Below are 57,671 nucleotides of genomic sequence, written 5' to 3'. Positions count from 1 at the left end.
CATCCCGGTTCTTTTCCCTGTTGGCTTCGTTGTGCTTACCGTTGTAGGAGACGAGGTCGTTAAGCGTGAAACCGTCATGGCACGTGACGAAATTGACGCTCTGCTCCGGTTCGCGTTCCTCGTGCCGGTAAATATCCGGGCTCCCTGAGATCCGGTACGCTACGGTCCTCGCTGCTCCATTGTCGCCTTTGAGAAAAGCTCGGATGTCATCCCTGAACTTGCCGTTCCATTCCTTCCAACTGTCGCCGATGAAACTGCCAACCTGGTAGAGGCCTGCAGCATCCCACGCTTCCGCGATCAGCTTGGCGTTGGCAAGCACCGGATCGGACTCGATATCCCAGAGGACCGGGGGAGACGCCATGGGGCGGCCGTCCCTGTCGCGCGATAGGATCGACGCCAGGTCAAACCGGAAGCCATCCACGTGCATCTGCTGAACCCAATAGCGAAGGCTATCGACGATCATCCTCCGGCAGACGGACTCATTTGCGTTCAGAGAATTGCCGCACCCGGTGTAGTCGGCGTAGGAAGCCTTATTTTTGTCGAGGATGTAGTAGGTTTCGTTCGCAAACCCTCTGAAGCAGAACGTCGGACCGTCACGTCCCCCCTCTGCGGTATGGTTGTATACCACGTCCAGCAAGACTTCGATGCCTGCCCGGTGCAGGGCCTTGACCATGTCCCGGAACTCATCGAGCACGCCCACCGGATCTTTGCGGGAACCGTAGCCCCCATGGGGCGAAAAGAAGGAAACAGGTGAGTATCCCCAGTAATTTTCCAGACCGGGAGTGGCGTCCTGCGCGTCAAAGCTGAAGATGGGCAGGAGTTCGACCGCGTTCACTCCCAGATCCTTCAGGTATGGGATCTTTTCGATCAGTCCCCGATATGTGCCACGCAGCTCGGGCGCCACCCCGGAGCTGGGGTGTCTCGTGAACCCGCCCACGTGCACCTCGTAAAGAACCGTTTTTGTGAAGGGCCTGCGTAATAGGACATCTCCTTCCCAATCATAGGCGCTGAGGTCGGCGACCACGCTCTTCATTGCCCATGCAGTGTTATCTCCCGGTTTCCGAGCCGCATCGCGGCTATACCCCGCCGGGCTGGCAACATATCTCCCGTAGGGGTCGAGCAAGACCTTATTCGGGTCGAAACGGAGCCCAAGTTCCGGAGCATAGGGACCCTGCACCTTGTAGGCATAGTGCTGACCCCTGGTGATTCCGGGCACAAACACATGCCAGTAATGGTAAATCCGATTTCTGTGGCGGTCCAGTTCGATCACGCAGGACGGTTTCGCATCATCCACGTGATCGAAAAGAAGCAGGTGAACCGCGGCACTCCCTTTCGAAAACACGCTGAAGTTCACGCCTTCAGGGTATATAGTGGCGCCGAGAGGAAAACTCAAACCTCGGATCGAAGGCGAAGCGTCATTCAGGGAATGCGTTCTCATATCTCCACGGATTATTCATGTGTCCTGTTCGTGCACGCAGAAAGCCATACTTATCACAATCCCGAGGTACGGCTCGTCAGCTCCTTCTCAAGTCGAAACTTATGCGATCGGCTGACCGGATATTTCTTTAACGCCAGGCATCCTCCTTTTGCCTCCTTCCTGCGAAAAACTCCTCCGGAGCAAAAAAGATGTCTGCTGCGAGATCGGCTGACCGGAAGAGCCCGGAAAAGACTCCGGGATTGACTCACCATCTCTAATCGCTTAGATTACAATACTCTTTGACGGCCATTGGTCCTAACATAAACAGACAGAGAGGAGGTATCAATAGGGCTTTGGTCCTATATGCCGGGGCGACAGTCAGGAGACCAGAGACGGCCTTCTTCTCTTTCTCTGTCTCGGCGCGTTCCTCCTCCTGCCGTTAACGTTTCACTGATCACCGATCTTCACCTTCCACCTTCTTCCATCCCGGGTCCGGGTCAAAGAGCCCGATGGCGCCGGCAATTTTTGCTGTCTCTTTTCCCAAATCTTTTTGATAGACAATACCATCGTGGTTGACGATAAAGGTCATGACGCCGGAAACATCGTATTGTGCCGGGTATGCGATCAAGCCGAAGCCCCCGATCATCTTTCCATTAAGTACGTAGTCGTATGCTCCACCCGGAGCATTTTTCCCCTGGCCCTTCAGGATTTTGAAATAATACCCATGGTACGGGATGGGTTTATTGTTTGTTTTCTTATAACCTTCCCGGGTTGCCCTGGCTACAAAATCACCAAGGGGGCTTTCCTCCTGGCCTGGTTTCGCCTCCCAGTAAAGGCCGTCCTTCGTGCCGGACGTGCTTACAATTTTCTGTGCGTATTCCAGGAGGCCATCGTTCTCACGGCCTTTAACCGCGTATTCTCTTTGTGCGTCAACATATGCCAGACAGGTCTGGATGGTGTCAAGTTCGTTCCTTCCCACGCGACGGTTGATGAGTTCTTCCTTGCCTTTCTTCGTGTCAAAGAACCACCTCTTGCCTTTTTTCACGATTGGAATGGGAAAGGGCCACTCTTCGACGCCTACCTGAAGGACAGTTTTCGCGTCGCCATCTCTCACCAGGGCATTCTTCACCTCGTATGCGTTAAGGAACCGCTCCATCGCTGCCTTGTCCTGCACCGCGTCGCCGGAACCGAGGACTTCTTTCCCCGCGGGGCCAAAAATAGCGTTCAGCCCTTTGAGATTGTCCGCCTTGACTGCACCGATCAAAGCCTTCACCGCTTCTTCGGGGGAAGCAAAAGTCTTTTGTCCGGCTTGTGCTGCGTGACCCTGCAAGGGTAGAGCCAACAGTGCAATCGATAGGGCAACAACAATGCGGCACGCAAAGGCCGGTATCCACTTTTCTCTATGCATAGGTGAGTTCATAGTCTTCCCTCCTTATCTTCTTCGGCCGCCGCCACCGCCGCCGCCGCCACGTGCCCCACCGCCGGCACCGCCTCGCTGCATGGTTTGTGGGGAAGACCTGCTTTGACGGCTTGCCTGCCCGCGACTGCTGTCCATTCTTGTGGTGCTGCCCCTATCCATGCCACCGAAGGCGCTCTGCCTTCCTCCACTCTGCATCGTCGAAGGACCCGGGCTTCCGCCACGGCCCGAAGCCTGTCCCCCACGGTCCATGGTTCCCGGTCGGGCGCCGGCACCGGCCGGCTGTGGGGATGTGCCTCCTGCGCCGCGGCCGGTCTTCCCTCGATAGGCTTCCCGGCTCTGTATGCCTTGCGCCGACCCGGCCCGGTTGTATTTTCCTGCCGTGGCCTGGTCGCGATAGGCAACGCCTTTCCGGTGGCCGGCATCATGCTTCCATTGTCCCTGGCCGGCCTGGCCTTTCCCCTGGTATTGGCTCGCATACTTGCTGCGGTTAATGTTGTTGTTGAGACTGCTATTTTGATTGACATTGACATTAACATCGCCTCCGTGCCAGTTGGCGTTACCCCACGCGTAACCCCATGCCGCGCCTACGGCAGCGCCGGCCATAAAGGAAAAGGCGGCCGTGGTGGCCACATATCCCGGGGGATAGACAGGAGCCGGCGGATAGGCCGGGTATGGCCATGCGCCATACACCACGGTCGGGTTATAGGTGGGTACATAGATAACCTGTGGGCTTGCAGGTTCTATAATGATGGTCTCTTGCTCCACTTTGACGACGTGCTCTTTGGTCGTTTTCAGATTGCCCGCCGACTGCGCCTTTGCCCGAAGTGTCTGGACGGTTCCCATAACATCCTTCTCCTGCGCGAGGAATGCATCGCCCAATTTCTGCGTCCAGTCGATTTTGTCGCTCATCATAGACAGGACTTCGGGAAAGTTCACCAGGGACTTGACACTCGGATCCCAGGGCTGAGCTTCAAGGCCTTTTGCCAAAGAGTCGCCTTTCACACTTTTATTCTGCTTTGCCCACCGATCAGCCTGGACGATCTCAAGTGGATATGTGGACGCCATCAGTACCTGGGTAAGAAGGGAATCCGGGTAAAGGGCAATGGGGGCCAGGATCTGTTCAAGCTCTTCGGCCTTGAATACTTTTGACGGCTGAGTCTCCTGGGAGTACGAACAGGGGGGCACAACCAGGGTCGTGATACAGGCAAATACCAACAGAATCAAGTAACTTTTATTCTTTTTCATGGTTGCTCCTTTCCCCGCTTGACTGACTTATAAAAATCAGATGACTTGCCGAAATCGTTGGCGGTAATCTCCTTCTCCCGGCGTAATGGACAAAAATTTGCAAAAACAGCTCTGTCCGCCATCACTGGTTCCTCGTCTTTCCCCATTTTTTCCATGCAAAAAGTCGCGTTCCAGTTCTTCTTCATGCACAAAATCGTCCACGTTACTCCTTTTGATGGGTTGCGTGTATGCCGGAGATGTAAGACAACTTGCAATGCTTCCTTCTATCCTTAGGGATCACGTCTGCAACTCTTATCCCGTAATATGAGCAGCCATTGCAGGATTATCACTAGGACTTTGGTCCTAGCGCGTATCGGAGGGGTTAATTCGGAAGGGGAAAAACCTAAAGAATCAGACCTTTACTTTTTTTCAATATTCAAGGCCTGATTCTTATGTATTCCCCTTTTCGTTCCGGAGCACTGAAGCTTTGCAGAAGGGTAGATTAGGGCGTCCATAATCGAGATGTCGAATCAAAGAGGTTGAAGGAGGCAATTCACGTTTTGAATTGAGGGAACGAAGAATACTAAGGGTCGGACCTTGAATTTTGAATTATGTGCTTTATTTAGGGGTTCGAGGTCCATCCCTCTGGTTAAACTCATCGCGAAAATAATCTATCAAAGATAGGGAATTCACATTCGATAACATTTGTTTCTTAGAAATAATTCTCCCGCCTTATGCGGCGGCGACTCGTCAATCTCGCAAATGCAATAATTAGAAATTAAATAAAATTTTGTCTTAAGGGAAACTTTTTTTTCCGATAAGAACTTTAAGACCGGATCATCCATTTAAATCACCAAAAAAAACTAATCAGGGGGGAACATGAGAACAATTAGTTTGCGGACGTGCGTACTGGTACTGATGGCGATGTTTTGTGTGGTTTCAATGGGGGCGGCTGCATCGCAGGAAGAGGCGAAGGCTTTGGCGGAGAAAGCGGCCATATTCGCGAAGACTCAGGGCAAAGATAAGGCGCTTGCGGAATTTAACAATCCCAGCGGCCAGTTTACCAAAGGCGAATTATACATATTCGCCAACAACTGGAACGGTGACTGCCTGGCACAGGGAGGAAATCCGAAGCTCGTCGGACAGAATCACCTGGGACTTAAGGATTCGACCGGCAAAGCGTTCATGAAAGAATTTATCGAAGTTGCAAAAACAAAAGGGAGCGGTTGGGTCGTCTATTCCTGGACCAATCCTACGACCAAAAAGATAGGAGCCAAGGCTACCTGGGTACAAAAAGTCGAAGGCGCTGATTACTTTGTCGGCTGCGGCGTGTACAAATAGCTGCTCTCTATTACGGGACACTCGGCTTAACCGAATATCGCGCTCAGAGGCTGAAAACAAAATAGTAAAGTTTAACCATAGGGAGGGACAAATTGGATAATTCCATTTTAAACGGCAAAACAATCCTGGCCGTAGATGATGAACCGGATATCTTGAGTACTCTGGAAGACCTGATCATGGATACCTGCCGGGATGTAAAGATGGACAAAGCGACTAATTTCGAGGATGCACGCATATTGCTTGAATCCAATAAATATGACGTAGTCGTGCTTGACATCATGGGCGTGAGAGGATTCGATCTTCTTGAGATTGCGGTAAAACGGGATTTTAAGGTTGCCATGCTTACCGCGCATGCCTTATCGCCTGAATCATTGAAACGTTCAATAGAATTGAAAGCCAGGGCGTATCTCCCGAAAGAAAAACTTGAGGAGATAGTACCCTTTCTCGAAGACCTGTTAAGACTCGATTATCAGTCGGGTTGGAAGAGGCTTTTCGAGAAACTCCACTGGTTTTTTGCGGATAAATTCGAGACCGACTGGGAGAAGAAGGCGGGCGTTACCTGGCTCGAATCGCCGCATCGGGCTGCCATGGCATAAAATGGCACCACAAGATTACCAGCCGGCTTCGGCCCCCGCGATCCGGGGACCCCGAAGCCGGTATTTTTTCCCGGGAAGCACTTAAGCGCCGGGCGGGAAGTCAGAAAACCCTAGTCTGCCATACCGCTCGTATCTTCCTGAGCCGCTGCAGTAGAGGCGGCGCCTGTCTCTTCCGGAAAGGGGTGATGGAATTCGCGCATTGTCGTATGCTTCGCGATCAGGTCTTTTGTGTCTATTACCCCTAACTGATGGAAAAGAAAGGCGAACTGGTCGTAGAGGTCCTCTGCCACTTTTGCCCTCACCTCTTCCGGCATGGTCCATGTCAGCCATTTGAAAGGCCCTACTGCCTGTTTGCGCGTGCTGTAGGCGAATTGGGCGAAGGTCTTTCCCGCTTTCCAGTCTCCTCTGAACTTGTCGGCCAGAAACTGCTCTATCTCGCACTGGACGCCCTTTACCTTGTAGAGTCCGTTATCGAAGCAGATATTCTGAAAGCCGGTGGCGAGGTGTACCTCCACGGCTTTGTTCTTGGGAAAGAGACTGAAGGCATTATTCGGTAATGTCGATGCCCCGTGCTGAACCGAGCCGGCCCACCCATATTTCCTGCCGAATTCGGTTGCCATCTTCAGTATTTCGAAGGCTATGGAAACGTCTGCCACCGATCCGTCCGGCAACGGCGTGCCTCCGTGGGCGGTGCCATCATTTACGGCTATCTTGCGGATACCCAAGGAGGGGTCGATTCCAAGGCGTTTCATGTTCGCGATAATGCCTTCCCCGTAGGCTTCGAGGTCTTCCTTCCTCGTATTCATCTTCCCGACTTCACCGGTCTCCCCACCCAGCAACACGGTCCAGGGGATTCCCAACTCTTTTTCAAGCGCTCTCACGTCGGCGATCTTTTCGGCGGTTAATCTCGCATTTTCCGCCTGCTGCTCTTCAAAAGAGAGGTGTTCTTCGGTCCTTCGCTCGAAGGGCGACATGTCGAGATCGATAGACCCGAAACCTGCGGCCAGTAAATCGTGAATAAGGCTTCTATGGGCATTTATTTCCTTGGTTGCCGGTGCTCCGCCTTCTCTTACCGGACCGGCCTTTAACTGCACGTGGTCGCCCTGGAGGAACAGGGGGCCTTCAAAACCTTCGAGCATTGCCGCGGCTTGAAGGACTGCCGCATATTCCGCGGGGCTTTGGTTCGTGTAGCCCATTTCCGAACGGGCGATCTCGGCGATGACTGCTCCGACTTTATTATCCCTGGCAGCCCCGAGTAGGGCCCTCGCCGTATCTAATGACCCTGCGCGAATATTAACAGCGGGAAAGGACATTTCTCTGTCTAGCCGGCCTTCGGCAATCGCCACGTACGCTTCCTGTGGTGAAGCCAGCTTCACGTTCAGCTGCTGCGCTGCCTCGACTATTATCCATCTCGATAATGACTGCACGTCCGGCGGAGCGCTTCTGCCGCCGAAATCGGCCGCATTGGCTGCCAGCGTGGGCAAGGCGTCCCTGAAGGCATCCACATTATCGATCTGAAGGCTGCCTTTACTAACGGTTGCGCCCTTCAAGCCGTCCCTTATCAGATCGGTTCTGCTTGCATATACCTTTATTGCTGATGTGTGATGGACCATTTTCATGCCACTTCTCGCCGCCATTTTTCCCTCCTTGGACCGTATTGGAAAGCTGATCGGAATCGTTTCAGGGTATATGGATATGAATAACGCAGAAAGAAGAAAGTATCAATAATGAAAATACCTATTTTAAAGTTACGGTGAATTTCGATTACGTCGAAAAAAGCACGGGGGTTAGCCCTGTACACGGGACAATTGCTCTACCGCCTATTTCCCTTAGGATAAGCCCGGGTTGTCTTTATACAAATCCATTTTCTGCCGATAATGTCATGGGGAAATTATGAAGGTGAGGTCGTCCTGGAAGACACTCCCGGAGGGGGAGGGCACACGGCCACGGCGCGGGGATCGTTGCAGTGTCGCGCGGTGTGGAGATAAGATCATTTCGCTGGGGAAGAAACAGGGTATATACAGGCATTCATTTCGTGGAAGACGTCAATTAAGGAATGGTGGGGCGCATATTTATGGAAAAACATGACCTGAAGGCGTGGAATGAAGAGCTTGAGATGTATGTCCAGCAGCAGACGATCGAGCTGACCCGGCAGAACCAGGAGTACGAGTTGCTCTATAAGAAAATGAAGAGCGGCTTCAAAGATTTCACCATTACCATATCCAATCTTATTGAGCTCAGGGATAAATCGATGGCCAGCCACTCGAATGACGTCGCCATGTTCTCCCATGGTTTGGCACGGAAAATGGGGCTCGACGACGGGGACACGGAAACGGTGGCGGTGTCTGCCCAACTTCACGATATCGGCAAGATCGGCATCTCGGACTCGGTGCTCTTCAAGGATGTGGAAGAGATGGCCCCTTATGAGTGGGAAGAATATAAAACCCATCCCGTACGGGGACAGACGGCGCTCACCTCCAATGAGATTTTAAGAGAATCCGGCTTCCTGATCCGACACCATCATGAGGCGTTTGATGGGAGAGGGTTTCCCGACGGCCTGAAAGGGGATGCCATACCACTCGGCTCCCGGATCATTGCCATCGCCGACAGATATGACAGACTACTCCTCACTCGCACACCCGGGAAGGCACTTGAGGAGATGCGGTCTTTTTCCGGAACCCATTTCGACCCGGAGATCCTGTCTTTCTTTCGGGAAAGCGCAAGAGAGATCACCCGGGCGGACACATTCAAAGATCGGGCAATGGAATCGGAATTTCATCCCGAGGACCTCATGCCGGAGATGATAACATCCAGGGATGTAAAAAGTGGGACCGGCCTTCTGCTCATCAGTAAAGGGATAGTCCTGAACCCCCGGAAGATTGATTCCCTGCGGAGGCACTACCGGCTCGATCCTCCCAGGACGGGGGTTTACGTCTGGGTGGAGAGCAAAAGTATATAGAAAGAATCAGGAGGAGGGGCAGACCCCTCTCCCTCGCCTCCACCCAAGCAGTCAGTCGATCTCATCCCCCGATCAAAGGTAACCTTGAATTCAGGGCCATCCCCTTTACCCTGTTTATGCGTGCGCCACCTTTACTTCCGGGGTTACGAGGCTTATTATTATGCTAAGGCATCCCTTATGCGCCGATGCCGGGAAGACGGCTTTGCGGACGGTCGATGGTCCGGAGAGAGCTTGTCGGTCACCCGGTAATCGGCGGGATCATGCGCAGACCTCGGATTCCAACCGCCAAAGGTGAAAGGGAAATACGAATGGAAGCTACTTCGAACCCGGTCCAAAAACGTGGAGCCATGACGGTCGAAGGGCTTTGTGCTGTGCCGGGATAGCCGCGGGAGGGGATATGCCGTCTGATGAGAAACAGAGTAAAACGGACGAATTGAAGGCTAAGCTGCGCTCCGTCTTCAGCTCCGGGGACCCTCAAAACAAAAAAGGGATGCCCCGCAAGACCCATTTCAGCATCTGGTATTTTCTCATTGCCATGTTCCTTATTACCTATTTGCAGCAATATCTCTTTGCCCCGAAGGTGGAGACGATCCCCTACGGTCAATTCAAGCAGGGTCTGGCCGAGGGCACGGTAAGCGGACTGACCATCGGCCCCGAACAGATCACGGGCACCATAAAAGGGAAGGACCAGAAGGCGTCCAAGACATTCAGCACGGTCAGGGTCGACGACCCCGGCCTCGTGAAGGAGCTTGACGAGCGTAAGATCGGGTACCAGGGGCGGTATGACAGCAAATTGCTGAGCGGCATCCTCTCCTGGATTCTCCCCATTGCCATCATGCTCCTCATCTGGCGATATGCGATGAAAAAGATGGGACCAGGGATGGGAGTGATGTCTTTCGGCAAGAGCAAGGCCAAGCTCTTCGCCGAGAGCGAGACCAAGGTCACCTTCACTGATGTGGCGGGAATCGACGAGGCCAAAGAAGAGCTTCAGGAAGTGGTGGAGTTTTTACAAAGTCCGGAAAAGTTCCAGAAACTGGGAGGGAGGATCCCTAAAGGGGTACTCCTGGTCGGCCCGCCGGGTACGGGAAAGACCCTTCTCGCAAAGGCGGTTGCAGGGGAGGCAAAGGTGCCTTTCTTCAGCATAAGCGGCTCGGAGTTTGTGGAGATGTTCGTGGGCGTGGGGGCAAGCCGGGTCCGCGATCTTTTCTCTCAGGCGACCGGCCAGGCGCCCTGCATTATTTTCATCGACGAGCTCGACGCCCTGGGTAAGGCCCGGGGAGTGAATGTCTTCGGCGGAAACGACGAGCGGGAGCAGACGCTCAACCAGCTCCTGGTGGAGATGGACGGTTTTGAATCGAACAAAGGGGTCATTATCATGGCCGCCACCAACAGGCCCGAGATCCTCGATCCGGCGCTCCTGAGACCCGGGAGATTCGACCGGCAGGTCCTGGTTGACCGCCCCGACATAAACGGCCGGGAAGCGATCCTGCGCATCCATTCGCGGGGCGTCACCATGGGCCCGGAAGTGGATCTCAGGAGGATCGCCGCCCTCACCCCCGGTTTTGTGGGGGCCGACCTGGCCAACCTCGTCAACGAAGCAGCCCTGCTGGCCGCCCGGAAAAATAAGGACGCAGTAGGACTCAAAGAGTTCGATGAGGCCGTGGACCGGCTCATGGGAGGGCTGGAGAAGAAAAACCGGGTCATGAACCCCAAGGAGAAGGAGATTGTGGCCTTTCACGAATCCGGCCATGCGATCGTCGCGGAATCGGTGGAACATGCCGACCCTGTGCATAAGATATCGATTATTCCCCGGGGTATTGCAGCCCTCGGCTATACCCAGCAACAGCCCACGGAGGACCGTTACCTGCTGACCCGCGCGGAGCTTCTCGACCGTCTGGCCGTGCTCCTGGGCGGGAGGGTGGCGGAAGAGGTGATCTTCGGCGAGATATCCACCGGTGCCCAGAACGACCTTCAGCGCGCCACGGAGATCGCGAGGTCCATGGTGGTGGAATACGGCATGAGCGACCGCCTTGGCCTCGTCACCTACGAGCCTGCCCGCCAGGCCATGTTCCCTCCGGCAGGCTATAACGCGGGAAAGACCTATAGCGAAACAAGGGCGACCGAGATCGATCAGGAGATCTCCCGGGTAGTCGATGAAGCCCACTTAAGGGTGCAGAAGATACTGAAGGAGCGCGAAAAGATCCTCCATGAACTGGCCGCTCTCCTTTCGCAAAACGAAGTCGTCCAGGGGGATGAGCTGCGAAAGATGCTGTCCCAGTTCACTCAATTGCAGCCGGGAGAGAAGGCATTCCCGTTAGGATAAAGGGGGGTCGCAAATGATACCCGTATATCTTTTTGTAGTAGTGGTAATCGTATTTTTTTTCGCCAGTGCAATAAAGATCCTGAAAGAGTACGAGCGCGGCGTCATCTTCAGATTAGGACGGGTGCTCGGGGTCCCGAAGGGGCCGGGGCTCATTATTCTTATCCCCATAGTCGACAGGATGGTCAAGGTGAGCCTCCGGACCGTGGTGCTCGATATCCCTCCCCAGGATGTCATTACCCGGGACAATGTGACGATCAAGGTGAATGCCGTCGTCTTTTTCAGGGTTATAGACTCTCTGAAAGCGATCATCGACGTGGAAAACTACCTTTACGCGGCGACCCAGCTCGCCCAGACCACCTTGAGGAGCGTGCTCGGTCAGGCCGAGCTGGACGAGCTCCTCTCCCGACGGGAGAAGATAAACGAGAGGCTCCAGGAGATACTGGACACCCACACCGAAGCATGGGGGATAAAGGTCTCGAACGTGGAGGTAAAGAACGTCGACCTGCCCCAGGAGATGCAGCGGGCGATCTCGCGGCAGGCCGAGGCCGAACGGGAGAGAAGGGCGAAGGTCATCGCCGCCGAAGGTGAATTCCAGGCATCCACGAAGCTTTCCGAGGCCTCCGATATACTTTCGAAGAACCCCATGGCCCTTCAGCTCCGCTATCTGCAGACACTCATCGAAATATCGACGGAGAAGAATTCCACCATCGTGTTCCCTCTTCCCATCGACCTTATAAAGTTCTTCATGGACAAGCTGAAACCGTGAGGTCCTCTTCCCGGGCCGCCTATCGGCTGATCGAAATCCTTATCCTTGCCCTGAACCGCAGTGCGTCCCGCGCAATGGTCGGGCCGCGCTAATCCCTATACGATGGTCTCTCCATCTGACGAGCAGACTGCGTTCTGGCGGCTCCCGATTGCGACCCTCCTTGGCGAGACCGGTTCCAGCCCTTCCGGCCTGACCTCAGGGGAAGCGGCTTTACGCCTCGCCCGGTTCGGGCCGAACAAAGTTCACGCCGAAAAGAAGGCCGGGCTCTTTCTCCAGTATCTGACCCGGTTCCGTAACCCCCTCGTGATCATTCTCCTCATCGCGAGCGCTGTTTTGGCCCTCACGGGCGATTTCGTCGGCTTCGCGATCATCAGTGTCATAGTCCTCATCAGCGTAACCCTGGATTTCGTTCAGGAGCACCGGGCCGGGGAAGCTGCCGAAAGGCTGAAGAAATCGGTAGCAGTGAAGGTCCACGCTCTCAGGGACGGAGAGGCTCTCGAGATCTCCCTTGAAGACCTTGTGCCCGGCGACGTGGTAATACTGGCTGCGGGCGACCTGGTGCCGTGCGACGGTCGGATTCTTGAAGCAGACGACTTTTTCCTGAATCAGGCCCTTCTTACAGGGGAAGCCTATCCCGTGGAAAAGGGGCCGGCCGACCTACCCGGGGAAGAAAACCTCCTCTCTGCGGGCAATGCCGTACTCATGGGCACCTCCGTGATCAGCGGCTCGGCCAGGGTCCTCACGTGCCGAACAGGCTCTAATACGGCATTCGGTGAGATTGCCGATACACTCGCGGCAAAGCCCCCCGCCGGGGCCTTTGAAGAAGGCACCCACCGCTTCGGGATGCTGATCATGCGCCTCACAATCCTCCTTGTCCTGTTTGTCCTGCTCATCAACACTGTTTTTCATCGGCCCTGGCTGGAGTCTTTCCTTTTTGCCGTGGCCCTCGCCGTCGGCCTCACCCCTGAATTGCTACCCATGGTGGTGTCCGTAACCCTTTCAAAAGGCGCTTTGCGCATGGCGAAAAAAAAGGTGATCGTCAAGCGGCTCTCCGCAATTCAGAACCTCGGAAGCATGGACGTCCTCTGCACGGACAAGACCGGCACTCTCACCGAGGCCCGCATTCACCTCGAACGGCATGTGAACGGTCTCGGAATGGGAAGCGATCGCGTCCTGAAACTGGCCTACCTGAACAGTTTTTTTGAGACAGGGATAAAAAGCCCCCTGGATGACGCAATCCTCGAACACCGGGAGGTTGATACGGGAGGCTGGCAGAAGATCGACGAGGTGCCCTTCGACTTCGAGAGACGGCGCATCTCGGTCCTGCTTGAAAAGGACGGCGCCAGGGTGCTCCTGGTCAAAGGGGCGCCGGAGGACATCCTTCGCCTCTCTACCCGGTATGAGGGAGAGACGGAGAATGACCTTTTGCCCTTGGATGACCGACAAAGAACGGCCATAAAGGGTCTCTATGAGGGCCTGGGGCGGGATGGTTTTCGGGTCCTCGGCATCGCGTGGCACCCTATGCCTGTCGACCACCCTCACGCGGTGGTGAGTGACGAGACGGCGTTGATCTTTACCGGCTTCGCCGCCTTCCTTGACCCGCCGAAGGCGAGCGCCAAAGAAGCCCTTGCACGGCTTATATCAAGCGGGATTGCAGTGAAGATCGTCACCGGCGACAATGATCTCGTCACGCGCCATCTCGTGGGACAACTCGGTCTCCCGGAGGCGAAGGTGCTCACGGGCGACGAGATTCATCAGATGGACGATCACGCCCTGGCGGCGCGGGTTGACGATGTGAACCTCTTCTGCCGGGTGAGCCCGGTCCAGAAGAACAGGGTTATCCTCGCGCTGAAACAACGCGGCCGGGTGGTGGGCTACCTCGGGGACGGCATAAACGACGCGCCCTCCCTTCATTCCGCGGATATCGGCTTTTCCGTTGACACCGCCGTGGATGTGGCAAAGGACGCCGCCGACATGATCATGTTGGAGCGTGATCTGAACGTGATCGCCGAAGGGGTGCTCGAGGGGCGCCGGACGTTCGGCAACATCATGAAATACATTATGATGGGAACCAGCTCAAATTTTGGCAACATGTTCAGCATGGCCGGGGCATCCATTTTCCTTCCTTTCCTTCCCATGCTTCCGGTGCAGATACTCCTCAATAACCTCCTCTACGACGTCTCCGAGATCCCTATCCCCCTCGACACCGTCGACGAAGAGTATCTGGTTCGACCGCGCCAGTGGGATATGAAGCTCATCCGCAACTTCATGCTCATCGTAGGCCCTGTCAGCTCTGTTTTCGATTTTCTCACCTTTTACATCATGCTCAAGATCTTCCACGCGGGTGAAGCGCTTTTTCATACCGGCTGGTTTATCGAATCAATGGCCACGCAGGTGCTGGTGATCTTCATAATCAGAACCAGGAGGAACCCCCTGAAAAGCCGCCCCAACCAATGGCTCGCAATCGGTTGCTTCGTTGTACTGGGAACTGCCGTCCTGATACCGCTGACCCCGGCTGCGGCTTACCTCGGCTTTGTGGCGCCTCCCCCTCTCTTCTTTCTTCTCCTTACCGTCATGGTCCTGGCTTATCTGTTTGCGGTGGAGGGAGTCAAACAGCTATTCTACAAACATTTTGCGGGAAGCAGGGACGGCTCCCGGCCTTAACCGACCCGGTTTCGCCATTTGCGGCTCGCATAGCCCATACTTATATTGCTACTGTGTCAGGTCGTCAATTGCATGGCCATGGGGTGAAAAGGGTCTATGACACAAGTCGTATTTCTCTTCGACGTGGATAATACGCTTCTTGACAACGACAGGATAGAAACGGATATTCGCGATCATATTGAGAATGAGTTTGGCGCCAGGGCCCGTGACAGATATTTTGCGATCCTCGAAGAGATACGCGCGAAAGGGGGATATGCAGATTATCTGGGGGCCTTGCAGCGCTACCGCCTGGAAGACCGGGATGATCCGCGGCTTCTCATATTTTCCTGCTACCTCGTGGATTATCCTTTTGCGAACCGTCTGTACCCTGGCTCTTTCGATGCCATCGAGCACGTGAACCCCTTCGGTCAGGCGGTCATCCTGAGTGATGGCGATGTCGTATTCCAACCGCGAAAAGTACAACGGTCGGGACTGTGGGAAGCAGTGGAGGGGCGGGTGCTGATCTTCATTCACAAGGAAGAGATGCTGGACACGGTCGAGCGGCTTTATCCCGCCCGGCATTACGTGATGCTCGATGATAAGCTTCGCATCCTCGCGGCGATGAAGCATATCTGGGCGAACCGGCTCACCACGGTTTTTGTGCGCCAGGGACGCTATGCCCTCGATCCCGAAATGACGTCGCGCCATCCACCGGCAGACATCACGATCGAGCGGATCGGTAACCTGGTTGATCACGACGTTGCCGCTCTCGTCAAAGCAGGCCGGAAACACCGGTAATGTTCACGGGCCACGGAGCCCCTGGAAAAGACCCTGACCCGACCTCGCGGATGATGAAGTGGAGCCATCGAACCCACAAGGAGTATGGTATGGATGAAGAGCAGAAACGACTCGCCTCTCCCCTGTGTTCATTTGTTCCCGGCGATATTGAAGGGGCAGACGCTCTTTTGGAGCTTGCCCTCGATATGCGCTGGTCGTGGAACCACGCTGCCGATGAAATATGGAGGCAGCTCGATCCCGCCCTATGGGATCTCACGTATAATCCCCTTGTCCTCCTTGAGACCGTCTCGAAAGATCGGATCCGGACCACCCTCGCCGACCCGGCAATACGCCGGAAGCTTGACGACCTCGTCCAGGCGAAACGCCGTGGAGCCGCGGAGCAGGGCTGGTTCCAGGAGAACCATACCGGATCTCCCCTGACGGGCATCGCCTATTTCAGCATGGAATTCATGGTGAGCGAAGCCCTTCCCATTTACTCGGGGGGCTTGGGCAATGTGGCGGGCGATCAGCTGAAAGCTGCGAGCGACCTCGGCATCCCGGTCATCGGGGTGGGCCTCCTCTACCAGCAGGGCTATTTCCGGCAGGTAATCGACAGAGATGGGAGGCAGCAGGCCCTCTTCCCCTATAATGATCCGGGGCAGCTCCCCATTACGGCCGTCCATGACCAAAACGGCGAGTGGCTCCGTCTCGAGGTCCCCTTACCGGGCTACCCGGTATGGGTCCGTGTCTGGCAGGTCCAGGTGGGCAGGGTTACGCTTTACCTTATGGACAGTAACGACCCTGCCAATGTGCCGGTCCACAGGGGGATCACGAGCGAGCTCTATGGGGGCGGACAGGAGGTGCGCCTGAAACAGGAGATACTCCTCGGCCTCGCCGGCTGGCGGCTTCTTGAGGCACTCGCCATCAAACCCGAAGTATGTCACCTGAACGAAGGCCATGCGGCGTTTGCCGTATTGGAGCGGGCCAGGTGTTGGATGGCGGAGACAGGCCGGCCATTCGAGGTCGCCCTTGCCGTGACCAGGGCGGGCAACCTTTTTACCACCCATACGCCCGTGGCCGCGGGTTTCGATAGCTTTTCCCCGGCGCTGATGGAACAGTACTTCGGCGCCTATGCCCGGGACATGCTGGGTATCTCTCTGCCCGATCTGCTGGCCCTCGGCCGCGGTGACCCGAACGATGCTTCCGAGCCTTTCAACATGGCCTATCTTGCCATGCGCGGCAGCGGCGCGGTGAACGGCGTGAGCCGCCTCCACGGCGAGGTGAGCCGCCGGATCTTCCAGCCCCTGTTCCCTCGGTGGCCCGAGGAGGAAATACCCGTGGGACACGTTACCAACGGGGTTCACATGCCCACGTGGAGCGCTGAGGAAGCCGATGCGCTGTGGACCGCGACGTGCGGGGAAGACGGCTGGCTCGGCACGCTCAAAAATATGGAACAGAGTATGCGCGCGGTCCCCGATTCCACACTCTGGGAGTGCCGCGCGTCACTTCGTCAGACCCTCGTCGAATTCGTTCGGGAACGCCTTTCCCGCCAACTGGCGGTTTCAGGGGCATCGGCAGAGGAAATCGAAGCGGCGAAGCTGACGTTCTCTACGGACGTGCTCACTCTGGGGTTCGCGCGCCGGTTTGCGACCTACAAACGCCCGAACCTGCTCCTTCACGACCCCGACCGGCTGATTGGCATCCTTACCAACCCGGATCGCCCGGTGCAGCTGATCATTGCCGGTAAGGCCCATCCCGAGGACAGGGCAGGCCAGGAGATGATCACGGAATGGATCCGTTTCATCCAACGGCACGAAGCCATGGGGCACGTAATGTTCCTCGGCGATTACGACATGCTCCTGACGAGAAGCCTCGTCCAGGGCGTGGACGTCTGGATCAATACTCCACGGCGGCCCTGGGAGGCGTGCGGGACGAGCGGCATGAAGGTACTTGTCAACGGCGGCATCAACTTGTCGGAGCTGGACGGATGGTGGGCGGAAGCCTACACCCCCAAGAGTGGATGGGCAATAGGCGACGGTCAGGAGCATGGCAACGACCCGGCCTGGGACGCCAGGGACGCCGACGCGCTTTACACTCTTCTGGAGCAGGAGATAATCCCCGAGTTCTATACCCGTGATGAGCTGGGCATCCCCCCTGGCTGGGTAGCGCGGATGCGGGAGAGTATGTCCCGGCTCACCCCGGCCTTTTCCGCAAACCGCGCAATGCGTGAGTACACAGAAGACTATTACCTGCCTGCCGCAGCCGCGTTTAAGGAACGGGCCTCCGATAACGGGGAAGGGGGCGCTCATATCGTAAAATGGAAGCATGGCCTGGAGAGGAGCTGGCCCGGTCTCGGATTCGGCTCCGTGGAAGTCGAAACACATGACGGGCAGCACATATTTGAGGCCCCCATTTGCCTGGGCGAGATCGACCCGGATCACGTCCGCGTGGAGCTATACGCCGAAGGGGTAAATGGCGGGGAAGCCCTGCGACTGGAAGCGAGACGCTCCGACCGTCCCGCCGAAGCAGGACATTTCATCTATGTTGCCGCAGGGCCTGCCACGCGCCCGGCGACGGACTTCACCGTAAGGGTCATACCGAATCATCCGGGGGCGGCGGTCCCTCTCGAAGCTGCTCAGATCCTGTGGCAGAAGTGAGGAATGGGGTGTCTCAGGACAGATGTACCGGCGGGTCGCTGACCTGGACTCCCCTCATTGATTGGGAACCCTCAGGCACCTGAAACCGGGCCCTCCGCTATTTGGAGGCCCTATGGTCACGGGTTTCCATGAGCCCTTTTCCTGAAGGACCATAGGCGTTTCAGACGCGCCCGCAGTGCCGCCCAGATATATTTTACCGGCGCGAGTGGCGTGGTCCACACCATACATGGAGATATTGCCTCCCCCGCCGGGGCTGTTCCCGAAGGTCCTGCCCCCGCTTAAGGTCATCGAACCGGCGGACAATACCCTTTGCACGGCAATATTATCGACGAGCTGGTAAGCCCCTGCCGCGGTAGATACGTTTGAGAGATAGATCCATGCCGTTTCATCGACGGCTTCCCAGTAGACGGTGTAGGTGCCCTTCTTATCCCGTTGCGAAAGGGGCTGGGCAGCCTTGAGGACAGTCGATTCATTGTTCCCGTATATCGTCATGTATCCCATGGAGCTGACAAAGGTGCCGTCAACCTTTATCTTATAGAGACCTCCTGTTTGGAGCCCGGTTATGCGCAATTTGGCATATCCGGCGGCCTTGCCGGAATTGACAATCTTCATCTGCCCGGACGGGACGCTCAAAAAGGCTCCCACGCCTTTCCAATCACCTTTTGTCGTGGTGAAGGTGCTGCTCTCCCCCGTGACGAGGCTCGGACCCAACTTTTCCGGGGAAGGCAGGACGCCGGCAAAGGAGGTCTCGCTATGGAAGAGAAGGCTGTAGTTCGGGGCCCCGGGGAAGTGCGATGCCAGGGTTGCCCTGGCCCCCGTCTGGGGCATCTGATCTGTTTTGTCAATTACGGAGGCCGGAGCATCGGGGGTAGCAATGCTCACGGTCTCCCCCTTTATCTCGTGCTGATAGACGGGAGAGCCCGCGGAGGCGTGGTCCAGGTCCTGAAAGACGCTCTGGATTCCGTCAAAGGAGATATAGGTCGGGTCGTTCGTCTTGCCGAGGATAGGCCCGCCCGTGGTGAAGGTCATCCCTATGGAATTGGTCCTCAGGTATTTTGAGGGGACGGACGCAGTATTCGCCCACTCGACGAGATACCTGCCGATACCTCCCATGGTGATGAGTTTCCTGATGCTGTTTCCGTAGGAGCCGTCGAGTAATACGGCGGAGGTGCTGTTGGTGCCTTTCCCATCGATAAACACGGTCCCGAATTCGTTCCCGAAGGAATTAATGAGGACGAGGGGATACTCCTGAATTTGGTCTCCAAGATAGAGGGAGGGAAAGATGACCCTGCTCGCATTGTTCAGCCGGACCCCCCGGTTTCCCTCGGCGATCAAAGAGACTTCTCCGTTCCCGATGCCCCCCTCCACATGAAGGGCATACCCCCCCATGTTGGAGGCATAGATGCCCTTGATATAAGGGGTGGACAGGGAGCCCGCCGCGGTGGCGTGGATCACGTCCTTCGTCGCGTTTCTTGAATAGACGTCGGTGATGCGTATGCCCGTGGCGTCCCCGTCTATCTCGATGGCGTTATAGGTATGGTTGAAGCTCACGCGATCAATGATGAATTTGTTGCCGAGAGTGGTCGATCTCCTGAAATGGATGCCGTGCTGCCCGGGCAGGCCGGGGTTCGTCGTCTCGATGGTGACCCCTTCGAACCTTGCCCATCGTGCGTCGGGAGCGAAGATCACCGGTTCGGCCGATGACGAGGTCATTCTGATTATCGCGCCCCTGTATCCGTCGGAGACGAGCGAGACGTAGGGTCTCATTAATATTTTTCCTGCAGTGAGGTAAATTTTACTTGAATCAAGCAGTATCGTTCCGCCGTACGCGGTCGCTTCCCCACCTGAGACGCCGGTCCATCCGGGGGTAAGTTCGGGATAAGCCCTGCCGGTGGCTACGCGGTTCGTGCCGTCGCTGATGACCTCTCCGGGGGCAAAGGCATTATCCCTGAACCTCACCGAATAGGTGGTCTCCGTCAGCTTCGCCACCACCTCGCACGTTGCCTTACTGGTCGCCCCTGTGAGTATCGCACCGGCCGCCCACGGCGCGGGCGCGGGCGCGCGATCCAGGGTGAGGGTTTCAAGCGGTGTGGGCAGGGACCTGGCGGCCTCGTTTATTGCCGTCTGCCAGTAGCCGCTGCCGGAATAGAACCATTCGGGATAGGCCGAAGTGAGCCCCTCCACGGCGGAGGTGAACTGCCGGCACCTTGGCGCAATGAAAGATTTCGAGAAGCGCAGCTTGTGGCCGTTGGGGTCGAAAACAACCCCGCACACGCCCTCGTAATCCACGGTAATGGTCTTGTCGCCGGACAAGGCGTAGACGCCGGGCCCGGTAATAGTCATGCCGAAGGCGTCGGAGACGGACGTGTACGCGTCGATTCCATTCCCTTTCGTGCCTGTCCGGCCTTCCCGTGTATCCTGGGTCCATGCAGGCGGACATGACAGGGCTGCAACCAGTATTGCGCCGAGACCTACGATGAAAGCCCTTGTTTTCATATTCTGCCTCCCATTGTTGATGCCCGGTATAATCTCCATGACGGGATCCTTCCAAAAATCTAAGGCGTGCCGTCGCCGTGTACGTGCCGGCTTCTCTAAATCTTCTTTTTATTCCCTTTCAAATTCAAGTCTAAATTTCATTTTTCTTGAGAACGGTACCGCGGTATTCCGGTGATTGCCTGTGCCCGTGGTCGCGGAATCACCCGCACTGGTCGATGATTACGGGGTATTTGAAGTCTAGGCCCCCACCGCCGTATTTGTCCGGGAAGGCAGGGGCAGGGGAAACCCTGTGTGTCCAGCGTGGGCCACGTGTCGCGTGGGACCTCGGCAACACTCCCCGGGGTCCCAAGTTTCTTCCCATCTTGGGAATAAATTGATATAATAGCGCAATCGGACAACGTCGGAGCACGCCCCGCCACCATCTTTCGTCTGTTCGAGGGCAATTTGAGAGGTTCTCGCTTCGGAAAGCAGTGCCCGAAGATAAGATCACCGGAAAAAGGGAAGGGGCTTTTTTGTGACAATCTCCGCGGTGGCAGCAAGTGTTCCATCCATGAGGAGGGCTCGTGAGCGATTATACATACGATGAAAAAGAGCGCTTTGACGGCGTGACGATCAAGGTGCTGGGACCCACGTACGAAGAGGGGAAGCCCGAAGGCGGCCATGATTGGAAGTCCGGCCTCGACACCCGTGAAAAGGCGCTCGATTACCTGAGGACCGCTCTGCGTTACTGGTACGGGGCTGAAGGATTCGGGAGCGAGAAGAGGAAAAAGGAAGCATAAGCGAAGGAGGAACACGATGTCATTTCAGATCCCCAGGATAAATTATACGGGCAGGATGAAGGAAGTGGTGATCGGCTCAGGCCCGAAGGCCGTGAAAATAGGAGGAGAAACATGTTACCCCTTCTATCTCTTCGAAGGAGAGATGCCCAACCCGCCGAGAGTTGCCCACGAAGTGTGGGATTACGCCCCCGAAGACTGGCCGGAATGGGCAAAAGCGCCCTTCAGCGACGTCCTCGCCGATCCCGTGGCATGGGCGCGGAAATCAATCGATGTCTACGGCGCCGGGATTATTGCCCTCATGCTCAAAAGCGCCGACCCGAACGGCCTGGATAAAGACGCGGAAGAGGCGGCGAAGACGGCGAAGGCGGTCGTTGACGCGGTGGACGTGCCGGTTATCGTATGGGGAACGGCAAATGAGGAAAAAGACGCCATCCTCCTGAGGAAAGTGGCGGAGCTATGTGAAGGTAAAAACGTGGTCGTAGGGCCCGTGGCGGAGAAGAATTACAAGCAGGTGGGCGCTATGGCCATCGGCTACGGCCAGGTGGTGGCCGCCTCTTCACCCATAGATGTGAACCTCGCGAAGCAGCTTAACATCCTTCTCGGAAATCTCGGGGTCCCTGACGAGAAGATCATTATCGACCCCACGACCGGTGGTCTCGGCTATGGCCTCGAATATACCTACTCCGTGATGGAGCGGGACAGGATGGCGGCCCTCACCCAGGAAGACGTGAAACTCCAGTTCCCGGTGGTCTGCAATCTCGCCCAGGAGGTATGGAAGACGAGGGAGGCAAGGCTTAGGAGGCAGGACGACCCGAAGCTCGGGGACGAAAAAAAGAGGGCCGTCCTGCTCGAAGGGGTGAGTGCCCTCTCCCTTCTTATCGCCGGCGCTGATATCGTGGTCATGAGGCACCCCGACGCCATCGCCTTGGTCGAGGAGATGGTCCGGGATTTGATGGGCTGAAGGGGAATTCTATGGCAGATGAATTGATAAGAAGTATCGATAAGGCAACCTTGGAGATGCTCGAAAAGGCGGAGAAGGAGCAGGTAAGCACGGTCTTTTCCCGGGCGGATCAAATAAAACCCTGCCCCATCGGGGTGGAGGAGAGCTGCTGTAAGATCTGCGCCATGGGGCCATGCAGGATGCCCCGGTCGAAGAAGGGCGAAGAGAAGGCCCGCATGGGCGTGTGCGGCGCGACGGTGGAAACCGTAGTGGCCCGCAATTTCGCACGGAAGATCGCGGCGGGAAGCGCCTCCCATTCGGACCATGCAAGGGAAGTGACGGAGACCTTTCTCAAGGCGGCCCAAGGGCAGGCCCAAGGCTTCACCATAAAGGATGAGATAAAGCTCTTCGAGGTGGCCCTCGACTTCGGAATTGAGATCGAAGACAGGAGCGTGACCGATATCGCAATCGAGCTCGGTCAAAAAGCGCTCGAAGAATTCGGGAAACAGCACGGCGAGCTGACCTATATCCGTAAGGCCCCCTTAAAGAGGCAGGAGATATGGAAGAAACAGGGCGTGATCCCCCGGGGTATAGACCGGGAAGTAGTGGAGATCATGCACAGGACCCACATGGGCGTGGACCAGGATTATGTCCACATCCTCGAGCAGGCCACCCGGTGCGCCCTCGCGGACGGCTGGGGCGGCTCCATGATCTCGACGGACCTCCAGGACATCATGTTCGGCACCCCTGTCCCGGTAGTGGGCACGATCAACCTCGGAGTTTTAAAAGAAGACGAAGTGAATATCGTGGTCCACGGCCACGAGCCCCTCCTGCCCGAGCTTCTCGTGACGGCGAGCCGCGATCCTGAGATAAAGAAGCTCGCCGAGAAGGCAGGGGCGAAAGGCATCAACCTCGCCGGCATGTGCTGCAGCGCGAACGAGGTGCTCATGAGGCACGGCATCCCCTGCGCGGGCAATTTCCTCCAGCAGGAGCTTGCCCTCGTCACGGGCGCGGTCGAGCTCATGACCGTCGACGTCCAGTGCCAGATGCAGGGCCTCCAGGATGTGGCGGCCTGTTTTCACACGAAGCTCGTCTCCACCTCCGACAGGGCGAAAATTCAGGGGGCGACCCACATGGAATTTCACCCTGATACGGGCCTCGACACGGCAAAAAAGATCCTCAGGCTCGCCATAGAGAATTTCCCCAATCGGCGCGGCCCCGTCCAGATCCCGGACCACAAGGAAGACATCGTGGCCGGCTTCAGCCACGAGACGATAAACTACCTCCTGGGCGGCCTCTTCAGGGCGAGCTACCGGCCCCTCAACGACAATATCGTGAACGGCAGGATACGGGGAGTCGCCGGAGTGGTGGGCTGCAACAACGTGCGCACGGTCCATGATTCCGCCCATATCGCCATGATAAAGGAGCTTATCAAAAACGACGTCCTCGTCCTCACCACAGGGTGCGCGGCCATGGCATGCGGCAAGGCAGGGCTCCTCACGCCGGAGGCGGCGAGGGCCTTTGCAGGGGAAGGACTTGCCGAAGTCTGCGAGGCGGTGGGCATCCCTCCCGTCCTCCACATGGGGGCATGCGTCGATAATTCACGGATCCTGGTCGCGGCCTCTGCCATGGTAAAGGAAGGCGGCCTGGGAGACGACCTCTCCGACCTGCCCGTTGCGGGCGCCGCCCCCGAGTGGATGAGCGAGAAGGCCCTTGCCATCGGCCAGTATTTCGTGGCATCGGGCATCTTCACCGTATTCGGTTCTCCCTGGCCCACTCTGGGAAGTGACAAGGTGACGCGACACCTCTTCGAGGAATACGAGGAGATCTACAAGGGCACGTGGGCTTTCGAGGCAGACCCCGTAAAGGCGGCGCAGCGTATGATCGCCCATATAGACACGAAGAGAAAGGCCCTGGGACTCGAAAAAGCCCGGGAGCGGGTGCTCTTCGATATGGCCATGCGCCGGAACCTCACCTAAGGCGGGAAGAGCAAAAGGAGTGACTGAATGTCGAAAATCATCGCATCGGCTGCCATAAGAGGCGCCCATAAAATTTTTCGTAGAGCGGAAGAATCGTATAAAGAGGCAATAGAGCGGTTCGGCCCGGACCAGGAGGTGGGCTTCCCCAATACGGCCTATTACCTGCCTATCATTTATGCAATCACGGGCATCGCGATCTCGAAGCTGGGGGAGATGAGGAAGGTCCTCGACCTCTGCGCAAAGATGATTCCGCCGCCAGTCCGTGAAAAGGTCGCCCTGCCGTACCTCGCCCCTGCCCTCGACGCGGGCATGGCCACTTTTTTCGCGGAAGAGATGATCGAGGCCATCAGGTACCTCGACAATTCCTGCACCTACCTCGCCAACAGTGAAGATGTGGACCTCGCGGCCTATGGCGCGTCGATGAACGGCACGAAAGCAGGGCTCTGGCTCGGGGCCGCGAACGACGTGATCTTCAGGAAGCGGGGCGTCGAGTTCGTGGACGGCACCGCTCCGGGCTTCGCCGCCATCGTGGGGGCCGCGCCTGATTCTGAGACGGCGCAGAAGATCGCCCTCGAGCTCCAGGAAAAGAACCTCTATGTCTTCATGTGCGGAGAGAACGGAGGGAAAAGGTTCTCCGAGCAGCTCGTCGAGGCAGGCGTCCAGATAGGCTGGCCCACAAGGCTCGTGCCCTTCGGACCCGACATCTCTCAGGCGGTCTTCGCCATAGGCTTCGCATGCCGGGTAGCCATGGCCTTCGGCGGCATCAAACCGGGCGACTTCAGGCGTAACCTCATCTATAACAAAGATCGGACCTACGCTTTTGTCCTCGCCCTGGGGGATGTGACAGACGAGTGGTATGCGAATGCGGCGGGCGCGATCAACTGGGGCTTCCCCACTATCGCGGATACCCCGATTCCGGAGGTCCTGCCCACAGGCATATGTACCTACGAGCACGTGGTCTCCAACGTGCCCCATAATCAAATCGTCCAGAAGGCCATCGAGACGAGAGGGCTCAAGGTCCAGGTGGCCAAGGTACCGATCCCCGTCTCCTACGGCCCTGCCTTCGAAGGGGAGCGGGTGCGGGGAGAGGACATCTTTCTCGAAATGGGCGGCGGCAGGACCGTGGCCGTTGAGTGGACCACATCGAAGAGGATGGAAGAGATCGAAGACGGCCGGGTCGAGGTAATCGGACCCGACGTCGCCGACGTCGCCCCGGGCACGCGCCTCCATTTTGCCATGGTCGCGGAAGTGGCGGGCAGGAACTTCCAGGAGGATTTCGAGCCCATCCTGGAGAGGCAGAACCACCACCTCATCAACCAGGCTCAGGGCATCATGCACATCGGCCAGAGGGACATCGCGTGGATAAGGATATCGAAGGCAGCGGTAGAGAAGGGCTTCACCCTTACCCATATCGGAAAGATAATCCACGCCAAATACCACCAGGATTTCGGCGCCATCTTCGACAAGGTGCAGATCAAGATCTACACGGAAGAGGCTGATGTAAGGCAGGTGCTCGGCCTCGCCCGGGCCTCTTACGAGCACAGGGACGCGAGGATCGAGGGCATGACGGACGAGGACGTGGATACCTTCTACTCCTGCATCCTCTGCCAAAGTTTCGCCCCCAACCACGTCTGCATCGTGAGCCCGGAAAGAACGGGGCTGTGCGGGGCCTATAACTGGCTCGACTGCCGCGCCTCAAACGAGATCAACCCCGACGGCCCGAACCAGCCGGTGAAGAAGGGGGAATGCACGGACGAGCGCTACGGCCAGTTCGAAGGCTGCAACGACTATATACGGAAGGCATCGAGGCAGAACGTCCAGAGCGTAAGCCTCTACAGCCTTATGGTCGACCCCATGACCACCTGCGGCTGCTGCGAATGCATCGCCGCCGTACTCCCCATGTGCAACGCTATCATGACCGTGGACCGGGATTTCACCGACATGACCCCCTGCGGCATGAAATTCACGAGCCTCGCAGGCTCGGTGGGCGGAGGGGCACAGACCCCCGGTTTCCTGGGCCACAGCAAATACAACATCGCCCAGAGAAAGTTCCTGAAAGGCGACGGCGGACTCCTGAGAATCGCCTGGATGCCCAAGCGGCTCAAAGACGAGATGTACGAGCGGATCAAGAAACGGGGAGAAGAACTCGGCTGCCCCAACCTCCCCGAAATGATAGCCGACGAAACAGTAGCCACCACGGAAGAGCAGGTCCTTGAATATATCACGGAGAAAGGACATCCTTGTTTGGGGATGGAAGATCTGTTTTAAAAACAGTCTTTAGTCTTTAGTCGTTAGTCGAGAGGATTCTTGAAGCAGGCGAAAAGAAGGAGAGAAAGATGGCGCTAACCGGTATACAGATTTTCAAACTTCTGCCTAAGACGAACTGCGGACAGTGCAAGTTCCCTACTTGCCTTGCCTTTGCCATGGCCCTTGCGGCGGGGAAAAGTGAGCTGAGCTTATGCCCGACGGTCAGCGATGAGGCGAGGGAGCAGCTTTCAGAGGCGAGCGCTCCTCCCATACGGTCCCTGAGTATCGGGACGGGTGAATATGAGGTGAAGGTCGGCGGCGAGACAGTGCTCTTTCGCCACGAAAAGACCTTTTTCAATAAGCCTGGCCTTGGGGTGCTCATTACAGACGCCATGGACGACGTTGAGGTCGGGAGGCGCATCTCTTCCCTCTCCCTCTATCAGTATGAGCGGGTCGGCACCATTCTCAGGCCCGAACTCCTGGCGCTGAAGGAGACAGGCAACAGGGAGCGGTTCTCAAGCCTGGTGGACAAGGCATGTGCCGAACCATATAGTATGATTATTATGACCTCAGACCCTTCCATCATGGCGGAAGCCCTTGCCCGCTCAAAGGCGAAAAGGCCCCTCATTTACGCGGCGACGAAGGGTAATCTCGATGCCTATGCCTCTTTGGCAAAAGAAACAGGGTGCCCGCTGGCGGTAAAGGGGGATGGTATCGATGAGGTCATGGAACTCACGGAAAAGCTCACTGCCATGGGACTCAAGGACCTCGTGATCGACACTTCGACCCGTACGGTAAAGAAGGCATTTGAAGAACAGGTCATGATACGTCGCGCGGCGCTCATCTCGAAGGTGAAGCCCCTGGGCTTCCCCACCATCACCTTTCCATGCGAGATGGCGGACGACCTGATGAGGCAGACCCTTATCGCCTCCTCTTTCGTGGCGAAGTATGCGGGCCTCATCGTAATGGGCGATTTTCAGGGTGAGTCGATCTTCCCTCTCCTCCTTCAGCGGCTTAACATCTATACCGATCCCCAGCGCCCCATGACCACTCAGGAAGGCATCTATCCCATAAATAATCCGGACGAATCGTCCCCCATCCTCCTTACCTGCAATTTCTCCCTCACCTATTTCATCGTAAGCGGTGAGATAGAAAATTCCAGAGTGCCCGCCTGGCTTGCGGTCATGGACACGGAGGGGCTCTCCGTCATGACGGCCTGGGCCGCGGGAAAGTTCGTGGGCGACCTCATAGGAGGCTTTATCAAGAAAAGTGGCGTCGCCGAAAAAGTGAACCACAGGAAATTGATCATCCCCGGCTACGCGGCCGTGATCCTGGGCGACCTCGAAGAAGAGCTTCCGGGCTGGGAAATCCTGGTGGGGCCCAGGGAAGCCGCCCATATCCCCGCCTACCTTAAGCTGTGGAAGGGGGAATAAGGGAAGAGAATGATCCTCATCGGCGAAAACCTGAATATCATGTCCACAAGGATCGGCAAGGCCCTCGCCGACCTCGATCCCGCGCCCATACGGGCAAGGGCCGTCGCCGAGGCGGAGGCAGGGATGGACATGCTCGATATCAACCTCGGCCCCCTGAGGAAAGAGGGGCCGCGGCTCATGGAATGGGTGGTCAAAAACGTCCAGGAAGTAACGGACCTGCCCCTGTCCCTCGACACCACGAGTGTGGAAGCCATAGAAGCCGGACTTCGTGTCTGCAAGGGCAAGGCCCTCATCAACTCGATCTCCGCGAGGCCCGAGAGGATGGAGGCCCTCATGCCCCTCGCGAAACGCTACGGCGCGCGTTTTATCGGCATGACCATCGGCACGGAGGGGCTTCCGAGGGACGGAAACGAAAGAGGCTTGCTCGCGGCCATGATCGTTGCCAAGGCGGCTGAATACGGGATACCGGAAGAGGACATATGGCTCGACCCCCTCGTCCTTCCCGTCAATACCCAGCAGCTCCGCGTAGGGGGCTGCACCGACTTCATCATAATGGCGCCCGAACTTTTTCCCCAGTGCAGATCGATGGCGGGCCTTTCGAACATCTCCCACGGGGCGCCCATGCGCTTAAGGGGAATCCTCGACCGGACCTACCTCCTGATGCTGCGCAGATACGGCCTTCATGCCGCCATAGTCAACGCCTTCGACGGACAATTGCAGGCTATTGCGCGGGGGGAAAGGCCCGACCTGGAGGCCCTCGTATATAGGGTTATGGACGGTGAGGCTATCGACACGGCAACCGTCTCGGATGAAGAAAAGGGATATGTAAAGACTGCGAGAATCCTTCTCGGCCAGACGGTTTATTCCGATTCATGGCTTGAATATTGAGAGGGCTGCCATGATTCTTTCTTTAGGATAAGGTTATGCAGGGCAGCCGGGAAAAACGTCTCACCTGGAGTATCGTGGTAACCCTTATCGTATGCGGGGGAGAGGTCGTGGGCGGTCTCGTGAGCAACAGCCTCGCCCTGTTGAGCGACGCGGGCCACGTGTTTACGGATATTTTTGCCCTCGCCTTAAGCCTCATCGCCGCACTCATCATGAGGCTGCCCTCTGATTTCAGGGCCACCTACGGCTACCAGAGGATTGGCCTTCTCGCCGCCTTCATAAACGGATGCAGCCTCGTGGCCATCTCCATCTTTATCTTCCTCGAAACCTACCGACGTCTTTTCTCTCCGCCCGAGATCAATTCGGAGCTTATGCTCATTGTCGCGGTGGCAGGTCTCGTGGGAAACCTCATCATGGCCTGGATCCTCGGAAAAAGTCATGCCGACCTCAATATGAAAACCGCGTGGCTTCACGTAATCGGCGACACTCTCTCGTCAGGGGGCGTTATTATCGCCGCCCTCATAATCCGCTTCACGGGCTGGTGGCTCGCGGACCCGATCGTGAGCGCTGTCGTGGGTGTGATAATTATCGTGGGCGGCATACGGGTAATTAAGGAGACTTTGTGGGTTTTTCTCGAGCTGAGCCCCCTGGGACTCCATGCAGGCGAGATATCGAAGATGCTTTGCAGCATGGAGAACATCATGGGCGTCCATGACGTTCACGTATGGTCCATCGGCCACGGCATTCCCGCTTTTTCCGCCCATGTGCTCATCGGCGATCGTAAAGTAAGCGAGACCGACGCCATACGCAGGCAGGTCGAGACGCGTCTCTTAGAGCTCGGGATCAGGCATACCGTGCTCCAGATGGAGTGCGCGGAATGCGCGACCGATGACCTTTTTTGCCAGATACCCGGAGCGGGGGAAGAGCACCACCACCATCATTAGCACGGGGGCCTCGACAGGTTCTCGGTCTTTCCTGTAATTCCTTATTATTCAATGTGATTCATGTCATTTACTCCACTGCAAATCATACAGTATGTATTAAGTACAATGGGAAAGGCACCGCCTTCTTCGCGCACACTCGAACCCATGAGCAACGAGGAGGATACCTGAAATGATAAAGGAAATACGATTTCTTCCCACAGGAGAGATACGCCGGCCAAAGATGGGGGATTGGTTCCTGGGAGCACAGAACAAACCTCTATGCGCGACACAGGATTTCGTCACCACCAAGTTCCGCATCCTTAAAATGGTGGTCATTGAAGACGATGACGGCTCCTGCCATATCATGACACCGGGGCCGTCGAGTCACTAAAGGAGCAGGCGCGGGTTACCGGGCGCCCATCGCCCTCACCGTAGGCGACAACGGCAGAGGCCTTCCCGAAGTCCTCGATTTTACCAGGACCCATTCACTCGGCATGCAGCTGATAGTGACCCTGGTAGAGCAACTGGATGGCACGGTAAGCCTGAACGGGAGCGGAGGGACAGAGTTCACCATTAGCTTTGAGAGAGCGTAATAACGCTCTAAAGCGTACACCTGGCGGCCAGTGAATAGGGGTCTGATATTTGTTCGCCAACTAATGATTGAAATTCCGATGAGCATGGAAGATAATAGTTTCCAAGGAAATAAAGTGAAAACAGTCGTTGTATTCGGGGACCCATATGAAGCACACATTGCGAGCGGGAAACTTGCGGTCTCCCTCATACTTCTTGTGACGCTCTTTTATCGGAAGGAAGGACGGGTCTGCTAAGACTGCGGAACTGCAGGCGAAGCGTGGCAATTGATCACGATATTATTATCATCCGTCATGTAAATGGAGAGGAATGTAATGAAACGGATATGTAAAGCGGGTCTTTTGATTTCGGCGCTGTTCTTGATTCTCACCGGTTGCGCCCATGAGTATGTATGGACCGAGTATCCGATTGATCCGGGACGGGTGGCGTCGTGGGAGAATTTTACCGGAGGCAGGGAAATTAATGTTACCAAGGGGAAGTCGAAGGATTCAAAGATTTTGCTCCTCAATCACAGCGGCACTCAATATTATGCAAGCGAACAGCAATTTGCTGACGGCATAGCAGACCAACTCACCAAGGAATTGCGGAGCAGGCGGGTCAAGATCACGGATACGGCGGGGAAGTCCCTTCAAATTACCGTTGACAGTATTGATATCGATCACGATTTTATGATGCTTTTGGCCGCAGTGGAATTCAAGGTGGCATTTGGAAATGGAAAGACAAAGACATACAGGGTGCGGAATGGTAGTCCCGGCGGGTTTGACAGGACATGCAGCGGTGCGGTTGCCCTCGCTGTCATCGAGATAATCAATGATCCGGAGGTGCTCGCCTACATAAACGGATGAAGCCTCGCCGACGGGATACCCTTACCTGCGTTTAACTTGGGAGTACCAGATTCCTGAAAACCGCCTTTGTGGTGCCCCCGTCCAATGATACTTCGTTATAGATATTTTCAACGCTCTGTCTGTCAAGGCGGTGGAAATCCGCTTCCATGGGGGTGACCAGAACGCCGCCCATCTCTATCACTGCGGGGCTCACCGCTATCCTGGCGTCTCCTTCGGCAAAGAAGCTTGCGGGACGGTGTTTTGCCCTCGGGAAGAGTATGAGGCGAAATACGCCTTCTCCATACCAGCTCACGAGGCTCATCATGGGCTCCTGACTCTCGCCGATGGCCGCTTTCAGGGCCTCCACAATGGCATTGAAGGCGTCACCCAAAGCATGAGGTTCTTTTCCTTCCAGTATTATGACCTCCCGCCCCATATTTTTGGCCATTTTCACCTGGATGCCGTCTTTTGCGGCGACTGACGTCAGCCTTCCCTCCTCGCCGATCTCCTCTTCCACCGGCAAATTACCGGAAGGAATGATCTGGAAATGGAGATGGTCGGGGGCGGAGGCGCCACATCTCGGGCCGTTGTAGAGTACCGTCCATCGGTTGCCGAGGTCGGCGGTTAGGGCGAGGAAAGAGCCGATATGCTCCTCTACTGTCTGGGACCGGTGTTTAATATTACTTACCGTGAAATGGCAGGGGAAGACGGGCATGGGGTTGCAGAGGATGAGGTAATCCTTACGGTAGAGAATTCCCCTTTGCGCCTCGGGCAGATTGGCGGGGCAAAGAAAACAGGGCCTCGCGCCCACATCCTTCGTTCCCACCTTTGCCAGGGCACTCTTTATCCTTCGGGGATTGTACTGCACCCGCACGGAAAATCCGGTGCAGGGGATCGGGCGGACCTTCACCCCGTCTAAAGAGTCGCAGCCCTGCCGATAGTCGGGCCAGCTCGCCTTTTGTGCCTCCACGAGGTCCCGGCAGAGACGGTCCAAAGAAAGGGGGCCTTCTCCATCGAAATCAGCACATACCACGGGAGAGAGCATTCCGGGCAGGGGGTTATCGATGAAATCCATTCATCGCCTCTTGTTGCGCCTTATCCGGGCGCGCAACTCTTCCGTCCTTACCCGGTCTTTGAAGAGATTATTCCGATTTGTTTCTTCAAGGGAAAGGTCGGCATCCGTATTTCCGGACCACCTCCTGCAGAGGTAAAGGCTCTCGTAAATGCGGCCTATCCTGTATTCCCGGCTGATCCTTAAGGCGGCCGCATAGTCTTCTCCGTAGCTCACGTTGAGGAACCCGATCGCCCTCATGATGCTCGCGTTGAAGGCCCTCGGCGCGCCCAGGCCGTTTATCCTCAGGGCGTTGTTGTGGCCGTTGGCTTCCGTCCATTCCCTGTGGTCGATGAGCCCCGGGGCGACTGGCTTTAAGTTGAAATCCGTGATCGTATAGGAGCCCACCACCATGGCGTAATCTCCCTCATTCAGGGTATCGACTATGCGCTGCAATGAAGAGCGCGTGGAGTAAAGATCGTCGGAATCGAGCTGCACGGCGTAACGGCCGCAGGATTCCGATAAAAGGGCTTCGTTCCAGCATCCGCCTATGCCGAGGTCGGTCCTCGCAGGAATAATGTGGCAAAGGCGGGAATCGCGCCGGGCAAGACCGGAGAGGGTCTCCGTGGTCCCGTCCGTCGAGTGGTTGTCTACTACTATCACATTGAAGGGGAATGCGGTCTCCTGGGAGAGGGCGCTTTCCACTGCCTCGGCGATGGTGGCGCTCCTGTTCTTCACGGGAATGATTATTGAGGCCTCCACAGGGAAGGCGCCCGTCTGGTGCCCTGCCTTCTTAAGTCTCTCCGGGGGAATGAAGGCGCCTGTATTCTTGAGGTGCGCCGTACACACCGTCTCCATCTCCTCCTGGACCGCCCGGTTTCGCGGATCCACATATGCAAAGATCGCCTCGCCCGCCGAAGGTCCCTCCGAGCCTGATATCGAATAGAGAGGCTCGCTGAGATGGAATAGGGGATAATCGACGGATACCCTCAGGCGCAGGTCGTAAAGGGCCGCATAATCGACTTCGGGAATGGGGCCGTGCTTCGCGAGGACTGCCCGAACCGCGGGCATGGAGAAGAGCATGAGAGGCCCGAATGAGAAATCATCGCGCAGACTACCCTTTTGGTAATCGATGAGGGGATGAAGGGTCTTGACCCCTTCCCTCTCGTCATAAAAATCGGAATAAAGAAGGCCCGCCCGGGAGGCCCTGAGGGCCCTTTCCATCCGCTCCAAAGCCTCGGGGCTTATGGAGATACTCATCCCTCCTATCATAAAAAGAACGGATTCCGTATGGATCGCTTCGAGGATCGCGCTGAGTATGTCTCCTGAGAAGACCGAGCCGGCAAGATGGATGCAGGGCACAGACAGATCGGTCGGGACCGAAGCACCCGCATTGACCAGGACAGCCGCCTCCACGAGTCCCGATGCAGCAAAATCCCGGAGGGTCTCCACGAAAACGGGTCCGGGCTCACAGGCGGCAACTACAGTAAGGGTTGCCATTCAATCTCTCCTCGCGTGATGGGGTTCATTATGGTACGCGCCTTTCTTGTGCGTCAGGTAGACAGAGAATACCAGAGAACGGGCCTCGATTCAAGGGTTGCCCTTCTGTTGTAGGGGCTCACGTCGCCCCCTCGCCCGGCAAAGCCGGCCAAGCCTCCCCCTCTCGCTCGCTGTGCGAGCTAGGCTGACGCGGCGGGGTGTACTTCTTCCGGTTCTTCCGCATCAACGCATAAACACTTTGCACGCACTGTTGTAGGGGCTCACGTCGCCCCCTCGCCCGGCAAAGCCGGCCAAGCCTCCCCCTCTCGCTCGCTGTGCGAGCTACATCACGCTGGACCGATCCCTTATGACCGGCATCGGGATGTCCGCTTGCCGATTAACCGGGACCTGTTGGCTTACGCCTTAAATCCCTCGACGAGAATGGCACTTCCTTTTTGAGATTCCCGTGCCTCATGCTTCTCTTCCGTTTTATGCATCATAGATGCAGGAGAGGCCGGGAAGTCATATGTTTCAAATATCGATTATATCCGAAAGGAGGGAGTATGAAAAGTAAGACCTGTTATTTGGTTCTGATGGTATTCTCGGCCTCGATCCTCTTTGTGGGTTATGGAAACGCAGCTACAAAGCCGAGGGATGCCTGCAAAGACGATATCGCTGCCTTCTGCCAGGGTGTGTCCCATGGCGAAGGCCGCATCATAAAGTGTCTTCGCGACCATGCCGACCAGTTGAGCCCCTCATGCCGCGAAGGCCTTGAAAATCTCAAAGAGCGGCAAGGAATGAAGCAGGGCAAAGGCGCGCCTGCGAAAGATGCCGGTAAGGAATAGGCGAGATTGTTCAGGCCAGCCTCTTCTTAAACCTGAGGGCGCCTAAGGTCAGGATCACCGTACCCAGAGCAAGGAGGGCCGTCACTTCGGGCCAGAGTACGGTAATCCCCACGCCTTTCAGGAAAATGCCCCGTACGATGACGAGAAAATAGCGCAAGGGGTTCAGATATGTAATGTATTGGAAGACCATGGGCATGTTCTCTATTGGGGTAGCGAAGCCGGAGAGGAGAATGGCGGGCTGGAAGAAGAAAAAAGTGGCCATCATCGCCTGCTGCTGGGTCTTCGATATGGTAGATATGTAAAGGCCTATCCCGAGTACAGGCAGGAGGTAGACAGCGGTGCAGAGGAAAAGGAAGAGGAAGGCGCCTTTTATGGGTATGCCGAACCAGAAGACGCCGACGGCCGTGACGAGGGCCATGTCGAAGAAGCCGATGGCGGCAAAGGGCACGGTCTTTCCGAGAATCAGCTCGAGGGGCTTTATGGGCGTCACCATGAGCTGTTCCATGGTGCCCACCTCCCTTTCCCTCACCACGGCCATGGAAGTGAGGAGGAGGCAGGTAAGCATGATGATCAGGGCGATTACCCCCGGCACCATATAGTTCCTGCTCCGTAAATCGGGGTTGTACCAGACCCTCGTACGGAACTCTATTTTTGAGAGGTGAGGCACGATACTCCCCTGGGGCGCCATTTCCTTGCTGTACTTCGCGATTACCGTATTGATATAACCCATGGCGATCATGGCGGTGTTCGAGTCCGTGCCGTCCACGATCACCTGTACCCGGGTGGGGATTCCCCGTTTCAGGTCCTTGGCGAAATTGGTATTCACCTGGACCGCGCAGAGGACCTTACCCCTGTCCACGAGCTCCCGCAGCTCCTCGGGGGAGCCGGGTCGGTAGTCGATGCGGAAATAACCCGATTCCCTGAGCCGACCCTCCAGCTCCCTGCTCTGGGGGGATTTATCGAGATCGTAGAAGGCGGTACGGATGGAGTTGACGTCGAAGGTCGCCACGTAGCCGAAGAGGACGAGCTGGATGACGGGGGTTACAAAGAGAAAGAAGATCATCCGCTTATCCCGGAAGGTCTGTATGAATTCCTTTATGATGAGCTGTATTGTCCTCTCTCCCATATCAGTCGATCCTCTTTTTGAGCTTCTTTATGGCGAGGATAAAGACGGCGAGGCCGTAACCCGCGAGGAGCGTAGTCTCCCAGAGGAGGAAATTGAAAGGCACGCCTTTCAGAAAAATCCCTTTCAGGATGGTGACGAAGTACCGCGCGGGGATGATGTAGGTCACGACCTGGAGGGGAGCCGGCATATTCGAAATGCTGAAGATGAAACCCGATAAGAGGAAGGCGGGCAGGAAAGAGTTGAGCATGGCCATTTGGCTTGCGATCACCTGGCTCTTCGCGACAATGGAGATGAGGATTCCCGTGCTTAAGCCGCCGAAGAGGAAGATGGAGGAGAGGGTGAGCAGAAGGGGAAGACTGCCCCGTAAGGGGACGTGAAAAAGGAGGGTACTCATGAGAATCGTGAGGACCGTATCGATTAACCCTATTATGAAATAAGGGATGAGCTTGCCTATGACCAGCTCGGCTGGCTTGACGGGAGTGGATATGAGCTGCTCCATGGTGCCCCGGTCCCATTCCCTGGCCACGGTGAGGGAGGTAAGGAGAGCCACGATCACCGCCATGATCACGGCGATAAGCCCGGGAATGATAAAATTCCGCGACTTAAGCTCCGTATTGTACCAGACTCTGCTCCTCGAATCGACGAAGGGGGTAATTTTCCCTCCCCCGAGCCTTCGCGGAAAGGCCTCGGAGATGGAAAGGATATATCCCTGCGCGATGGAGGCGGTGTTCGAATTGCTCCCGTCGAGGATCACCTCGATGGCGGCATCCTTTCCCGCCCGTACACGCTTCGAAAAATCGACAGGTATAGCGATGGCGACCTTAGCCTTTCCACGATCGAGCCAGTAATCCAGCTCCTCGTACCGGTCCACATAGGCCAATACGGTAAAATATCCGGATTGGGAAAACTCATTCACCAATTCTCTGCTCAAGCTCCCCTTGTCCATGTCATAGACTACGGTGTCGATCTTCTCCACGTCGAAACTTACTGCGAAGCCGTAAATGAAGAGGAGGATAATGGGCATGAGAAAACCCATGGCAAGACTCAGGCGGTCGCGGCGTATCTGGATGATCTCCTTTCGCGCAACGGCCTTGATCCGCACGAGCTTCATCAGGCGACCTCTATCAAAGCGACAAAAACATCCTCCAGGGAGGGGGCGATCCGTTCGCACCGTGCGACCCTGATCCCTGAACCCTGCAGGAGCGCAACGAGGCGTTGCCCGTCTTCGTCCGCACGCTCTACGGTTACGTGGAGGGCCGCGCCGAAGATGGCCGCATCAATTCCCGCCTTCGCGAGCACGCCCAGGGCATCCACCACACGGTCCGTTTCCACCTCCAGGACGTGATGTGTCATGTGCTCGTGCCTCAGCTCCGCGGGGGTCCCTTCGGCAATGATCTTACCCCTGTAGATCAGGGCAAGGCGGTCGCAGTAATCCGCCTCATCCATGTAATGGGTGGTAACGAAGACCGTAGCGCCCCCTTGGGAGAGCTCGTCGATGAGATGCCAGAAGTTCCTGCGCGATACCGGGTCTACTCCCGATGTGGGCTCATCGAGGAAGATGATGGGCGGCTCGTGGAGGATGGCGCACCCCAGGGCGAGGCGCTGCTTGAAGCCCCCTGCGAGAGTCCTTGCGAGGCTCCCGGTCCTCTCTTCGAGACCGGCCATGCGCAGCACCCATTCCTTCCGCTCCTTCTTCCTCTCCTTTGGAACGTTGTAGATCCCGCCGAAAAAATCGATGTTCTCCTCCACCGTGAGATCGTCATAGAGGGAGAACTTCTGGGACATATAACCGACGATGGACTTGATGGATTCTGGTTCTTTTATGATGTCGAACCCTCCCACCGAGCCTTTTCCGCCTGTAGGCATAAGAAGGCCGCAGAGCATCCGGATGGTGGTAGATTTTCCCGCCCCGTTAGGCCCGAGAAAGCCGAAGACCTCTCCCTTCCGGACTTCCAGGTCGAGTGAATCGACGGCAACAAAATCCCCGAAGGTCCGGCGAAGGCCCTGAAGCGATACGGCAATATCATTTACATTGTCGGTCATCTATTTCCTTATGGAATAACGTAACTTATAGTTATTATTGTAATTAAATAGTAACTCATTGCCCAAAACATCGCTCATAATGAATAACTATCAGTTACCATCAGTTACCATCAGTTACCATAAATAACGGTTCTCATCTCTTTTCCTCAACCTTTACCTCAACCTGCCTTTTTCTCTCCTCCCCTTTCCCTCTCCCCCACCATTGAGATAAAAACATCCTCCAGTGAAGGCACGATCCTTCTTTGTGACTCCACGGGGATTCCTTGCTCCCTGAGCGCATCTCCGACCCTGCTCGCCACGTCCTCATGGTCGATCGCCACATGGAGGCGCTCCCCGTACATGCTCACCGATCGCACCCCGGGGAGCGTACTGAGGAAGTCCCGCCCCGCCCGCGCCTTCCGGGTCGATATCTCGATCATGGGCATGCCGAAGGACTGTTTGATATTCGACGGTTCGTCGGCGACGAGTATATCCCCATTGTGGATGAGTCCGATGCGCGTGCACCGCTCCGCTTCATCGAGGTATGCCGTGGAGATGACCACGGTGATCCGCTCTTTGAGGAGATCGTAGAGGATGCGCCAGAAATCCCTGCGCGACACGGGGTCGACCCCGCTCGTGGGCTCGTCCAGAAAGAGTATTTCCGGGGTATGGATGAGGGCACAAGCAAGGCCGAGCTTCTGTTTCATGCCGCCCGAGAGGTTGCCTGCGAGGCGGTCTTTGAAGGGCGTGAGGTTGCTGAACCCGAGGAGTCTTTCCGTACGGGCCGGCCTCTCCCGTTGCGGCACGTCGTAGAGGTCCGCGTAAAAGCCGATATTCTCCATCACTGTCAGGTCCTCATAGAGGCCGAACCTCTGGGACATGTAACCGATCTTCTCCTTGATGAGCTCCCCTTCTTTGAGAATCGAGTGGCCCGCAACAAGAGCATCGCCGGAGGTCGGTTTCAGGATTGCGGCGAGAAGTCGCATGATGGTCGTCTTACCCGCGCCGTCGGGTCCCACGAGTCCGAAAAGCTCGCCCCGTCCGATGGTAAGGCTCAGGTCGTTGACGGCCGCCCGGTCGCCGAAGACCTTCCTCAGATTCCTGATATCTATGACCGTCTCATCCACCTGAAGCCTCTATTTTTTTGACGTCCTTTCCGACTGGGGATCGAGAAGAATCCTCACGTCGGCCGGCATTCCCGGCTTCAGCTCGTTATGGTCGTTCTTTACCCTCACCTTGACCCCGAAAACCAGTTTCACCCTTTCTTCCGGGGTCTGCACGGTTTTGGGGGTGAACTCCGCTTCCGACGATATGTAGCTCACCACCCCTTCATATGCTTTATTTTTATAAGTATCCACCGTGACGGATGCCTTCTGGCCCGGCCTTATGAGGGCTATTTTATCTTCCTTCACATAGACCTTCACCCATGGTTTTTCCAAATCGCCGATGGTGACTATGGGGATACCCTGGGCCACGGTTTCACCGGGCTCCACGTTCTTCCTGAGGACGATCCCGTCCGTGGGGGCGAAGATCACTGTGTCCTTAAACCTCTCCTGTGCCGCGGCAAGGCTTGCCCGCGCCTGTTCGACCCTGTGGGTCCCGATCCTTATCTCCTCTTTTCTCGGGCCCTCTCTTGTGAGGCTCAAGGTTTCCATGCTGTTTCTGTAGAGGGCTGCCCTCGCCTCATAGGCGCTCTTTGCCGCATCGTAGCGTGATGCCGCGATGGCGCCGTTTCGAAAGAGGACCTCGGCCCGGGCAAAGTCATTCTTTACCTTTTCGAGCTCCGCCCTCTGTGTCTTCACGCCCGCCTCGGCCTGCTCTATCTCCTGGGAACGGGAGCCCGCGTGGAGCTCTTCGAGCCTGGCGGCTGCCTCTCCGAGGGATGCTTTTCCCTGGTTCACCACGCTCGCAAGCTCCTTGTTGTCGAGTCGTGCAATTAAATCACCGGCTTTCACCTGGTCCCCTTCATCGACGAGGCGCTCGACTACCCTTCCCGGCAGTTTGAAGCCCACGTTCACTTCCGTTACCTCCACGTTTCCCGAAAGGAGCATGGTCCCGTCAGCCTTCCGGTCCCGGAGGCGGCCGGTTATCAGAAAAGCTCCTCCTATCACCGCGAGGATCACCACGATTATGATTATTCTCTTCTTCATTTCCCCGCCTCCTCCCCATACCATTCATCGCCGACTGCCCGCCTGAGGGAGGCGAGCGCCGTCTGCCTGTCAAAAAGCGCCTGATAGGAGTCCGACTCCGCCCTGAGAAGGGCCGTTCGCGCGTCTATAACATCGGTGCTCGTGCCCTCGCCGGTCTCGTATTTGAGCATCTCTACCCGCAGGTTCTCGCGCGCGCTTTCGAGGGCCTTGCCGGTGACCCCAATCCTCTCCAGGGCATTTGCAATGGTGAGATGGCCGTCCCGCACCTCTCGCGTAATGGCGAGCCTGAGAGAACGCTCCTCCTCCTTTGCCTTTTCCAGTTCCACCCGCTCCCTGTTTATTTCGGACCTTATGAGCCCTCCGTCAAAAATGGGGATCGACAGATTCAATCCGAAATAGTAATTTTCCTTGAAGGCAAACTCATTACCCGCCTGCCCCCAATACCTTCCCTGGGCATAAATATCGGGGAGCCGCTTCCCCCATGCGATCTTGATACGCTCTTCACTTACCTTGAGTCTCTTCGCCGCTGCTTTGAAATCAGGTCGCTGCGCAAGGGCGCGGCTCAGGCTCTCTTCGACCGGAGGATATGATTCGTCTTCCTTTTGCTCTTCCGCAATGGAGATGGTAGTCGCCATCTCGTCCATACCCATAAGGCTCTTGAGAAGCTCATAGGCGCTCAGGAGATTATTCTTCACCACGAGGCGGTTTTCGATCGCGTGGGAAAGCTCCACATCGGTCTTGAGAAGATCGAGGCGCGGTACGGTACCTGCTGCAAGCTGGGTCTCCACGTTCTTCTTGTGAGCCTCCAGTTGCCGTACGGACCCGTCGTTGGCGAGATAGAGCTTTTCAAGTTGGGCGATTTTATAAAAGACACTCGAAAGGTTATAGACAAGGTCCTGGGTGGTGCTCTTAAGAGTGTCCACGGCCACTCCCTGTCTCATCTCCGCTACCCGGACATTCCTCATGAGCCTGCCCCCTCTGAACAAAGGGAGCCTGAAGGAGAGGCCCGTATCCCATATGGTCCTTCTAAATTCGGGTATCTCCGTATTCGTGCTGAGAGGAATGCTGATCACAATGGGGGTGAGGGGCGTGTCCCAGCGGTACCTCGTGACCCCGCCCCCGAAATCGATGCGTGGCATCCGTTCCGCCTGGGCTGCATCGAGCCCATAGCCTTCCCCTTCCACATTCTTTCCCGCGATCCTGATCCTGGGATTGTTTTTAAGGGCGTAGCGGATAATGGAATCGAGGGTATAGGGGTTTCTTCCTTCCACTGAATGCGGTGCGGTGCCAATCATATTCCGGTCCGGGCCCATTCCTGCCGGCCTCATGCCCTGGCCGCGAGCCATACCGGAAAAGACGGGGAAAAAGAGGATCACCAGGACCAAGGCCCCTATCCGTGTACCGCGCGCCTTTAAGCCGCCTGCGTTCATCACCTGTCTCCTTTTTTCTTGCCTGAGGCGAATGCTTTCATTGCGGTCAGGGAGAAGCGGGCAATGTGCTCCGCGATCACATCCGTCTTGCTCCGGTCCCATGTCTCGTCGGAGAAGAGCCTTTTGATGAGGGGCTGCTGAACGAAGAAGAATACGGACTGGCCGATCACACTGGCCCCGCAGAGGCGGATTGTCGTCTCCGAGGCCCCCTTTCCGAGAAGCTCCCGGATAATAGCAGCGAGGATCTCGAAGGTGGGCCGCGCCGCCTCCTCCACCACCATGTCAAGCCCTTCCGTGGGCTCCACCAGCTCCCGTACCATGAGCCTGCCGAACCAGGAGGCCTCCCCCTCATCGAAGACCCGCCGGAGGAACTGGAGTATAAAGACCTTAAGCCGCTCTTCCGGGGAGAGCGACAGGTCTGCCGCACGGTCCATGGGATATTTCTCGAAGGCAAAGCGCTGCCAATACTTGAGCGTTGCCAGGTAGAGACGCTTCTTGTCCCCGAAGTGGTAATTGACCGCAGCCACGTTGGCCCCCGCATCCGTGCAGATCTCCCGCACCGTGGCGTCCTGAAACCGGCGACCGGAAAACACTTTCCCGGCTGCTTCAAGAATGCGTGTTTTGGTGTCCGATGAGGCAGTAGATCTGTTTTTCATAGTCATCCCATCTCGCGGTTATCAAAATATTACGTTTTAAACTATTATTTAAAACATATGTTTTACCATGTCAAGGGCGTACGCAATTCCGGTTGAAAAACACCGCAATTTATCGTACTGAATAGAATGATGAATATCAAAATTATAAGACTCGTTTCGGCAGATCGCACGGGGGCCCAAAATAGGGCTTCGGCAACGGGCACGGTCTTTCTTTGTCTCTTATTATTGACTCTCCTCCTCCCCTGCCGGGCGACTGCATCGAGACCGATAGAGCGGACCCTCACAGGCTGTGTGATCAACAGAATATTCTACAGTGTCTCTCCTGCGGAAGAAGGCCGGATGCCGGTGAGGGCGTATCGCATGCAGATGCCTGCCTCCGTGGACCTCTCCCGTCATGAAGGAAAGACTATCACGGTACACGGCTTTCTCGCACCCGGCGACAGGTTCACCCCCAAAGGCGGCAACGCGCCGGTGATCAAAAAGGAGACGTGCAGCCACGAATACCGGAAGGTAATAAGCAGGGAGATCATGATGGAATATGCGGTAGGCGCCCTCAGAGCCGCCGATAAAAAGGATTTCAAAGAAGCGGAGCGCCTGATCGCCAAAGCCGTGGATATGGACAAGAACGACTGCCAGACCTATATCGACCGCGCCTATATCCATTACGCCAAAGGCGACATTGACGCGGGCAGAACAGACATAAAGAGGGTCCTCGACCGACAGTGCCCCGACCGCAGCCGCCTCAATTTTCTCATTCTGGGAGACGTGGCAAAGCAGCTTTGTGGGGCCGGCAAAAAGCATGAAGCCGAAGAAGTCTACAGGTTAGCCCTGGAAACCTGCCAGTCCGACATATGCAGGGATTCGGTCGGCACTGAGCTAAAGCGTTTAGAGGCATCGGAGAGGAAGTAAACAGAAGACGGGTGGATTTGAGGCTGGTCGCGCACTTGGACGGCCACTGCATTTTGGGGAGGAAGGGAACGCGAGAGGTGGCATGAATATTATCGGGATAGGTAAGTTTAGAAAAGGATGACTCCTTCCCGAAGCGCGGACCTAATCCGCTTCAACGATATTGTCGTGTCAACACCGCTTCTCTGTCTCAGGATTTCAGGGGTCCCCTTGGAACCTTCTTTGTCACCTTTCGTGAATGCCCGCTCTTCCTCGTTCCGCGCGGCATCATTACCAAGCACCTTATTTTCTGGTACACTATTAATGCAAAATAGAGCGAACACAGGAGGTTGCTCATGCCTATTTACGAATATGAATGCAGGGTCTGCGGTGAAAGATTCGAGGTGATTCAGAAATCGGGCGAGGACAATGAAGGGCTCTCCTGCCCCAAGTGCAATACGGAGAAACCGGAGCGGGTCCTCTCTGTCTTCTGCTCGGGCAGTCCGAAAGGAGGAGCATCCGGCGCACACTCGACTCCAGGGCATAGCTGAGCCAACTGTTAAAGGGGGTCGGGTACCCCTCTTGCCTTTTGCATAAGAGGACATGGTTTCAGAAGGGCGCGAAGTATTGTTCCTTAGCCTCGATCTTTCAGGGCTTCGTAGAGCAGATTATGCGCCCCCAGAAGAAGTGTTTTCGCCAATACATGGATTGGGAGACACTCTTCGGATCGATTTCCACAGCTCGAAAGAAGTGCCGAAGGGCACCGCAACGCCATTCTCAAGGCTGCCGGTCTCAAGGTCCGACCATAGCGGAGGCGACTGAGATGATTGAATTGCCACATTCATTGATTATCGAAGCAACAGAAGAGCCGGATTATTTCGGCTTTTTTTCTTCGGCGCTTGAAGGCTTTTCGGGGATAGGTCATTCTGTCGAAGATTGTATTTATAAAGCACAATGGGGAATGGCCGAACACGTAAACATTTTGATGGAACAAGGGTCACCGGTGCCGCCTGCAAATACGAACCCCAAGATTACTATCCAAAACGAAAAAGCCACAGGAGCCGCATAAGCTGACTCGCCTATCCAAGGCTCTTTTTTGCAAAGGCAAAGATTGGGGCAGTGAAATGCCCCCTTCCCTCCCATATGATCTGCTTTTCCCCGAACACGCGACATTCCCGCCGTTCCCGAGAAGCCTTTCCGGGCATCCTTGATAATTACTAAATAGTTGCACGGCTGCCCCCGGCCGGTGAATCGGCCCAACAGGGAGTGGCCCGGGGCCGAATCTTTAATCGTGAAAAGCTGCGCAACGACCAATGGCAACAGGTCCTGCTGTTCTTCCTGTAGTTCCGTTTCTAGGCCTCGTGGCCATTATGCCATGCTTCAGATTGGAACCAGTAACTACAAATCCATTCATTGCGCCTTAGCAAACGTCCCGAAGGAACGGTAAAGGCTCTTCCGTCAATCGTCGAGAATTAGTCCGTGAAGTGACAAAATGTTTCCGATCTTAATCCGTGTAGTAAAAACGATGACACTGGTCGCGTACAAAAGCGTTACAAAATAATTGTCTGTTCTGCTACAGAGAGGAGAACATGTTTCGTTGTACTTAATAAAGGCGATCTCCTTTGTTCGGTTGAGAGAGACAATCACCATAGATATTCATTCAAGCCAGGAAAGGCCTGTCCTCTTCCAATCGACCTCATAAGTCTTTTCCTGACCGATGTCATAGAAATCCGTTTTTGGATGATTTTCTTTTCCGTTCCATTTTATGGATTTTTCAAGCTAACACGAGGGGGCTAAACCATGCCACGTAGAAAACCAGCACCAGACGACTTCACGCTGAAGAAATGTCCCACAGGAATCCAGGGCCTCGACGAGATTACCCTGGGCGGAATCCCGAAGGGCCGTCCTACCCTTGTTACAGGGGGCGCAGGCTCCGGCAAGACCCTCATTGCCCTTGAGTTTCTCGTCAAGGGTGCAACCTTATATGACGAACCGGGCGTCTTCATGGCTTTCGAGGAGACAGGGGAGGAGCTTACCGCAAACGTTTCCTCTCTGGGCTTCAATCTCGACGCACTGACAAAGGAGAAGAAGCTCGCCCTCGACTACGTCTACATAGAAAGGTCGGAGATCGAAGAAACGGGGGAGTACGACCTGGAAGGCCTTTTCATTCGATTGAGCCATGCCATCGATTCCATCAACGCAAAACGGGTGGTCCTCGATACCCTTGAGGTCCTCTTCTCCTCCCTTCCGAACGAAGGTATCTTGAGGGCGGAGCTTCGGCGCCTCTTCCGCTGGCTCAAGAAAAAAGGCGTCACCGCCATCGTTACGGGGGAGCGGGGCCTGAACACCTTCACCCGCTACGGTCTCGAAGAATACGTGGCGGACTGCGTGATCCTTCTCGATCACCGGGTCACCGAACAGGTATCGACGCGCCGCTTGAGGGTGGTTAAATATCGTGGATCATGCCATGGCACCAACGAGTACCCGTTTCTCATCGACAAAGACGGCATCTCCATTCTCCCCATCACCTCTTTAGGCCTCAACTCGGAGGCGCCATTGAAAAGAGTTTCTACCGGCATCCCCCGCCTCGATGCCATGTTCGAGGGCAAGGGCTACTACAGGGGCTCAAGCGTCCTCATCTCCGGCAGGGCAGGGACAGGAAAATCAACCATGGCAGCCCAGTTCGCGGAAGGGACATGCAAGAGAAAAGAACGGGCCCTTTATCTGGCCTTTGAAGAATCGCCGAACCAGATCGTAAGGAATATGCGCTCCGCCGGGATAGATCTCAAACCATGCATAGACAGCAAGAACCTCATCATTCGCTCCGAGAGGCCTACACTACTAGGGCTTGAGATGCACCTCCTCCAGATGACGAAACTGGTCGATGAGTTTAAGCCCCATATCGTAGTCATGGACCCGATCACGAACCTCATCTCCGTCGCGGCCCAGACAGACGTGAAATCAATGCTCACCCGCTTTGTAGATTTTCTGAAGGCGAAGCAGGTCACGTCCTTATTTACGAGCCTCACCTCTCCCGGAACCAGCCTCGAACAGAGCGACGTCAGCGTCTCCTCCCTCATGGATACCTGGATAGTACTCAAGGACATCGAGGGCCAGGGAGAACGCAACCGCGGGCTCACTATCATCAAGTCAAGGGGAATGGCACACTCGAATCAGTTCAGGGAATTTAAGCTTACCGCTCACGGCCTCATGCTGGAAGATGTCTATCTCGGAGCTTCGGGCGCCCTGACCGGGGCAGCCCGTCAGGCCCAGGTCGCAGAAGAACAAGTCATGGGACTTGCCCGCACCGAGGAGATCGAACGGCTCAACCGTCAGATCGAGCGAAAACGCGCGGTCCTTGAGTCGCAGTTGACGGTATACCGCTCGGAATTTGAGGAGGCCGAAGAAGAGATAAGGAAGCACATAGCCGAGGTAGCAGCCCGGACCCAGGCGGCAGCCGGGCAGCGTATCCAGGCGGCCGATTCACGGAAGGCAGACGAGGCGACAATAGGATGAAAAACTCAAAACCGAAAGAAGCTGAAGAAAGCAGGGATTTCTGGCAGCTTAGACTCTATGTTGCGGGACAGACTCCGAAGTCGCTTGCTGCCTTTGCTAACCTCAAAAAGATCTGTGACGAGCACCTTTCAGGCAAGTACCGGATAGAGATAATCGATCTTATTGAAAATCCAACGCTGGCGGCGGGTGATCAGATCCTCGCTATCCCCACTCTCGTGAGGAAACTTCCCGAGCCGGTAAGGAAGATCATCGGGGACCTCTCCAATGCCGAGAGGGTTTTGGTCGGTCTTGACCTTCGGCCCGTTCCAGGGGAAGAAAGGAGGAAGGCATGACAAGAAAGGTTCGGGACCAGATAGAGGTTTTTGAGGAAGCCCTCAGGAACTCTGGCGAGAAGAAGTACGTGCTCCGCCTCTATGTGGCCGGCGCCACGTCCAAGTCGACGGAGGCCATCCTCAATATCAAGAAGGTCTGTGAAGAACACCTTAGGGACCGCTATGAACTCCAGGTGATCGATATTTACCAGCAGCCGGTCCTTGCCAAGGGCGAGCAAATCGTCGCAGTCCCCACGCTGGTCAGGAAGCTGCCGCCGCCGCTCCGCAAGTTTATCGGCAGCATGCATGACATGGACCGAATTCTTGTGGGCCTCGATCTCAAACCCAAAAATGACCTTACGCCGAAATCTCAAGGGAAGTCATGACAGTGCGCGAGAAGGGACAAAAAGTAACCCCTGGGAAGAGCAGGACGAACCGGCAGTTTGAGGCCGAAGTGGAGGCATTGCGGGTACGCCTTGGGGAGGCCGAGGAGACCCTCCGGGCAATCAGGAATCATGAGATCGACGCACTCGTCGTTGACGGACCCGAGGGGCAACAGGTGTTCACACTCCAGGGCGCCGAACACCCGTACCGCGTCCTTGTCGAGGCGATGTCCGAGGGTGCCCTTATAGTGGGAATCGACGGCACGATCCTTTACTGCAACGATCAGTTCACAGAGATGCTCAACACATCGCACGACACGATTACGGGAGCGTCCTTTCACGAAATTTTGCCATCTGAGGAGTGGGGGGCGTTCAAGGCTTCCCTTGGTACATGTGGAAAGGAAGGCTGCCGGGGTGAGTACCATCTCGCCGCCTTTGGAGAGCGGGAGATACCGGTCCTTATCTCTGCCCGCCGTCTCCTGCTCCCGGACGTGGAGGGCTTCTGTGTTGTTGCCACCGACCTGACAGGGCAACACGCGCTCGAACAGCAGGTCCAGCAGGTACAGAAGATGGAAGCTATCGGCACCCTCGCAGGGGGGATCGCGCACGATTTTAACAATATGCTTGCCGTTATCATCGGTTTTACCGAGATGGCAATCGATGATAACGGGTCGCACGAATCCGGCGTGGACCGTAGCCTCAAGCATGTTCTGAAAGCCGCATTCAGAGGGAGGGATCTTGTGAAGCAGATCCTTGCGTTCAGCCGGAAAAGCCATCCGGAGGTCGTCCCTTTGCGGTTAACTCCCCTCATCAGGGATACGGTTAAATTCCTCAGGGCGTCACTCCCCGCCACCGTGAAGATTGATGTAAAGATAAAAAGCAAATCGGATACCGTTCTTGCCGATCCGTCCCAGATGCAGCAGGTGGTAATGAACCTGTGCACCAACGCCGGCTTCGCCATGCGGGACAAGGGGGGAAGACTCACCATAAGCCTAAGCGATGCCCATTCCACTCCGCCTGCCGGACTAGAGCCCCGGCCCTGTGCGCTTCTCAGCATAAAAGACACGGGCACGGGCATGGAACCCTATGTAATAAAAAAAATCTTCGAGCCCTTCTTCACCACAAAGGAGCGGGGGCAAGGCACAGGTATGGGGCTTGCGGTCGCGTACGGCATCATAAAAAGCCTTGAGGGGGAGATCACCGTGGAGAGCACACCGGGAAAAGGCTCCACCTTCAACGTATTCATTCCACAAGCCGAACCATTCGTTGAATCGGAAGAACTCGCCCAAGGCGAAATCCCTCGCGGGAAGGGACTCATCCTCTTCGTCGATGACGACGAGGCCCTTGTGGAGTGGGGCCGGGAGACCTTGCTGCGGCTCGGGTACGAAGTAGTCGGGGTCGCAGAGAGCCGTGAAGCCCTGTCCTTATTCCTCCATAATCCCCTCAGCTTTGATGTGGTCATTACCGATTATACCATGCCGGTAATGACGGGATTCGCCCTCGCAAAGGAACTCTTGAAGGTGCGGCCCGATATTCCGATTATTCTCTATACGGGGCACAACGATAATGCATCGCCGGAGAAAGCGAAGATGGTGGGGATCAAGGAATTCCTGATGAAACCGCTCGCCAAACGTGTGCTGGCAGAGACAGTACGCCGGGTGCTGAATCCAAACAAGGGAGAGTAAAGGGACGTCCGAAAAGTCTGCATTTGGCCAGTTCTGACGCGAACCATATAAGTTGCAGTAGAGGCGGGGTGCCACATTTCATTCCGTTATTCACAACTGCCTATCGAAGCCCAGATACACGATTTGCAGGTGAAGTCGCTACATCACAAAATCCATGATTCATAATTTAAGCCTGAGAAAGCAGGATTGAACGGGGGGAAACTTCCGAAGATGGATGGGGGGTTAGAAGTGAAAACTCCATCTGCGGCACCCTGACTGCGCTCGCAGTGCACCTATCTGGAGCTTACTCCAAATATCGTCCACTTGTAAATCGAGGCCTCATCATTAAACCCCCTTCGACGCATCGCAACCTCTACGCCCGTGCGTAATGCCGAAGAGAGCAAAGTTCCCGCCGGCGATCCATTGAATAAAATTAATACGCCTTACCCTGCCAATTCTACCTATCTAAGACTTCCCTCACCTTCTTCAATAGCTCGTTCGGCGCCAGGGGCTTGGAGATATAGTTCAGGGCTTCGTCGTGGATGCCTTTGATCAGGACCACGTCGCCCGTGTAGCCGCTGGTGAAAAGGACTTTTACATCGGGTCTTGCCTTGGCTATCTCTTCATAGACTTCCCGGCCGTTTTTCCTTGGCATCACTACATCCAGGAGGAGAAGGACGATTTCGTCCTTATGCTCCCGAAACTGCCTTACTGCATCCTCTCCGTCCGTTGCCTCTATCACTGTGTAGCCCTTGCTCGTGAGCACTTCCTTTGCCAGTATCCTTACCTGGTCGTTATCTTCAGCCACCAGTATCGTCTCGTGGCCGCCTTTTACCTCCTCGGGGGGCTGCTCAGCCTGCATGGCCCGGGTCTTTATTATGGGGAGGTAAATATCGAACCTGGTTCCCTTGTCCGGCTCGCTCGTCACCGTAATATAGCCGTTGTGCTGGGAAATGATGCCGTAGACCAGGGAGAGTCCGAGACCCGTGCCCTTTCCCACTTCTTTCGTGGTAAAGAAAGGTTCGAAGATCTTTTCCCGCGTCTGCTGGTCCATACCTATTCCCGTGTCGGATACGGAGACGCGGGCATACCCTCCCGGTTGTCCGAACCCGTGGAGCTGCACGAAGCTGTCATCGAGCTCAATCGATTTCGTTTCAATCACGAGTTTTCCCCCGCCCGGCATGGCGTCCCGCGCATTGGTCGCGAGGTTTATGAGCACCTGGTCTATCTGTGTTACATCGGCCCTGACGGTCATGTCGGAATCGGCACATACCACGGTAAATTCTATATCTTCGGTGAGGAGCCTCTTCAGCAGTTTTTCCGCTTCCCAGATGATTTCATTTATCTTTCTTGGTTTTGGCTCTATTACCTGCTTCCTGCTGAAGGCGAGAAGGCTTTGGGTGAGAACGGCCGCCTTGTGGGAAGAGGAGAGGATCTGGTCCACATAGGATTTTTTCGGATCCCCGTCCATCCCCATCCGCAGAAGACTGCCGTAACCGATGATCGCGGTGAGGATATTGTTGAAATCGTGGGCCACTCCGCCTGCAAGGGTACCGATGGCTTCCATCTTCTGGGCCTGGCGAAGCTGCGATTCGAGGCGCCCTTTTTCCTCCCATGCCCGTGTGCTCTGGGTAATGTCGTTGGCAAAAATGGCGATCCTGACGACTGCCCTGTCCGTGTTAAACACAGGGTAAACGAAGTGGTCGAAAATCTTTCCGTTCATCGAATCGGTAAAACGAACCGGCTCACCCGTGGCGGCCGCTTTTTCATAATGATCTTTTCTTGACTCTACCACATCGGCAGCGAAGTGGTCGTATATCCGGGTGCCGATAAGGGTGCGAACGGTTTTACCCAGCCTGTGGGCCACAACCTCGTTCGCCACGAGTACCGTGCCCGAAGTATCGATCATCAATAAAGTCTCGCGGGTTGCATTGATCAGCGCCCGCAACGTCTCTTCGCTCTCCCTCAGCGTTTCTTCGCCTTCCTTTCTGGCAGTGATATCCTCCACGGTGCCTTCATAATAGGCCACCTCTCCCGTTGCGCTCTTCACGGCCCGGGCATTCATCGATATCAGGAGCTTATCGCCGCCTTTCCTGTAGATCTGGGTCTCGAATCGTTCCACAAATCCCTGCGTGCCGAAAAGGACCTTCAGGCGGTTCCTATCCTCCGGGTTCACGTACTGCTGTTTTTCGATGTCGGTGACGGCCCCGATCATCTCCTCGGGCGAACTATACCCGTACATGCGGGCAAGGGCCGGGTTCATATTCAAATACCGCCCCTCGGGCGTGGTCTGGAATATGCCCTCGACGGCGTTTTCGAAGATGCTGCGGTACTTTTCTTCGCTTTCCCTGAGCTTCTCGGCCGCCGTGTGGCTTTCGGTGATGTCCTTTCCCAGCACCGATATGGCAATTATCTCGCCGGCGCGGTGGACCGCATTCAGGGAAAGAAGGAATATCTTTGGGTTTCCCTTTGCCCTGTATTCCGTCTGGAACCTTCCCTCCGCGAGTGCCCGCCGGTAAAATCCCCGCCACGTCTCCAGTCTTTCAGCGGGACAGACCTCTTCAAGCGCCGTCCCGGTGTGGATTTCGATGCCGCGGGTACCGAGAAAATATTCCTTTATGGAAGTGTTAAATGTGAGGAAACCGAAACGGTCCGGGTCCACCGACCAGATCCAGTCGTCGGTGCTTTCCGTAATGGCCGATAGATTTGCCTGTGAGCTGAGAAATGCTTCGTCCGCCTGACGGCGCGCCCATTCTTTATGCTCCAGTTGATCGGCCATTTCATCAAATGCCTCCGCGAGGCGTCCTAACTCGTCTTTGCCGGGTGGAAGCCCGGTTCTGGCGGTGAGATCTCCCCGGCCCAGCCTCACCGAGGCGGCCACGAGGGCGTCGAGTCTTTTTGCAATGGCCGCTTTGCCCACGATCAACGCGATGGCCACGGCCATAAGAAAAGCCATTGCGAGAAAGGCAAGGTTATGGTAGAGAAGCCCTCTTGCCCCGGCCAATGCCTGTTTTTCAGAGATTGCCACACTGATAAAAAGATAGGGTATGGTATCTTCTCTCAGGCTGAACCGCCTGTACGCGACCAGGCGCTTACCCGAGCCGGTGAAGCGGGCAAAGGTTCCCTCCTCGGGCCCCTGGGTCATCCGTGCAATTCTCTCGGCGCTATCGGCCGTTCCCGTCAGGCCGGGGGAGTCAGGATAGGTGAGTAACTTTATCCCCTTATGGTCCGTCACAATAAGATCGGAGCCCTCCGGCATCTTCGCTTTTGTGAAAAGCCTGCCGTAACCGGTAAGGTCGATACCCGCAACCACGACCGCCTTGATTCTTCCTTTCCCGTCGAGGGTGGGGTATGCAAAATGAAGCTCCGGCTTTCTGAATGTCATTCCTATGACATATTCCCCTACAGAAAAATCCTTTGTGGTGAGAAGATCCTGAAAATATTTCCTGTGCCGTACATTGTGAGATGTAAAGGGTAGACCCGCGGCTATCATATTACCTTCGGGATCGGTAATAAAGAGATTGCCGTACACCGGGTTCTGGATGAGCAGTTTTTGAAGGATTTTATTGCAGGCAGCCAAATTTGCGTGCTGTACCTCGGGTAATTGAGAGACCGTGATGAGGAGCTGTCGCGTACTCTCTTCCACGAGCTGATGCTCCGCCGCCAGTCCATTGAGCACTGCCAGGACTTCGTGTTCGGCCTCCCGGATTGCCTCCCGCTGGATTACCATACCCGAATAGAGGATTATGCCCAGGGCGGGTAAAATGGAGATAAGGACGATAATAAGGAGTTGGGTCTTAATCGATTTAAAAGACGGAAGCCCCAATTATACCTCCTCTCAAAGGGATTGTCATGGTGATATATTAAGCAAAAGCCGTGCCACCGGTCGCGGAGTTCTTCCGGGAAACAGATATTTCAGTTAATCAGGTGAATACTGACTTTATCGGAGAGGCACCTAAACATATCAGATCAATTATGCGATAATAGATAGGTGTAGCGCACGCCCGATGAGTAACCTGGCTCTATCAAGGGGCGGAGGCAATAGGTGGCCATGGCGCCATTTGCCTTTTCGCATCCGGGAGATTGTCATTTCCGCCTTAATGCGCGTTATCTCAATTCCAATGCAAAAGGGGACGTGATGGATGACCCTTCAACCACATACCCGGGGCTTATGAGCGAGATGGATGCCCTGAAGCAGCGGATTCAGGAACTCGAGCAGTCGGAGGCAGAACTGAAGGCCCGCGAGAACCTCTATCGCGTGCTTTTTGAAGACTCACCCTATGGGTGCGTGGTTATCGATCCCCTTACCGCGGCCATCGTGGAGTTTAACGAAGCGGCACACCGCCAGCTCGGCTACTCGCGAGCGGAGTTCGCCGGGTTGACCGTTCATGACGTTGAAATTATCGAAAGCCCGGAGCAAACACGCAGACATATCGAGAATGTCATGTACCGGGGCCGGGATGATTTTCAAACCCTTCACCGTACCCGGCAGGGCGAAATCAGAAAGGTCCATGTCACTGCTCAAAAGTCGGAGGTCTCCGGCCGTACCGTCTATCATTGTGTCTGGACTGATATTACCGAGCGCACGGGGTTGGAGGAAGAGCTTCTCATCAGCACGAATCGTCTGTCGAGAGCCGAGATCATTTCCCGCTGTGGAAATTGGGAATTTAATTTCGAATTAAACCTGATTTTTGCATCGGAGGGGGCTCGCAACATCTACGGAATCACCGGTCGGGATTGGACGATTCACGAAGTGCAGAAGATACCCCTTCCCGAATACCGGGAAATGCTCAATGAGGCACTCCGGAGACTCATCAGCGAAAACCGCCCCTACAACGTGAAATTTAAAATAAAGCGGCCTGACACGGGGGAGATCGTCTATATCCATTCCGTGGCGGAATATGACCGCGAGAGAAACGTGGCTTTCGGAGTGATCCGGGATATTACGGAATATAAGCGGACCGAGGATGCCCTCTCCGAATCGGAGGCCAAGTACCGTACCCTCATCGAGAATTCACTCGCAGGTGTCTACATCTTTCAGGATGACCGGTTTCGCTTCGTCAATAACAGGTTCTGTGAAATCCTCGGCTACACATGCGAAGAACTGGCCGATACACTGGATTCCCTCGATATCCTGGAACCTGCGACAAAACTGATTATCAGGGAATGTATCGCAAAATTCCTGGAAGGAGAAACGGAAAATATCAGCCTCATCCAGAGGGCTGTCAGGAAAGACGGGGCAGCCATTGTGGTGAGCGTCCTCGGGAGACCCATGATGTACGGGGGCCGCCCCGCCGTCTCCGGAACCGCATACGATATCACGGAGCATGAAGAGGCGGAGGAACAGGTGCGGCAGAAGACCGCCTTACTTGAAGCGCAGGTGAACGCGTCTCTGGATGGAATTCTTGTCACCCACAAGGGAAGAAAGATCCTCCAAAATCGGCAGATGGAGGACCTCTTCAGAATTCCGCCTGATATCGCCGAGAGTGATGACCGCAATGCGCAGATAGAGTGGGAAAAGGGGCTCCTCAAAAACCCCGACAAGTTTATGGAGAAAATCGACTATATCGAAGCCCATCCCAACGAAACGCTCAGGGATGAGCTCGAGTTTAAGGACGGGACAGTACTCGACAGGTTCGGGAGTCCCATTATCGGTAAAGACGGGACAGACTATGGGCGGATTTGGACATTCCGCGATATCACCGGGCGCAAGAAATCGGAGGAGGCCCTGCTTGCCAGTCGCGTTCAGTTGTCGGAGGCGATGGACCTCGCCCACATCGTGTATTGGGAATTCGACAGTGCGGCACAGACATTCATCTTCAACGATCCCTTCTACGCCTTTTACGGCACCACCTCCGGGCAGGAAGGGGGATACCGGATGACCACGGAAGAGTACGCCCGGCGGTTCGTGCATCCTGACGACATTCCACGTTACACCCGTTTCGTGGAGGAAAATACCCTGAGACCGGACCCCGCATCGGTGATTATCGCCCACCGTATAATCCGTCGCGACGGGCAGGTGCGCCACATCATGGCACGATCGAGGATCGTCATGGATGATCTGGGCCGCATCGTGAAGAGATATGGCGCGAACCAGGATGTCACGGAATATAAGGATATGGAAAAAGCGGTCCGGGAGAGCGGGGAGCAGTTCAGGAAAATATTCGAAAGAAGTCCTCTCGGTATGGTCACCGCCGGTATCGACCTCCGGCTCATTCGGGCAAATGCAGCCTTTTGCAAAATGCTGGGGTACACGGAACAGGAGTTGGCATCACTCACCTTCAAAGATATTACCCATCCTGAACACCTGGCCGATGATGCCTCCCACGTGAAGGAGCTAATCACGGGAAAGTCTGCTCTTTATCGGACGGAAAAACGATATATCAGAAAGGACGGGGGCATTGTATGGGGGTCCTCAACGGTCACTCTCATGCGGGACAGCGACGGCCGGTTCATGTATTCCCTTATCACCGTCGAGGACGTAACTCATAGAAAGGAATCGGAAAAAGAGCAGGCGCGCCTGGAAACACAGCTCCAACAGGCTCAGAAGATGGAGGCTATCGGCACCCTAGCGGGAGGCGTTGCCCATGATTTCAATAATATTCTCACCGTGATCACGGGTTACGGCGCCATGCTGAAAATGGATCTGGCACAGAATGACCCCTTAAGAACTTATGTGGACTCTATACTCTCTTCAGCGGAGAAGGCGGCCCACCTCACCCGCAGCCTTTTGTCCTTCAGCAGGCAGCAACCTATCCGTCTCAGCCACCTCAATTTAAACGAATGCCTCCGTTCTGCGGAAAAACTGCTGATGCGGCTTCTGACCGAAAATATCGCGATCAAGACGGTTTTGACTGCCGAAGAAATCACCATCATGGCTGATCCCGTCCAGATCGACCAGATAATTTTGAATATGGCCACTAACGCCCGGGATGCGATGCCGAAGGGCGGTGTGCTGACCATGGAGACAAAGATCGTGGAGCTGGACGATCAATTCCGGCGCTTTCACGGCTATGGCGAACCAGGCAGGTATATCCTCCTCTCTCTTTCGGATACAGGCGTGGGCATGGATGAGGCGACACGGGAAAGAATCTTCGATCCTTTTTTCACTACCAAGGAGACGGGAAAAGGAACAGGCCTCGGGCTGTCGACGGTCTATGGGATCGTGCGCCAGCACAATGGCTATATCACCGTGTATAGCGAGCCGAATTTAGGTACGAGCTTTCATATTTATCTTCCCATGGTGAGCAAAGCCGTTGAAGAAGAAAGGAAAGAGCCCGCCCCTGTCCGGGGTGGAAATGAGACCATTCTGGTCGCGGAAGATAATGAATCCGTGCGATCCCTGATCTGCAGGATATTGGGCGAATACGGTTACACGACGATCGAGGCAGGCGATGGGGAGGAGGCGGTGGAGCAGTTCGGAAAGATGAGGAAGATAGATCTCCTCGTCTTCGATTCCGTAATGCCGAAAAAGAGCGGACGGGAAGCCTATGACGAGATACGCCGCATGAAACCCGGTGTGAAGGTGCTCTTTACCAGCGGTTATACGAGGGACGTGATCCTCGATAAAGGCGTGGAAGACAAGAAGTTCGAATTCGTCCCAAAACCCATCTCACCGGGCACCCTCCTGCAAAAGGTGAGGGAGATGCTCGACGAACAGGGGCCGGATGAGCGGGAGTAGATGAAAAATAGAGTGATTATCAAAACCGGCTCGACCTTCCCCGACATCGCCTCTCACGCCGGGGATTTCGAAAACTGGATCATTGCCGGCACCGGCCAGGAGAGGCATAGTTTTACCGTAATCGATGTGACCCGGGCCGAACCCCTGCCTTCAGTCACCGACTTTTCAGGAGTCATTATCACAGGATCTCATTCCATGATTACGGACTGCTCCGACTGGGGCGAGAAGACCGGTTCATGGCTTCGGGAAATAGCCTCATCAGGCATGCCCGCCCTCGGCATCTGCTACGGCCATCAACTCCTCGCCCATGCATTCGGCGGTAAAGCCGGCCACAATCCCATGGGCCGGGAATTCGGCACAGTGGAGCTGACCCTCCGCGAATCCGCCGCCACGGACCCGCTCTTCGCCGGCCTGCCGTCCCTCATAAAAGCCCACGCATGCCACACCCAGTCCGTCCTCACCCTCCCCCCGGGCGCAACGCTCCTCGCATCGAGCCCCCTCGACCCCCACCAGGCATTCAGGATAGGCAGCTCCACCTGGGGAGTCCAGTTCCACCCTGAATTCGATGAGGCCACAGTAAGGGAGTATATAAAACGACACCGCGACATGCTGCGAGAAGAAGGAAAGGAGCCGGACGCACTGATAAAGACAGTCGAACCGACCCCTCATGCCGCATCGCTATTGAAACGGTTTATTGAATTTGCCGGACGGTGAATGTAAAAAGAAGACCAGATCCAATCACTTCGTCAATCGAAGAATCAAAAAACGAAAGTCATATAGGTATGCGGTTGGACATATGGGGAGGAAATTCGATCTACGGCACTCTCCTGCGCTCGCTCCCTCAACGTACAGATGTACGCCTCCGGGTGCGACGTTCGTAGCGCACCACATCTGGAGTTTCCTCCAAATATTATCGTCCCCTTGTGAATCGGAAAGAGGCCACATCATTAAACCCCCTTCGACGCATCGCAACCTCTACGCCCGTGCGTAATGCCGAAGAGATCAAAGTTCCCGCCGGCAATCCATTGAATAAAAACAATAGTTGCCGGCTGCGCTGGCCGGCGAATCGGAGGGGATGGCTCAGATTCGGTGTCTGGCGAGCATTTGAGGGCGGAGCCGTAGAACGTGTGAAATAATCCCTCCATTCCCCTCTTTTCCCTGGACCCTCTTCACGCCATGTGGTACAATAAGCCTGTAAATACAGTCACTTGAGAGGGTTTACGTGGACAATGAAACACTCTTCCCCTGCAGT

General features: G+C 55.8%; 43 protein-coding genes (1 of these 43 running past the window's edge). 27 read left to right on the top strand and 16 right to left on the bottom strand.

The window, feature by feature from the left end; all coding sequences use genetic code 11:
- The 4 genes from glgX to VGJ94_00200 form a co-directional block, all read right to left on the bottom strand.
- Positions 1-1,438, bottom strand: partial view of a glycogen debranching protein GlgX gene (gene glgX / locus VGJ94_00215; protein ID HEY3275015.1) — the 5' portion only. The gene continues 665 nt to the left of window position 1, outside the view; 1,438 of the gene's 2,103 nt are visible here — the first part of the coding sequence; it begins with the start codon at positions 1,436-1,438; its stop codon lies off the left edge, out of view.
- A 433-nt stretch (positions 1,439-1,871) separates the two neighbouring features.
- A complete protein-coding gene (locus VGJ94_00210) occupies positions 1,872-2,837 on the bottom strand; it encodes a DUF2950 domain-containing protein (GenBank protein HEY3275014.1) in 966 nt (321 codons plus the stop codon).
- A 12-nt stretch (positions 2,838-2,849) separates the two neighbouring features.
- Positions 2,850-4,082: a DUF3300 domain-containing protein gene (locus VGJ94_00205; protein ID HEY3275013.1), complete on the bottom strand. Its 1,233-nt coding sequence runs from the start codon at positions 4,080-4,082 to the stop codon at positions 2,850-2,852.
- A complete protein-coding gene (locus VGJ94_00200) occupies positions 4,079-4,267 on the bottom strand; it encodes a hypothetical protein (protein HEY3275012.1) in 189 nt (62 codons plus the stop codon). The genes VGJ94_00205 and VGJ94_00200 overlap by 4 nt, the downstream gene beginning before the upstream one ends.
- 673 nt (positions 4,268-4,940) lie before the next feature.
- On the opposite strand from VGJ94_00200, the gene VGJ94_00195 reads away from it, so the two are divergent.
- Both VGJ94_00195 and VGJ94_00190 read left to right on the top strand, forming a co-directional pair.
- The gene (locus tag VGJ94_00195; GenBank protein HEY3275011.1) at positions 4,941-5,402 is read left to right on the top strand and encodes a cache domain-containing protein; all 462 of its coding nucleotides are present in this window, start codon (positions 4,941-4,943) and stop codon (positions 5,400-5,402) included.
- Between the two features lie 92 nt (positions 5,403-5,494).
- On the top strand, positions 5,495-5,998 hold the full coding sequence (locus VGJ94_00190; protein ID HEY3275010.1) for a response regulator: 504 nt from the start codon (positions 5,495-5,497) through the stop codon (positions 5,996-5,998).
- 110 nt (positions 5,999-6,108) lie between these two features.
- Here the strand turns inward: VGJ94_00190 and VGJ94_00185 are convergent, their stop codons facing one another.
- On the bottom strand, positions 6,109-7,635 hold the full coding sequence (locus VGJ94_00185) for a class II fructose-bisphosphate aldolase (protein HEY3275009.1): 1,527 nt from the start codon (positions 7,633-7,635) through the stop codon (positions 6,109-6,111).
- Positions 7,636-8,072: 437 nt separating this feature from the next.
- On the opposite strand from VGJ94_00185, the gene VGJ94_00180 reads away from it, so the two are divergent.
- From VGJ94_00180 to glgP, 6 genes are all read left to right on the top strand, one after another.
- Positions 8,073-8,957, top strand: coding sequence for an HD domain-containing phosphohydrolase (locus VGJ94_00180; GenBank protein HEY3275008.1), 885 nt, complete (start codon positions 8,073-8,075; stop codon positions 8,955-8,957).
- A gap of 397 nt (positions 8,958-9,354) precedes the next feature.
- Positions 9,355-11,280 (top strand): ATP-dependent zinc metalloprotease FtsH, encoded by a 1,926-nt coding sequence (ftsH, locus tag VGJ94_00175; GenBank protein ID HEY3275007.1) that lies wholly within the window; start codon positions 9,355-9,357, stop codon positions 11,278-11,280.
- A gap of 13 nt (positions 11,281-11,293) precedes the next feature.
- Positions 11,294-12,046, top strand: coding sequence for a slipin family protein (locus VGJ94_00170; GenBank protein HEY3275006.1), 753 nt, complete (start codon positions 11,294-11,296; stop codon positions 12,044-12,046).
- Positions 12,047-12,148: 102 nt separating this feature from the next.
- Positions 12,149-14,710 (top strand): magnesium-translocating P-type ATPase, encoded by a 2,562-nt coding sequence (mgtA, locus tag VGJ94_00165; protein HEY3275005.1) that lies wholly within the window; start codon positions 12,149-12,151, stop codon positions 14,708-14,710.
- Between the two features lie 96 nt (positions 14,711-14,806).
- Positions 14,807-15,487: an HAD family hydrolase gene (locus VGJ94_00160; protein ID HEY3275004.1), complete on the top strand. Its 681-nt coding sequence runs from the start codon at positions 14,807-14,809 to the stop codon at positions 15,485-15,487.
- 89 nt (positions 15,488-15,576) lie between these two features.
- Positions 15,577-18,123 carry an alpha-glucan family phosphorylase gene (glgP, locus tag VGJ94_00155; protein ID HEY3275003.1) on the top strand — a complete coding sequence of 849 codons (2,547 nt, stop codon included), beginning with the start codon at positions 15,577-15,579 and terminating at the stop codon, positions 18,121-18,123.
- A gap of 54 nt (positions 18,124-18,177) precedes the next feature.
- Here the strand turns inward: glgP and VGJ94_00150 are convergent, their stop codons facing one another.
- Positions 18,178-20,619, bottom strand: a complete 2,442-nt coding sequence (locus VGJ94_00150) for a hypothetical protein (protein ID HEY3275002.1) — start codon at positions 20,617-20,619, stop codon at positions 18,178-18,180.
- Positions 20,620-21,182: 563 nt separating this feature from the next.
- On the opposite strand from VGJ94_00150, the gene VGJ94_00145 reads away from it, so the two are divergent.
- From VGJ94_00145 to VGJ94_00105, 9 genes are all read left to right on the top strand, one after another.
- Positions 21,183-21,398 carry a hypothetical protein gene (locus VGJ94_00145; protein HEY3275001.1) on the top strand — a complete coding sequence of 72 codons (216 nt, stop codon included), beginning with the start codon at positions 21,183-21,185 and terminating at the stop codon, positions 21,396-21,398.
- 16 nt (positions 21,399-21,414) lie between these two features.
- Complete coding sequence (locus VGJ94_00140; GenBank protein ID HEY3275000.1) at positions 21,415-22,359, top strand: acetyl-CoA decarbonylase/synthase complex subunit delta; 945 nt, start codon at positions 21,415-21,417, stop codon at positions 22,357-22,359.
- Between the two features lie 11 nt (positions 22,360-22,370).
- The gene (cooS, locus tag VGJ94_00135; protein ID HEY3274999.1) at positions 22,371-24,317 is read left to right on the top strand and encodes an anaerobic carbon-monoxide dehydrogenase catalytic subunit; all 1,947 of its coding nucleotides are present in this window, start codon (positions 22,371-22,373) and stop codon (positions 24,315-24,317) included.
- A 27-nt stretch (positions 24,318-24,344) separates the two neighbouring features.
- A complete protein-coding gene (acsB, locus tag VGJ94_00130; GenBank protein HEY3274998.1) occupies positions 24,345-26,585 on the top strand; it encodes an acetyl-CoA decarbonylase/synthase complex subunit alpha/beta in 2,241 nt (746 codons plus the stop codon).
- A gap of 68 nt (positions 26,586-26,653) precedes the next feature.
- A complete protein-coding gene (acsC, locus tag VGJ94_00125) occupies positions 26,654-27,997 on the top strand; it encodes an acetyl-CoA decarbonylase/synthase complex subunit gamma (GenBank protein ID HEY3274997.1) in 1,344 nt (447 codons plus the stop codon).
- Positions 27,998-28,006: 9 nt separating this feature from the next.
- Positions 28,007-28,885: a dihydropteroate synthase gene (locus tag VGJ94_00120; protein HEY3274996.1), complete on the top strand. Its 879-nt coding sequence runs from the start codon at positions 28,007-28,009 to the stop codon at positions 28,883-28,885.
- Positions 28,886-28,920: 35 nt separating this feature from the next.
- Positions 28,921-29,826 carry a cation diffusion facilitator family transporter gene (locus tag VGJ94_00115; protein HEY3274995.1) on the top strand — a complete coding sequence of 302 codons (906 nt, stop codon included), beginning with the start codon at positions 28,921-28,923 and terminating at the stop codon, positions 29,824-29,826.
- Positions 29,827-29,995: 169 nt separating this feature from the next.
- The gene (locus VGJ94_00110) at positions 29,996-30,196 is read left to right on the top strand and encodes a hypothetical protein (protein ID HEY3274994.1); all 201 of its coding nucleotides are present in this window, start codon (positions 29,996-29,998) and stop codon (positions 30,194-30,196) included.
- A 514-nt stretch (positions 30,197-30,710) separates the two neighbouring features.
- Complete coding sequence (locus tag VGJ94_00105; protein HEY3274993.1) at positions 30,711-31,241, top strand: hypothetical protein; 531 nt, start codon at positions 30,711-30,713, stop codon at positions 31,239-31,241.
- A gap of 31 nt (positions 31,242-31,272) precedes the next feature.
- Here VGJ94_00105 and VGJ94_00100 read toward each other — a convergent pair whose 3' ends face one another.
- Positions 31,273-32,295: a DUF4922 domain-containing protein gene (locus VGJ94_00100; GenBank protein HEY3274992.1), complete on the bottom strand. Its 1,023-nt coding sequence runs from the start codon at positions 32,293-32,295 to the stop codon at positions 31,273-31,275.
- Positions 32,296-33,771 carry a glycosyltransferase family 2 protein gene (locus VGJ94_00095; protein HEY3274991.1) on the bottom strand — a complete coding sequence of 492 codons (1,476 nt, stop codon included), beginning with the start codon at positions 33,769-33,771 and terminating at the stop codon, positions 32,296-32,298.
- Positions 33,772-34,313: 542 nt separating this feature from the next.
- Here VGJ94_00095 and VGJ94_00090 point away from each other — a divergent pair.
- Positions 34,314-34,595: a cysteine rich repeat-containing protein gene (locus VGJ94_00090; GenBank protein ID HEY3274990.1), complete on the top strand. Its 282-nt coding sequence runs from the start codon at positions 34,314-34,316 to the stop codon at positions 34,593-34,595.
- 10 nt (positions 34,596-34,605) lie between these two features.
- Here VGJ94_00090 and VGJ94_00085 read toward each other — a convergent pair whose 3' ends face one another.
- From VGJ94_00085 to VGJ94_00055, 7 genes are all read right to left on the bottom strand, one after another.
- Complete coding sequence (locus VGJ94_00085) at positions 34,606-35,721, bottom strand: ABC transporter permease (GenBank protein HEY3274989.1); 1,116 nt, start codon at positions 35,719-35,721, stop codon at positions 34,606-34,608.
- A gap of 1 nt (position 35,722) precedes the next feature.
- Entirely contained in the window at positions 35,723-36,832 is a 1,110-nt protein-coding gene (locus VGJ94_00080) for an ABC transporter permease (protein HEY3274988.1), read from the bottom strand.
- Positions 36,832-37,764, bottom strand: a complete 933-nt coding sequence (locus tag VGJ94_00075) for an ABC transporter ATP-binding protein (protein HEY3274987.1) — start codon at positions 37,762-37,764, stop codon at positions 36,832-36,834. The genes VGJ94_00080 and VGJ94_00075 overlap by 1 nt, the downstream gene beginning before the upstream one ends.
- 158 nt (positions 37,765-37,922) lie before the next feature.
- The gene (locus VGJ94_00070) at positions 37,923-38,870 is read right to left on the bottom strand and encodes an ABC transporter ATP-binding protein (GenBank protein HEY3274986.1); all 948 of its coding nucleotides are present in this window, start codon (positions 38,868-38,870) and stop codon (positions 37,923-37,925) included.
- Positions 38,871-38,879: 9 nt separating this feature from the next.
- On the bottom strand, positions 38,880-39,893 hold the full coding sequence (locus VGJ94_00065; GenBank protein HEY3274985.1) for an efflux RND transporter periplasmic adaptor subunit: 1,014 nt from the start codon (positions 39,891-39,893) through the stop codon (positions 38,880-38,882).
- Positions 39,890-41,323 carry a TolC family protein gene (locus VGJ94_00060; protein HEY3274984.1) on the bottom strand — a complete coding sequence of 478 codons (1,434 nt, stop codon included), beginning with the start codon at positions 41,321-41,323 and terminating at the stop codon, positions 39,890-39,892. Before VGJ94_00060 ends, VGJ94_00065 begins: the two co-directional genes overlap by 4 nt.
- A complete protein-coding gene (locus VGJ94_00055; protein ID HEY3274983.1) occupies positions 41,323-41,979 on the bottom strand; it encodes a CerR family C-terminal domain-containing protein in 657 nt (218 codons plus the stop codon). The genes VGJ94_00060 and VGJ94_00055 overlap by 1 nt, the downstream gene beginning before the upstream one ends.
- Before the next feature lie 339 nt (positions 41,980-42,318).
- On the opposite strand from VGJ94_00055, the gene VGJ94_00050 reads away from it, so the two are divergent.
- The 7 genes from VGJ94_00050 (at position 42,319) to VGJ94_00020 (ending at position 48,759) form a co-directional block, all read left to right on the top strand.
- The gene (locus tag VGJ94_00050) at positions 42,319-42,888 is read left to right on the top strand and encodes a hypothetical protein (GenBank protein ID HEY3274982.1); all 570 of its coding nucleotides are present in this window, start codon (positions 42,319-42,321) and stop codon (positions 42,886-42,888) included.
- Positions 42,889-43,220: 332 nt separating this feature from the next.
- Complete coding sequence (locus VGJ94_00045) at positions 43,221-43,415, top strand: zinc ribbon domain-containing protein (GenBank protein HEY3274981.1); 195 nt, start codon at positions 43,221-43,223, stop codon at positions 43,413-43,415.
- A gap of 272 nt (positions 43,416-43,687) precedes the next feature.
- Entirely contained in the window at positions 43,688-43,933 is a 246-nt protein-coding gene (locus tag VGJ94_00040; GenBank protein ID HEY3274980.1) for a hypothetical protein, read from the top strand.
- 731 nt (positions 43,934-44,664) lie between these two features.
- On the top strand, positions 44,665-46,380 hold the full coding sequence (kaiC, locus tag VGJ94_00035; GenBank protein HEY3274979.1) for a circadian clock protein KaiC: 1,716 nt from the start codon (positions 44,665-44,667) through the stop codon (positions 46,378-46,380).
- The gene (locus VGJ94_00030; GenBank protein ID HEY3274978.1) at positions 46,377-46,712 is read left to right on the top strand and encodes a circadian clock KaiB family protein; all 336 of its coding nucleotides are present in this window, start codon (positions 46,377-46,379) and stop codon (positions 46,710-46,712) included. The genes kaiC and VGJ94_00030 overlap by 4 nt, the downstream gene beginning before the upstream one ends.
- Positions 46,709-47,077 (top strand): circadian clock KaiB family protein, encoded by a 369-nt coding sequence (locus VGJ94_00025; GenBank protein HEY3274977.1) that lies wholly within the window; start codon positions 46,709-46,711, stop codon positions 47,075-47,077. Before VGJ94_00030 ends, VGJ94_00025 begins: the two co-directional genes overlap by 4 nt.
- A complete protein-coding gene (locus tag VGJ94_00020; GenBank protein ID HEY3274976.1) occupies positions 47,074-48,759 on the top strand; it encodes an ATP-binding protein in 1,686 nt (561 codons plus the stop codon). Before VGJ94_00025 ends, VGJ94_00020 begins: the two co-directional genes overlap by 4 nt.
- Positions 48,760-49,195: 436 nt before the next feature.
- Here VGJ94_00020 and VGJ94_00015 read toward each other — a convergent pair whose 3' ends face one another.
- On the bottom strand, positions 49,196-52,564 hold the full coding sequence (locus VGJ94_00015; protein ID HEY3274975.1) for a PAS domain S-box protein: 3,369 nt from the start codon (positions 52,562-52,564) through the stop codon (positions 49,196-49,198).
- Between the two features lie 312 nt (positions 52,565-52,876).
- Here VGJ94_00015 and VGJ94_00010 point away from each other — a divergent pair, with 312 nt between their 5' ends.
- Positions 52,877-56,419: a PAS domain S-box protein gene (locus VGJ94_00010; GenBank protein HEY3274974.1), complete on the top strand. Its 3,543-nt coding sequence runs from the start codon at positions 52,877-52,879 to the stop codon at positions 56,417-56,419.
- Complete coding sequence (locus VGJ94_00005) at positions 56,420-57,133, top strand: glutamine amidotransferase (GenBank protein ID HEY3274973.1); 714 nt, start codon at positions 56,420-56,422, stop codon at positions 57,131-57,133.
- Positions 57,134-57,671: the final 538 nt, after the last annotated feature.

The organism is Syntrophorhabdaceae bacterium (genome assembly GCA_036504895.1).
Lineage (GTDB): Bacteria > Desulfobacterota > Syntrophorhabdia > Syntrophorhabdales > Syntrophorhabdaceae > PNOM01.
The sequence above is the reverse complement of the archived record's forward strand: the minus strand, read 5'-3'. Positions and strand labels throughout refer to the sequence as shown.

Excerpts from the sequence above, each read along its gene's own strand:
- acsC (HEY3274997.1), top strand. The coding sequence starts at position 26,654 with ATGGCGCTAACCGGTATACAGATTTTCAAACTTCTGCCTAAGACGAAC.
- VGJ94_00170 (HEY3275006.1), top strand. The coding sequence starts at position 11,294 with ATGATACCCGTATATCTTTTTGTAGTAGTGGTAATCGTATTTTTTTTC.
- VGJ94_00020 (HEY3274976.1), top strand. The coding sequence starts at position 47,074 with ATGACAGTGCGCGAGAAGGGACAAAAAGTAACCCCTGGGAAGAGCAGG.
- VGJ94_00005 (HEY3274973.1), top strand. The coding sequence starts at position 56,420 with ATGAAAAATAGAGTGATTATCAAAACCGGCTCGACCTTCCCCGACATC.
- kaiC (HEY3274979.1), top strand. The coding sequence starts at position 44,665 with ATGCCACGTAGAAAACCAGCACCAGACGACTTCACGCTGAAGAAATGT.
- mgtA (HEY3275005.1), top strand. The coding sequence starts at position 12,149 with ATGGTCTCTCCATCTGACGAGCAGACTGCGTTCTGGCGGCTCCCGATT.
- VGJ94_00055 (HEY3274983.1), bottom strand. The coding sequence starts at position 41,979 with ATGAAAAACAGATCTACTGCCTCATCGGACACCAAAACACGCATTCTT.
- VGJ94_00075 (HEY3274987.1), bottom strand. The coding sequence starts at position 37,764 with ATGACCGACAATGTAAATGATATTGCCGTATCGCTTCAGGGCCTTCGC.
- VGJ94_00140 (HEY3275000.1), top strand. The coding sequence starts at position 21,415 with ATGTCATTTCAGATCCCCAGGATAAATTATACGGGCAGGATGAAGGAA.
- VGJ94_00060 (HEY3274984.1), bottom strand. The coding sequence starts at position 41,323 with ATGAACGCAGGCGGCTTAAAGGCGCGCGGTACACGGATAGGGGCCTTG.
- glgP (HEY3275003.1), top strand. The coding sequence starts at position 15,577 with ATGGATGAAGAGCAGAAACGACTCGCCTCTCCCCTGTGTTCATTTGTT.
- ftsH (HEY3275007.1), top strand. The coding sequence starts at position 9,355 with ATGCCGTCTGATGAGAAACAGAGTAAAACGGACGAATTGAAGGCTAAG.
- acsB (HEY3274998.1), top strand. The coding sequence starts at position 24,345 with ATGTCGAAAATCATCGCATCGGCTGCCATAAGAGGCGCCCATAAAATT.
- VGJ94_00115 (HEY3274995.1), top strand. The coding sequence starts at position 28,921 with ATGCAGGGCAGCCGGGAAAAACGTCTCACCTGGAGTATCGTGGTAACC.
- VGJ94_00195 (HEY3275011.1), top strand. The coding sequence starts at position 4,941 with ATGAGAACAATTAGTTTGCGGACGTGCGTACTGGTACTGATGGCGATG.
- VGJ94_00120 (HEY3274996.1), top strand. The coding sequence starts at position 28,007 with ATGATCCTCATCGGCGAAAACCTGAATATCATGTCCACAAGGATCGGC.
- VGJ94_00110 (HEY3274994.1), top strand. The coding sequence starts at position 29,996 with ATGATAAAGGAAATACGATTTCTTCCCACAGGAGAGATACGCCGGCCA.
- VGJ94_00180 (HEY3275008.1), top strand. The coding sequence starts at position 8,073 with ATGGAAAAACATGACCTGAAGGCGTGGAATGAAGAGCTTGAGATGTAT.
- VGJ94_00030 (HEY3274978.1), top strand. The coding sequence starts at position 46,377 with ATGAAAAACTCAAAACCGAAAGAAGCTGAAGAAAGCAGGGATTTCTGG.
- VGJ94_00065 (HEY3274985.1), bottom strand. The coding sequence starts at position 39,893 with ATGAAGAAGAGAATAATCATAATCGTGGTGATCCTCGCGGTGATAGGA.
- VGJ94_00050 (HEY3274982.1), top strand. The coding sequence starts at position 42,319 with ATGCCGGTGAGGGCGTATCGCATGCAGATGCCTGCCTCCGTGGACCTC.
- VGJ94_00010 (HEY3274974.1), top strand. The coding sequence starts at position 52,877 with ATGGATGACCCTTCAACCACATACCCGGGGCTTATGAGCGAGATGGAT.
- VGJ94_00205 (HEY3275013.1), bottom strand. The coding sequence starts at position 4,082 with ATGAAAAAGAATAAAAGTTACTTGATTCTGTTGGTATTTGCCTGTATC.
- VGJ94_00090 (HEY3274990.1), top strand. The coding sequence starts at position 34,314 with ATGAAAAGTAAGACCTGTTATTTGGTTCTGATGGTATTCTCGGCCTCG.
- cooS (HEY3274999.1), top strand. The coding sequence starts at position 22,371 with ATGGCAGATGAATTGATAAGAAGTATCGATAAGGCAACCTTGGAGATG.
- VGJ94_00025 (HEY3274977.1), top strand. The coding sequence starts at position 46,709 with ATGACAAGAAAGGTTCGGGACCAGATAGAGGTTTTTGAGGAAGCCCTC.
- VGJ94_00100 (HEY3274992.1), bottom strand. The coding sequence starts at position 32,295 with ATGGATTTCATCGATAACCCCCTGCCCGGAATGCTCTCTCCCGTGGTA.
- VGJ94_00200 (HEY3275012.1), bottom strand. The coding sequence starts at position 4,267 with ATGAAGAAGAACTGGAACGCGACTTTTTGCATGGAAAAAATGGGGAAA.
- VGJ94_00185 (HEY3275009.1), bottom strand. The coding sequence starts at position 7,635 with ATGGCGGCGAGAAGTGGCATGAAAATGGTCCATCACACATCAGCAATA.
- VGJ94_00095 (HEY3274991.1), bottom strand. The coding sequence starts at position 33,771 with ATGGCAACCCTTACTGTAGTTGCCGCCTGTGAGCCCGGACCCGTTTTC.
- VGJ94_00105 (HEY3274993.1), top strand. The coding sequence starts at position 30,711 with ATGAAACGGATATGTAAAGCGGGTCTTTTGATTTCGGCGCTGTTCTTG.
- VGJ94_00045 (HEY3274981.1), top strand. The coding sequence starts at position 43,221 with ATGCCTATTTACGAATATGAATGCAGGGTCTGCGGTGAAAGATTCGAG.
- VGJ94_00085 (HEY3274989.1), bottom strand. The coding sequence starts at position 35,721 with ATGGGAGAGAGGACAATACAGCTCATCATAAAGGAATTCATACAGACC.
- VGJ94_00160 (HEY3275004.1), top strand. The coding sequence starts at position 14,807 with ATGACACAAGTCGTATTTCTCTTCGACGTGGATAATACGCTTCTTGAC.
- VGJ94_00080 (HEY3274988.1), bottom strand. The coding sequence starts at position 36,832 with ATGAAGCTCGTGCGGATCAAGGCCGTTGCGCGAAAGGAGATCATCCAG.
- VGJ94_00150 (HEY3275002.1), bottom strand. The coding sequence starts at position 20,619 with ATGAAAACAAGGGCTTTCATCGTAGGTCTCGGCGCAATACTGGTTGCA.
- VGJ94_00040 (HEY3274980.1), top strand. The coding sequence starts at position 43,688 with ATGATTGAATTGCCACATTCATTGATTATCGAAGCAACAGAAGAGCCG.
- VGJ94_00210 (HEY3275014.1), bottom strand. The coding sequence starts at position 2,837 with ATGAACTCACCTATGCATAGAGAAAAGTGGATACCGGCCTTTGCGTGC.